The organism is Nocardiopsis sp. KDC1DS13DA1 (assembly GCF_055632325.1).
Map to the genome: position 1 here is coordinate 335,624 of NZ_JBVMUY010000005.1, position 55,831 is coordinate 391,454.

The window sequence follows — 55,831 nt, forward strand, 5'->3', positions numbered from 1 at the left end:
CGCGACCGCCGAACTGGCCGACGCGGGCAAACGGGTGCTCCTGCTCGACCAGGAGCCCGAGGCGTCCCTGGGCGGCCAGGCGCACTGGTCGTTCGGCGGACTGTTCTTCGTCGACTCCCCCGAACAGCGCCGCATGGGGATCCGGGACTCCGGGGAGCTGGCCCTCCAGGACTGGATGGGCACGGCCGCCTTCGACCGTCCCGAGGACGCGTGGCCGCGCCGGTGGGCGGAGGCCTACGTGGACTTCGCGGCCGGTGAGAAGCGCGCGTGGCTGCACGCGCAGGGGCTGCGGATCTTCCCCCTGGTCGGGTGGGCCGAACGCGGCGGCCACCTGGCCGGGGGACACGGCAACTCGGTGCCCCGCTTCCACATCACGTGGGGCACGGGGCCGGGGGTCGTGGCGCCCTTCGAGCGCCGGGTGCGCGCGGCCGTCGAGCGCGGCCTGGTCACCCTGCGTTTCCGGCACCGGGTGGACGACCTGGTGGTCGCGGACGGGACCGTCACGGGGGTGCGCGGGTCCGTCCTGGCGCCCAGCGACGCCCCGCGCGGGACGGCCAGCGGCCGGGACGCGGTCGGCGGGTTCGAGCTGGGCGCGCAGGCGGTGATCGTCACCTCCGGCGGGATCGGCGCCAACCACGACCTGGTGCGCGAGAACTGGCCCGAGCGGCTGGGCACCCCGCCCGAGCACATGCTCTCCGGGGTTCCCGAACACGTGGACGGGCGCATGCTCGCCATCACCGCGAAGGCCGGCGGACGCATCATCAACCCCGACCGGATGTGGCACTACACCGAGGGCATCCAGAACTGGGACCCGATCTGGGCGCGGCACGGGATCCGGATCCTGCCGGGACCGTCGTCGCTGTGGCTGGACGCGACCGGTCGGCGCATGCCCGCGCCGTGCTTCCCCGGGTTCGACACCCTGGGCACCCTGGACCACATCATGCGCACCGGCCACGAGTACACGTGGTTCGTGCTGTCGCAGAAGATCATCGAGAAGGAGTTCGGGCTGTCCGGGTCGGAGCAGAACCCGGACCTGACCGGTAAGAGCCTCAAGCTGGTGCTCCAGCGGGTGCTGCCCGGGGCGCCGGGGCCGGTGGAGGCGTTCAAGCGGCACGGCGCGGACTTCGTGGTGGCCGACCGGCTCCCGGAGCTCATCGGGAAGATGCGCGACCTGGCGGGAGACGGGGTCCTCGACGCCGACACCGTCACCCGCGAGGTGGTCGCCCGCGACCGGGAGATGGTCAACCCCTTCACCAAGGACCTGCAGGTGATGACCATCCACGGCGCCCGCCGGTACAAGGGCGACAAGGTGGCCCGGGTGGCCGCGCCGCACCAGATCCTGGACCCCAAGGCGGGCCCGCTGATCGCGGTGCGGCTGCACGTCCTCACCCGTAAGACGCTGGGCGGGCTGCACACGGACCTGGACGCCCGCGTGCTGGGTGCCGACGGCGCCCCGCTCCCGGGGCTGTACGCGGCGGGCGAGGTCGCCGGGTTCGGCGGGGGCGGCGTGCACGGCTACCGGGCGCTGGAGGGCACCTTCCTGGGCGGGTGCATCTTCTCCGGCCGCACGGCGGGACGGGCGGCGGCCGCCGCGCTGGGGTAGCGGACGGGCGGACCGGTCTGCGTCCTCTGTGTCACCTCATCGCCGTTCAAGGACTCCGCCGAGATGAGGCGGTCGGGCTGCCGCGGGCGAATACCCGGCTGGTGGGCGACCGGATCGACATCCGTGTCCAGGTCGTCCAGCTCGCGTGGGAAACGATCACCTCCACACCCAGGAGCGCGGCGGTCCGGCGCACGGTCACGCCGGACGCCGACACGATCAGGATCCTGCGGGGGTGGAAGGGGTTCCAGGGCGAGCAGCACCTCGCCGCAGGCGCCGCGTGGGCGGGTACGGGTGGGTGTTCACCCGCCAGGACGGGGCGGGGTGGCATCCGGGGCAGGTCAGTGACCGGTTCTGCCGCATCGTCAAAGCCGCCGGGCTCTCGCCCGTCATCTTGCACGGGCTCCGCCACGGAGCGACCTGGCTCGCCTTGGCGACGGGGACGGACGTGAAGGTGGTCCCGGCCGAACTCGGCCACGCGACCGCGCATTTCACCCGGAACACGCACCAGTCAGCGTACCCCGATGTGGCCCAGGTCGCCGCGGAGGCGACCCCCGCGCTGCTGCGCGGCGCCCCGGTGGCGGCCGGGTAGCGGGACGGGGGAGCGCACCAGGAGCGATTCAACACCCCGAGCTCCTGGCCGTGCGGCGGTTGCACCCGCCCGGCCTGGGGTTTCCTCATGGCCGGGGCCGGTCGGCCATCGGATGAGAAGTCCGGTGCTTTTGTTTCTCTGGGTGTTATTTCGTACCGTTTCATGCCACCCCATCCGATCCGCCGTGCCGTCTGGGGCCGTGTGATGCCGGATGGTGTCGTACCAGTACGGAACTGCGGAGCATAAACGGAGCACGAACGACCGCACGATGGCGTCCGACAGCACCTCGCGAGGTGGCGAATTTTCCACCTCCGAGACGCTCCCCTCCTGTCATTGGCCTTGTTCCGGGTATCCGCTGCTGTCCAGAACTGGCCAACCGGGGGCAGCGACAGGGAATCACCATCTGCTATAGATCGTGCCTGGTTGCAGTGCCCACGAATGGAAAACGAGAATTCTCACCCTTGTTGTTCGCGTTGTCCGATGTCCCGTGTGTCTCGTCTGACTTGGGAAAACGCGAGCTATCAGAAGGATTTTGCTCTGGATTCAGCAGCCGACTGAAGAGGGAAGGCACGAGCAACCGAACCGTCACGGCGCTGCTACTGTGCGGCGCGAACCAATCTCCTCACCCCCGGGAGGACACGTGACGCAAGCTGGCGTGAATGACGACGCGGCGCACCACGCCGGTGACACCGCCGACATGGCCGACACCATGGCCACAATGGTCGTGGAGTTCGAGAACGACGTCTCATCCCTGTACGCGGCCGCTCCGGAGATTACGGGGGCCGTGGTCGACTACGACATCGAGGGCAACCAACGCATCCACTCTGCGGCGGCGAGCAGCCGCTCCCTGGCCAGCCGCACCTCCCATGCCGGCGAGGAGATCTCCAACACCGACCAGGAGTCCGGTGCCGACTTCAGTGACCTCCCTGTGGTTTCCCTGCCGCGCGAACTCAACTTCTAGCGGAGGCTGTGATGTCAGTAGAGGGCATGGGGCTCGGACTCCCCGAGGACATCGAAGCCGACGAGGCCGCCATCCGTGACAGCGCTACCGACCTGCTGTCCACCAGGGGGACGATGCTCGGATACACGACCGGCCTGGAGGCCGGTTTCCGGAACACAGCCAACGAGTTCACCGAGCAGCGGATTGAGGATGCGGGCTTGATGACCGGCAGGGAGATCTTCCTGTTCGGAGGTCAAACCAGCGCAGAGGTCGAGTTCGGGACCCCAGGACGACTGGTCGGCCGAGGAGGTCGCGGACTGGTGGTGGACGCTCGCCCCCAACCAGCAGGACCACCTGATGGAGGAGCCGCTCGAGCGGGCTGAGGCCATCCACGAGCGTATGGCGGCACAGGATCCTGAGTCGGATCACGCCTCGATCGTCTGGATGGGGTATGACGCCCCACCTTTCGGGGAGTGGGACTCGGTGAACAGCGCTACCGCTCTGGCCTCGTTCCAGGAAGGACTGCGTGCCACACATCAAGGCGATCAGCCTTCGCACAACTCGGTGCTTGGGCACAGCTTCGGTGCCTTCATCGCTGGCGCTGCGGCCAACTCTGACATCGTCGGCGGTCTGGAGGCCGACTCGCTCATCTTCGTAGGCGGGGCGGGCGCGAGTGTCGACCGCATCAGCGACCTCACAGTCGATGATGAGAACGTGCACGTCATCCAGGGCGACGACGATTGGATCGAGGATGCGAGGGATCGGCTGGGGATCGTCATCGAAGGCTTCGGTACTCCCTTGGACAACGATGAGTTCTTTGAGGATCCGGACAATCCTGGAGAGGAACTCGGTCACCGCCTCGACCCTGAGGAGGACACCGACCACAGCGGATACTTCGAGGATACGGAGACGCTCGATTATCTGGGTGACGTCCTGACAGGGGGCACTGATCAGTGAGCACGGAACACACCCCCTCCTCCCAGGCCAGGGGGGCGGGCTGCAACAGCACCTCTCCAGAAGGGCCGTCATCCGCCATCCGGGATTTCCTGGATCGGTATTTCGGGCTGTTCCTAGCCCTGTCACTGGGAGTGGGCTTTGGCTGCGGAGCGCTCGCCGTGTTTGTCGATGGCCTCAACTCCGAGGGACTTCCGTTCCTGGAATGGTCCGCCGGGCTCTACGTCGCACCACCGGTACTGCTGGGCTGGGTGGCCGTCCGTACCTGGCTGGCGACTGCCGCTGGTGTGACCACATACGTGAGCGCCGTCTTCGGACACCTGGTGACCACCCATCTGACGGTTGATGACTACAACGCGCAGGAGTATTGGGCCTGGCTCCTCGTGGGGCTGGTCGCGGGTGCGGTCCTGGGGTTCTTCGGAAACAGAATTCGGTCGCACAGTACGGGCGTCAGGGTGTTCGCCGCAAGTTTTCCCCTAGGCCTGATAGCGGTCTTCCTGGTGATGAGCGTCCAGGCGCAGGTGGAGACCGGGGGGAGGGCTGTCCACATGGGCGTGCTTCTCATGGAGGGGGTCTGGGCACTGCTTATCTTGGCACTGTGCCGTGGGTGGGCCGCCCGGGGTGCGGCACTGGCGTGCGCAATCGCACTTATTATTCCGTTCATTTTCGTTCTGATAGGGGTGTTCATGCTCGTATGGTTCGCGAGCGGTGATTACTAAGAGCTCATCTCCTGTGGTGAGTCTGCGGTAACAGATCCGTATGCGGGCGATACCGGCGAAGGCCAGGAAGTGGTCGACCGGTAGCGGCGGTGCAGGCGGCGGCATCCGGCCAGTTACGCCATGGTGTTCGTTGGCGCCGACGGTAAAGGAGTCCTGAAGGTGGCTTCCGGTGCGCTCAGGCGGGTGGAAAGCATGGAAATGGCAGTATCGGGGCGCTTGGTGTCTCGTCCCCTGGATGGGCCTTCAGGAGGTGGGTCAGGGCTCTGCCGTGGTCACCGCGTAGCCGGGTACGGATGGCCACCTGACCGTCAGCACCACCGACTCCTCCTCCGCGGCCCAGGAGTGGTCGGTTCCGTGTCCCCACACGATGTAGTCGCCCTGCTGCTGGAGGAGGACATCGCGGTCGGGGAGTTGGACGCGGAAGCGTCCGCTGATGAGGACCAGGAGAGCGGTGCGCCGCTCACCTGTCACCCACTGCGCTCTGGTGTCTCCGCGCGGGTGGACGCCCCACTTGATCTCCACGGCCTCGCTATAGCGGGGGTCGTTGGTGTCCTTGAAGTGTCCGAGGAGCCATCCCCGGTCCAGGGCCGCGTCCTTGCCCGCGTTGCCTGTGTACACGTCGTCGTTCACACCGCCGGACGGTAGCAGCCGTCCCAGACAGCGGGTGTCTATCGGGGTTACGGAGGACCAGGGGTGTCGACGCAGCGGCGGGGGTGTGCGGGACTGGGGAGCACACCAGGAGCGAGAAGGCGCCTCTGACTCCGGACCTCACGGGAGACTCAACCGTGCTGGCCTGGGGTTTTCTCGTTCCGGGGGTCGGTGTCCGATCGGATCAAAGGTCCTCGGGGGTCATTCTTCGGACAGCTTGTCCCGCCAGCGCTGTAGGACCTCTTTGCTGGTTTGTGTGTCGGGGTGGTCGGGTCCCAGGATGCGCAGTCGGTCGGCGAGCAGGTCGTTGAGCGCGGTGGCGGGCCCGGGCCCGCGGGGTCACGGAACGCCACAACGCCCCGCGAGATGCTGACTCACCTGCACGCACCTCACACCGAGGTGATCCCAGCGACTTTGAAGATGGACGAAAGCCGTAAAACAGACCATGCGCGAGGTATGACCGTTCAGCAGACACAGACGTGGAGCCCCAGGTAGAAGGCGAGGTGTCGAATCCTGCCGGGCTACCGTGAAAGGCTCCACGTGGTCACCTGTCCTGCCATCCTCGACGTGCCCGGGGAAGGAAGCCGTTCTCTTCTGCTCCCGTCTCCTGACCGTCGAACGCGCACCGCGCGGCACCCGCAAGGGGACCCGTGCCCTGGCCTGCGCCCATCAGGCAGTGATGGCCCTGTGCCACGTCCGTGACGGACCCGATCCCGCCACCCGGGCCCGCGGCCCGCTCCCGTGTGCTCGACGCGCTCTGTGCCTTCGCGACCAAGGACCTGCCCACGCTGGCCGATCCGGGGTACGAGAATGCCGGAATCGGCGTCATCACCCCCATCAGGCAGCCGAGCCGGGACCGCCGCCGACTCTGGACGACCGCACCCCCAACACGCTCCAACGGGGCGTGCGCTGTCGGGGCGAGCGCGGGTTCGCGCTGCTCACTCGGCGGTGGCGGCTGCCACAGCACATCACCGCCAGCCCCGGCAAGATCGGGGACATCGCCGGAGCCGCCCTTGTTCTCACGCACTTCGAACACGGGCGCCGGACACAAAACTCGCTGGGAGCAGCTCATCACGTGCTTCCTGACCACGCTACGGAACGTCACGGAACGCTGGCCCCCATGCCCCTGGGAAGGCATGATGGGTGGCATGGCTACCGGCAGGACGGACCTGGGTCCACCCCCGCCCACCGTCGAGGATCTTCAACGACGGCCCTCCCCCTGAGCGTCGCCCCCAGCGGCGCGTCGCCCTCGGCCACTGGCGCGAGCACCCGGCTCCTGCTGTACGCCGCCCCGGTGTCGGCGCCGAGGAGACCGGCCAACTATCGTGCACCTGACCGTGTGCGCGGAGCGACGAACACCGGCAACGGCGCCGAGGGTTCCGACCTCACCACGGCCGGAGACTCAGGAGGCGCCTGTATGTTCCAGAAGATCCTCGTGGCCAACCGAGGAGAGATCGCGATCCGCGCCCTGCGCGCGGGCAACGAGTTGCGTGCGAGGACCGTCGCGGTCTTCCCGCACGAGGACCGCAACTCACTGCACCGGCTCAAGGCCGACGAGGCCTACCAGATCGGGGATCCGGGCCACCCCGTGCGGGCGTACCTGTCCGTCGGGGAGATCGTGCGGACCGCCCTGGAGGCGGGCGCGGACGCCGTCTACCCCGGGTACGGCTTCCTGTCCGAGAACCCCGAGCTGGCCAGGGCGTGCGAGGAGGCCGGCATCACCTTCGTCGGGCCGCCCGCCGACGTGCTGGAGCTGACCGGGAACAAGGCCTCCGCGGTGGCGGCGGCCAGGGCGGCGGGCGTGCCGGTGCTGGGCTCCTCCGAGCCCTCCACGGACGTGGACGCCCTGGTGGCCGCCTCGGAGGAGGTCGGCTTCCCGCTGTTCGTCAAGGCCGTCGCCGGGGGCGGCGGCCGGGGGATGCGCCGGGTGGACGCCCCGGGGGCGCTGCGCGAGGCCCTGGAGGCCGCCATGCGCGAGGCGGGCGCGGCCTTCGACGACGCCACCGTGTTCCTGGAGAAGGCCGTGGTGGAGCCCCGCCACATCGAGGTGCAGATCCTGGCCGACGGCCGGGGGGACGTCATCCACCTCTTCGAGCGCGACTGCTCGGTCCAGCGGCGCCACCAGAAGGTCGTGGAGCTGGCCCCCGCGCCCAACCTCGACCCTGAGCTGCGCGAGCGGATGTGCCAGGACGCGGTACGGTTCGCCCGCACCATCGGCTACCGCAACGCGGGCACGGTCGAGTTCCTGGTGGACCGGGACGGAAACCACGTCTTCATCGAGATGAACCCGCGCATCCAGGTCGAGCACACGGTGACCGAGGAGGTCACCGACGTCGACCTGGTCCAGGCCCAGATGCGCATCGCCTCCGGGGAGACCCTGGCCGACCTGGGGCTGAGCCAGGACTCGATCACCCTGCGCGGGGCCGCGCTCCAGTGCCGGATCACCACCGAGGACCCCGCCAACGGGTTCCGCCCGGACACCGGCACCATCAGCGCCTACCGCTCCCCCGGCGGGTCCGGCATCCGGTTGGACGGCGGCACCGCCGCGGCGGGCACCGAGGTCAGCGCCTACTTCGACTCCCTGCTGGTGAAGCTGAGCTGCCGGGGACGGGACCTGCCCACCGCGATCAGCAGGGCCCGCCGCGCGGTGGCCGAGTTCCGCATCCGCGGCATCGCCACCAACATCCCCTTCCTGCAGGCGGTCCTGGACGACCCGGACTTCCAGCAGGGCCGGGTCACCACCTCGTTCATCGAGGAGCGGCCCCACCTGCTCACCGCCCGCCCCTCCGCCGACCGCGGCACCCGCCTGCTGACCTACCTGGCCGACGTGACGGTCAACAAGCCGCACGGGGAGCGCCCGCACCTGATCGACCCCGTGGCCAAGCTGCCCGCGACCGGCGGGGACGGGCCGCCGCCCGGATCGAGGCAGCGGCTGGCGGAGCTGGGACCGGAGGGGTTCGCGCGCTGGCTGCGCGCGTCCGACACCCTGGGGGTCACCGACACCACCTTCCGGGACGCCCACCAGTCGCTGCTGGCCACGCGGGTGCGGACCAAGGACCTGCTCGCCGTGGCGCCCGCGGTGGCCGACACCCTGCCCGGGCTGCTGTCCCTGGAGTGCTGGGGCGGCGCCACCTACGACGTGGCGCTGCGGTTCCTGGCCGAGGACCCCTGGGAACGGCTGGCGGCGCTGCGTGAGGCGGTGCCCAACATCTGCCTCCAGATGCTCCTGCGCGGCCGCAACACCGTGGGCTACACCCCCTACCCCACCGAGGTGACCTCCGCGTTCGTCCAGGAGGCCGCGGCGACGGGCGTGGACGTGTTCCGGGTGTTCGACGCGCTCAACGACGTGGAGCAGATGCGTCCGGCGATCGAGGCGGTACGGGAGACCGGGACCGGGGTCGCGGAGGTCGCGCTGTGCTACACCTCGGACCTGTCCGACCCGAACGAGCGGCTGTACACGCTCGACTACTACCTCTCCCTGGCCGAGCGCATCGTGGCGGCGGGCGCCCACGTGCTGGCGATCAAGGACATGGCGGGCCTGTTGCGCGCACCCGCCGCAGCGAAGCTGGTGACGGCGCTGCGACGCGAGTTCGACCTGCCCGTGCACGTCCACACGCACGACACCGCGGGCGGGCAGCTGGCGACCTACCTGGCCGCGGTGAACGCGGGCGCGGACGCGGTCGACGGCGCGGTGGCCTCCATGGCGGGGACGACGTCGCAGCCGTCGCTGTCGGCGATCGTGGCCGCCTTCGACCACTCCGAGCACCCGACCGGGCTGAGCCTGGAGGCGGTGAACGCCCTGGAGCCGTACTGGGAGGCCGTGCGCCGGGTGTACGCGCCCTTCGAGGCGGGCCTGGCCTCGCCCACCGGCCGGGTCTACCACCACGAGATCCCCGGCGGCCAGCTCTCCAACCTGCGCACCCAGGCCATCGCCCTGGGGCTGGGCGACCGGTTCGAGGACATCGAGGCGATGTACGCCGCAGCCGACCGGATGCTGGGCAGGCTGGTCAAGGTGACGCCGTCGTCGAAGGTGGTGGGCGACCTGGCCCTGCACCTGGTCGGCGCCGGGGTCGCGCCCGAGGACTTCGAGAAGGACCCGGGCCGGTTCGACGTGCCCGACTCGGTGGTCGGATTCCTGCGGGGCGAACTCGGTGTGCCTCCGGGTGAGTGGCCCGAGCCGTTCCGCACCAAGGCCCTGGAGGGGCGGGGCGCGGCCCGGCCGACCGAGGAGCTGACGGCGGAGGACCGCACCGGGCTGGCCGAGGACCGCCGCGCGACCCTGAACCGCCTGCTCTTCCCCGCACCCGCACGGGAGTTCCAGGCGCACCGCGCCTCCTACGGCGACACGAGCGTGCTCTCCAGCCCGGACTTCTTCTACGGGCTGCGCGAGGGCGAGGAGCACGTGGTCGACCTGGAGCCGGGCGTGCGTCTGCTCATCGGGCTGGAGGCGGTCAGCGAGGCCGACGAGCGCGGTGTGCGCACGGTGATGACCACCCTCAACGACCAGCTCCGCCCGCTCCAGATCCGCGACCGCTCGCAGTCGTCCACCCTGCGTGAGGCGGAGAAGGCGGACCGGACCGACCCCGGGCACGTCGCCGCGCCCTTCGCCGGCGTGGTCACGCTGGCCGTGTCGCCCGGGGAGCGGGTGGAGGCCGGTGCCACGGTCGCCACCATCGAGGCCATGAAGATGGAGGCGTCCATCACCGCGCCGAGGGCGGGCGCCGTGTCCCGGATCGCGATCGACCGGGTCCAGCGGGTGGAGGGCGGCGACCTGATCCTGAGCGTGGACTGAGCGCTCCCCGCCACCGGCCGCGCCGACGGAGCCGGGCGCCCCGCACGGGGCACCCGGCTCCCTTCCGTTTGAGCATGACCTCCCGGGTAATCGACGCGTTGACCCCTGCGCGGCGAGACTGGACGCGCCACTTCCGAGAACCCCAGGAGGTACCGTGGCCACCCTGCTCCCCACCACCGACGCCCAGCCGCTCCGCCTGGCCCTGCGCGTGGACGGTCTGGCCTGCGCGGGCTCCGGGCTCGTCCTGCTGTTGGGCGCGCCCCTCCTTCCCGAGCTCCTCGGTCTTCCCCTGGCGCTCGTGCTGTCCGCGGGGGCCTTCCTGGTCCCGTTCGCCGCGCTGGTGTGGGTGCTGTCCTGGCGCCCGTCCCCTGGAGCGCGCGAGGTGTTGCCCGTGGTCGCCGTGAACGCCCTGTGGGTCCTGAGCTCGGCGGCGGTCGTCCTCCTGGCCTCGCCGACGGCGTTCGGTGCGGCCCTCGTCCTCGGCCAGGCCCTGGCCCTCGCGGCGGTCACCGCGGCCGAGGCGGTCGCGCTGCGCCGGGCCACCCGGGAGGCGGTGTGACCGCGGAGGCGACGGCGACGCGGGAGCCCGCGTTCGGCCCCCTGCTGAGGTCCTGGCGCAACAGACGGCGGATCAGCCAACTGGACCTGTCCCTGCGGGCGGAGATCTCCACCCGGCACCTCAGCTTCGTGGAGACCGGACGGTCCCGGCCCAGCCGGGAGATGGTCCTCCTCCTGGGCGAGAGCCTGGACGTGCCGCTGCGGGAGCGCAACCGGCTCCTGCTCGCCGCCGGGTACGCCCCCGCCTACACGGAGGCCCCGCCGGAGGGGCCGGAGCTGGAGTCGCTGCGCGCCGCGGTACGGGAGGTGCTCGCCGGGCACGAGCCGTTCCCGGCGTTGGTGGTGGACCGCTCCTGGACGCTGTTGGAGGCCAACTCCGCCGTCGGTGCGCTCCTGGAGGGGGTCGCCGAGGAGCTGCTGACCCCGCCGGTGAACGTCCTGCGTGTGGGGCTGCACCCGGAGGGGCTGGCGGCCAGGATCGTCAACCTGGGCGAGTGGCGGGCCCACCTGCTGGACCGCCTGCGCAGGGAGGCGGAGTGGACCGCCGACCCCGGCCTGGCGGAGCTGTACCGGGAGCTGCGCGCCTATCCGTGCGCGGACCCCGAGCCCCCGCGCGGCGGCGCGGCCGGCGCGCTGGCCGTGCCGCTGCGGCTGCGCCACGGACGGGGTGAGCTGGCCCTGCTGTCCACGGTGGCGACCTTCGGTACGCCGGTGGACGTCACCGTGTCGGAGTTGAGGATCGAGTCGTTCCTGCCGGCCGACCGGGCCACCTCCCGTGCCCTGCACGCGGCCGTGGCCGGGGCGGCCGACGAGGGCCGCCCCTGAGCGGCCGCCCGTGTCGGCGGCGGTGACCGGATCCGCGTGGTCGACGGGGCCGGGTACCCGGCCCCGTCAGTCGTCTGCCTCCCCCCGGGGCCGCGCCTTGCGGGGGCGGCCCCTCCGGGGGATGTCGCGTACCTCCTTGGGCATGCGTCCGGCGTCGTCGAGCGCACGGCGCAGGAGGAACTCGATCTGGGCGTTGGTGCTGCGCAGCTCCTGCCCGGCCCAGCGCGCGAGCGCGTCGTGGACCGCGGGATCGAGCCGCAGCAGCACCTTCTTTCGCTCGGACACGGCCACCTCGTCCCGGCTACTGGTACAGGGTCCCGGTGTTGACGACGGGGTTGGTGGGACGGTCGGAGCACAGCACCACCAGCAGGTTGCTGACCATGGCGGCCTTGCGCTCCTCGTCCAGTTCCACCACCTCCTGCTCCGACAGGCGCTCCAGCGCGCGGTCGACCATGCCGACGGCGCCCTCGACGATCTCCCGGCGGGCGGCGATCATGGCTCCGGCCTGCTGGCGCTGGAGCATGGCCTGGGCGATCTCCGGCGCGTAGGCCAGGTGGGTGAAGCGGGACTCCACGACGGTCACCCCGGCGGCCTCGACCCGGTCGGCGACCTCCTTGGACAGCTGACCGGTGATGAGGTCGGCGTCGTCGCGCAGGGAGGGAACCTCCTCGGCGTCGTAGGAGTCGTAGGGGTGGCGGCCCGCGATGTGGCGGACGGCGGCCTCGGTCTGGGTGGAGACGAACTGGACGAAGTCGTCGACCTCGAAGGTCGCCCGAGCGGTGTCCTCGACCTGCCAGACCACGACGGCGGCGATCTCGATGGGGCTGCCGGAGGCGTCGTTGACCTTGATGACGGAGGTCTCGTGGTTGCGGATGCGGGTGGAGATGGTGCCGCGCAGCGTGAAGGGGTTGACCCAGCGCAGACCGTCGGTGCGGACGGTGCCCACGTAGCGGCCGAACAGCTGCACGACGCGCGCCTCGTTGGGCGAGACCATGGTCAGTCCCAGGGACAGCACCCCGCCCGCGAGGGCCAGGACCACGCCGACGGCCAGCATCGCCAGGGGCAGGCCGGCCAGGGTCAGGGCCGCGACCGCGGCTCCGGCCAGGACGAGGACGCCGCTCACGGCCGTCATCAGGAGTCCGTCCCTGCTGCGGGCGTCGTACTCGCGGTACTGGGGGTTGGGGCGCGGGGCCCCGGTGGGTTCGCTCATGTCAGTGGCCTCTCGTCCAGGTGATGACTCCAGCATAGCATTGTGATATCACTTTTTATTGACAGGCCCGTTCGGGCCCCGACCGAGAGGAGATGCGGACGCGATGAGCAGCGACGCTCCGCGCTTGCGCCCACCCCACCACCGCGTCGACCGCCGCGCCGTCTGGTGGTGGACCACCCGGTCGCTGGCGGTGACCGTGGTCCTCACCGCCGTGCCCGTGGTCCCGGCCCTGATCTGGGCCCCGCCGCGCCTGTGGTTCCTGCTCGCGGCGGCGGTGATCGGCGGTCTCGGACTGCTGGTCACGGTGGTCATGCCGCAGTGGCGGTACCGCGTCCACCGGTGGGAGGTCACCGACACCGCCGTCTACACCTCCAGCGGCTGGATCTGGCAGGAGTGGCGCGTGGCGCCGATGTCGCGGATCCAGACCGTGGACACCGACCGCGGCCCCCTCCAGCGGGCGTTCGGCCTGTCCAGCGTGACCGTGACGACGGCGTCCGCCGCCGGGCCCATCGAGATCACCGGGCTGGACGCCGCCGTGGCCACCGACGTGGCCGAGCGGCTGACCGAGACCACCCAGGCGACCCCGGGAGACGCGACATGACCTCCCCCGACGGGCTCCCCCCGCAGGCTCCGGACGGCCACCGCGCCGACTCCGACACCCCCGACCGCGCCGACCCCGAGGTCCCCTGGCAGCGGCTCCACCCGCTGTCGGTGTGGGCCAGCGCCACCGTGACCGGGATCGTCCTCGTCCCCTCGGCGATCGTGGGCACGGTCGTGCTCGCCGTGCTGGGCCAGTACCCGTGGGTGTTCTTCCCCCTTCCCGGAGCGCTCGTCTTCCTGGCCCTGACGACCTACCTCGACCTGCTGCGGCTGCGCGCCACCCGGTACCGGGTGACCGAGGAGCGCATGGAGGTGCGGTCGGGGATCGTCGCCAAGTCCTACCGTTCCATCCCGCGCGAACGCGTACGCAGTGTGGACGTGGCCGCGCCGCTGTTCGTCCGGGTGTTCGGACTGTGCTCGGTGACGGTCGGCACCGGCGAGAAGGTCGGCTCCGGCGGCTCCGACCAGCTCCAGCTCGTCTTCGTCACCGCCGGGCAGGGCGAGGTCCTGCGGCGGGACCTGCTGCACCGGCGGGCCCCGCAGCGGTCCGGCGCCGCCGCCGACACGGACGCGCACGGCACCGGGACGGCCGGGGCGGGGACGGTGGAGGAGACCGCCGACGAGGTCGAGCTCGCCCGGCTCACCCCCGTGTGGCTGGCCTACGCCCCGGCGACCGCCGCCACCCTGGGCGTCGGCCTCGGTGCGATCGCCGCCCTGCTGGGAATCAACGCCCAGACCAGCGGTGTGGGCTGGGACTGGGTCTCCGGCCGACTGGGGCTGCCGACACCCGAGGAGATGTCCTCGTTCGTGATGGCCCGGCTGCTCATGGTGGTGCCGCTGTCACTGCTGGCGCTGCTGGTGTCGGGGGTGGTGGTCCTGACCCTGGCCGCGGTGGAGACCTGGTGGAACTACCGTCTCACCCGCGAGCACGACGGCACCGTGCGGCTGCGCCGGGGACTGCTGACGAGCGTGTCGCTGTCGGTGGAGGGACGGCGGCTGAACGGTGTCACCCTGCACGAGCCGTTCGTGCTGCGCTCGGTCGGCGGCGCGGACGTGCGGGCCGTGGCGACCGGCCTGTCCGCCGCCGACGAGAAGAAGACCAGCGCGAAGAGCCGCCTGTCCCCCGGCATGCCCCGGGCCCGGGCACGGGCGCTGGCCGCAGATCTCATGCGGGAGGAGGACTCCCCCCTGGACGTGCCGCTGACCGCCCACCCGCGGTCGGCGCTGCGCCGCCGGTTCACCCGGGCCGGGTTGGCCACGGTGCTCGGCGCGGCGGCCGCGGCGGCGCTGGCCTGGGTGCACGCCCTGGCCACCGAGACGTGGTGGGAGCACGCGATCCGGGCGGAGCAGGAGTTCGCCCCGATCCCGCTGGCCACCCCGGTACTGCGGACCACTCCGGGCTGGGGCTGGGCCGTGCTGGCGGTGCTCCTGGGCGCCGGGGCGTTCTGGTACGCGGTGGGCTCCTACCGGGGCCTGGGCCACGGTCTGCACCCGCGCTACCTGGTGGTGCGCCGGGGCATGGCGGCGCGCGACACCGTGACCCTGGAGCGGTCGGCGGTGATCGGATGGCGGATCACGCGGTCGCCGTTCCAGCGGTGGGCGGGCCTGGCCGACGTGGCGGCGACCACGGCGGCGGGTTCGGGCATGTACGCGGCGGCGGACGTCGGGCTGGGCCAGGGGCTGGCCTGGGCGGACGCCGCGGTTCCGGGGCTGCTGGAACCCTTCCTGGTCCGGGAGGGCGCCGACGCGGCCGGCGGCCGGGAGCCGGGCGCGGCCAGGGAGTAGGGGGGCGGGGTCGGCCCCGGTCAGGGGGTCCCGGTGGCCGGGCCTCCGGACACCGGGGCGCCGTCCACCCGCAGCCCGCTGGTGTGGGTCAGGGCCATCTCCACCAGCGGGTAGATCTCGAACACCCGGCCCATGGCGAGCGCGTCGAGCACCCGCGCGGCGATCGGCGCCGGTTCGGCGAGGACCATGTGGCGGCCCTCGCGGGTGAGGGTCCGGGAGACGGACAGCAGGGCGCGCAACCCGCTGGCGTCGAAGAAGTCCAGGCCGGACATGTCCACGACCAGGCAGTCGCACCGCGACTCGTGCGCGGCCCCCAGCAGCCGGTCGCGCATGCGGTCGGCGGTGGCGAGGTCGACTTCGCCGTGGACGGGGACCACCGTCACTCCCGTACAGGCGAAACGTTCCTGGACAGAGAACCGGGCATCACTCGCCACTCGGGCCACCTCTCACCGGGCGTAACCTATCCACTACGCAACCGCGTACGAGATCGTAACCTCTCCAGTGATGCCACGGGAGGCTTTTCGCGAGAAAAACCCGGGAAATCTCGCCGATAGCGGATCCGACCCCTCCCCACCCCTCTCGGACACTCCCGAACCTCCACCCGCACCGTGCTTTCCGCCCGCCGGTGCGGTAGAAGCGGTACTGCACACGTGCGCCCCGCCCGGCGGGTCCGGGCGCGGGTCCGACCCCCAGGGTCACGACGAGAGCGAAGGGAGGGAGCGGCGTCCGCGTCCCCGACCGTTCCCGGGGCGCCCCGCCGCGCACCCCATGACCGAGACCGCAGACACCCAGCCCGGCTGGTTCTCCTCCGCGGAGCTGGAGAGCATCCGCGGACGCATGCCCGTGCTCTACGTCCAGGCCGTACCCGTGCGCGTGGACGAGACCGGGACGGTGACGCACCTCGGCCTGCTCATGCGGGCGGCCCCGGACGGCACGTTCAGCCGGTCGGTCGTCTCGGGCCGCGTGCTCTACCACGAGCGCGTGCGCGACGCACTGCTGCGGCACCTGGAGAAGGACCTGGGGCCGGTCGCGCTCCCGCGCATCCCCACCTCGCCCCAGCCCTTCACGGTGGCCGAGTACTTCCCCACTCCGGGGATCACGCCGTTCCACGACCCCCGCCAGCACGCCGTGGCCATGGCCTACATCGTCCCGGTGTCCGGCGACTGCCAGCCGCGCCAGGACGCCCTGGACCTGGTGTGGCTGACACCCGAGGAGGCGGCCAACCCGCTGGTGCACGAGGAGATGGCGGGCGGCCAGGGGGTGCTGGTGCGCCAGGCCCTGGCGCACGTGGGCCAGGCGCCCTGACCGGTCGGCGCCCCGCCGGGCGCGCGTCCGGCGGGGCGCCGGGGAAGTCTCCGGCGGCGGCCCGGCGTTCCACCGGTGGGGGCCGACCCGCGCCGTCGCGCCGGGCGGGGCCGCCCCTCCTTCCGCGGCCGCGGAAGTCCGACCCGGAGGTGAGTGCGCGTGAACACCGACGCGATGGACCTGGACGCGTTCGAGGACCTGGTGAGCCGGTCCTTCGCCGCGCTCCCCGCATGGGTGCAGCGCACCATGGCCGACGTCGCTCTGCTCGTCGACGACCAGCCGCCGTCGCACGAGTCCGGGCAGCTGCTGCTGGGGCGCTTCGTGGGCGTGCCCCGCACACGGCGGGGCCGGCGCGTACCGGGGAGCCTGCCGGACCGCATCGAGCTCTACCGGGTGCCGATCCTGCGCACGTGCCGCTCACCGGGCGAGGTCGAGGAGAGGGTGGCCATGGTCCTGAAGCACGAGATCGGGCACGCGCTGGGCATGGGCGAGGCGCGGTTGCGGGAGTTGGGCTACTGACACGCCCGCGCCCCCTGCGGGCGCACCCGGCCCCGATCGCCGCGCACCGGGGTGACGGTCCGGCGGTTCGGGTAGATTCGTCCGCGTGATCGAAGACCCTCGGCCCGTGTCCGACACCGTGGTCACCGACGCCCTCGCCCTCCTCCCGGCGCCCTCGCACGGCAACGGCGTACGCGCCGTGCTGGGCCTGGCGGGCGCCCCCGCCGCCGGGAAGTCGACGCTCGCCCGCCGCCTGGTGGCCGAGATCAACGACCGCACCGCGCCGGGGACCGCCGGGTACCTGCCCCTGGACGGCTTCCACCTGTCCAACGCCCAACTCGACCGGCTCGGACGCCGCGACCGCAAGGGCGCGCCGGACACCTTCGACGCCCACGGCTACGTGGCGCTGGTGCGCCGCCTGCTGGAGGAGACCGACCACCCCGTCTACGTACCCGACTACGACCGCGACCTGCACGAGCCGGTCGCGGCCCGCCACGTGGTCGAGCCGCACACCCGCCTGGTCGTCACCGAGGGCAACTACCTCGCCAACGACGAGGACCCCTGGCCCCGGGCACGCGCCCTGTTCGCCGAACTCTGGTACGTGGAGGCGCCCGACGCGGTGCGGGAGCAGCGCCTGCACCGGCGCCAGCGCGCGGGCGGGCTGACCGACGACGCCGCGCGCGACTGGGTCGAACGCAGCGACCGGCCCAACGGTGAACTGGTCAAACGCTTCCGACGGAACTGCACGCGCGTGGTGCGCGGGGACGCCCTCCAGCGCGGCTGAGCGCGGGAGCCGCGGGGGGCAAAGGATTGGGCACTTGACCCGGGGCCCCGCGCACCCCTAGTTTGGTCATATGCCCAAGGCAAATGACCAAACATCGGAGACACCGTCCGCCACCTCCGCGGAACGGGGCCGGAGCAGCCGCGCCAAGCTGCTCGCCGCCGCCGTGGAGCTCATCCCCGAGGTGGGGTGGAACGCGGTCACCACCCGGCTCGTGGCCGCCCGGGCCGAGGTCCGGCCGGGGCTCGTGCACTACCACTTCGACTCGTTGGAGGCCCTGCTGCGCGCCGCCGTCGACTCGGTCCTGACCGAGGTGCTCGACGCCCCCCTGGCCGCGTTGACCACCGCGGGCGACCCCGTCGGGGGCCTGCTGGCGATGCTGCGGACGATGGACGCCTACTCCGGCGACGACCCCGCCTCCGTCCTGTTCGCGGAGGCCTACCTGGCCGCCACCCGCGACCCCGAACTGCACGCGACCATGTCCCGCATCCTGGTGAGCACCCGGTCGGCGATCACCGCGTGGCTGGCCGAGAACGACACCCCCCAGCCCGAGGCGGTCGCCGAGGTGCTGTGCGCCTTCCTCGACGGCGTCGTCCTGCACCGCGCGCTGATCCCCGTACCCGGGCCGGAGGCCTACACCGAACCCCTGCGCCGCCTCCTCGCGGCGCCCGACCCACAGGAGGGAAAGCGATGAGAGCGGTCATCGTCGGCGGAGGCATCGCCGGTCTGGCCACGGCGTGGTGGCTGCGGCGCGCGGGCTGGGAGACCACCGTGGTCGAGCACCGGGCCGAGCAGCACGGAAGAGTCGATCCCGACGCGGTCGCCACGGGGACGATCCCGGGCGGCTACGTCATCGACTTCTTCGGACCCGGCTACGACTCGATCCAGGCCATGGGGCTGCGCGACCGGCTGCACTCCCACGACCTGCGCCTGGAGGGGATCCAGTACCGGACGGCCCACGGCCAGCGCACCGCGCGCATGGGCGGCGACGCCACCCAGCGGCTGGGCGGCGGGCGCCTGGTCTCCCTCCTGCGCGGAAACCTGGAGCTGACCCTGCGCGAGGCGCTGGGAGCGCGGGCCGACGTGCGCCACGGGCTCAGCGTCGCCCGTGTCGAGCAGGACACCGACGGGGTCTCGGTGGAGCTGACCGACGGCACCGTGGAGCGGGCGGACCTGCTCGTGGGGGCGGACGGCACGCACTCCCGGGTGCGTGAGCTGGTGTTCGGTCCCAAGGAGCGGTTCCGCCGCTACCTGGGTGCGCACACCGCGGCGTTCCTGTTCGAGGATCCCGAGGTGGCCACAGCCCTGGGCCGCGAGCTGCACATGCTGGAGGCGCCCAGGGTGCAGGCGGGCCTGTACCGCCTGACCGAGACCACGGGGGCGACCTTCCTGTGCCACCTGGCCCCGGACGGCTCCCTTCCCGCGGACCCGCGCGCCCGGCTGCGCGAGGTCTACGCGGACATGGGCTGGTACCTGCCGCGCCTGTTGGAGGAGTGCCCCGCGCGGCCGTTCTACGACGAGGTCGAGCAGATCGTCGTGCCCGCGTGGTCGCGCTCCCGGGTGGTGCTGGTCGGCGACGCCTGCCAGGCGGTGTCGCTGATGGCGGGCCAGGGCGCGAGCATGGCGGTGGCCGCGGCCGAGGTGCTGGGCCGGGAGCTGGGCGAGGCGGGGGCCTCCGGCCCGGAGATCGCGGCCGCCCTGTCCCGGTACGAGGGCCGGGTCAAGCCCGTGATCGAGACCAAGCAGGCGGCCGGGCGGCGGCTGGCCCGCTGGTTCGTGCCCGCCTCGACCACCCGGATGCTGGTGCGCCGCCAGCTGCTGCGCCTGGCGGCCACGCCCCTGGCCGACCGGGTGGCGCGGCCCTTCCTGGCCAGCCCGAAGCTCGCCCCGGACCGGCAGCGCGCCTGATCCGGGGCGGTCGGGTGCCCCGGTCCCCTCAACGCCGCTGGGCGCCCGCGGCCGTAGCGGTCACCGGTCCGGCGGTGGCCGCGTGCCGCTTCGCGGCGCGCCGGGACAGGCGCCGCAGGGTGGCCAGATAGGTGCCGGCCATCCGCACGTCACCGCTCGCCTGACCGTAGGCGGAGGAGACGATGTACTCCTTGTAGCGGGCCGCGGCGCGGCCGGTGAGGACGAGCGACCTGGGGGCGTCGGTCGCGGTCACGAACTGGATGAGGCCGTCTTTGCGCCCCAGGCTCACGCACCGGAAGACGTAGCCGAACGGGGCGGTCTCGGGTTCGCGTCCGCTCAGGCGGTCCATGATGGCATCGGCCGCGTTCGACCCCATGGGCAGACCCATCGCGCAGGACATCCGCATGACCGCGCCACCGGGGTCGGCGCCGCGGGCGGCGTCCCCCACCACGTACACGTCGGGGTGGGAGACCGACCGCTGTGTGCCGTCCACCAGAGCCCGGCCACCGTCGTCGACGGCGAGACCGGCCGCACGCGCCAGCGGCGAAACCGAGAACCCGACGTTCCACACCACCAGGTCGGCGGCCACGTGCGTACCGTCCGCCAGGCGGATGCCGCGGGCGTCCACCTCGGCGACGTCGGTGTTCTCACTCAGGGCGACGCCCAGGCGGTCGAACACCCGCAGGAGGTGGGCGCGTCCCCTCGGACTGGTTCCGGGGGCGGCCTGACCACGGGTGAGCAGGTCCACGCGGACCGACGGACGGGTCTCCGCGATCTCGGTGGCGAGTTCGATTCCGGTGAGCCCGCCGCCCACCACGATCACCCTCCCGGGGCGGTCGGTGGCGATGCGGTCGGCGACGGCACGGGCACCGTCGAGCGTGGCGCAGGTGAGCGTGTGCTCGGAGACTCCGGGCACGGGGCTGGCGCCCTCCGCACTGCCCAGGGCGTGGACGAGGGTGTCGTAGGCGAGGGAGCGGACCTCGCCCCCCACACGCACCGCCACCCTCCGCTCCTCGGTGTCGATCCCCTCGACCCAGCCCACGACCAGGCCGATGTCCGTGCCCTCCAGCGCCTCCGACAGCGGGTGCGTGCCCACGTCCCGCCCGACGGCCACCTCGTGCAGCCGGACGCGTTCGACGAAGTCGGGGGTGGCGTTGACCAGGGTGACGCGGACCTCCAGCGCGCGCGTCCGCGCGTCGTGGTCGATCTTGCGCGCCGCCGTGAGCCCGGCGTAGCCCGCGCCCAGAACCACGATCTCGTGTGCCATGGGGTGTCTCCCATCAGTGCGTTGACCTTCACCGGGATGACGGCGCGAGGGCTCCCGGACGTGACATCGCGGGGGGAGATCCACGCCACTCCCGGAGGACCCCGCGGGACGCCCTCCTGTGACACACGTCGCGTATTCCCGGCGAGAAAGTGGCAGAATGTCCAGATTATGAGACGAACGTTTCACATGGTGTGCATCAGGTCTAGGATCCCGCCAGATCACCATCACCGCTGACGTGGAAGAGGGCACGATGACGGACGTCGACACACGCGGGGCGGAGCCGGTCCGGCCCCGCCCCGAACCGGAGGATCCGCCGACCAACCCCCGGGGCAGGGTCCTGACCGCCAGCCTCGTGGGCACGTCCATCGAGTTCTACGACTTCTACATCTACGCGACCGCCGCCGTGCTGGTCTTCCCCTCGCTCTTCTTCCCCGAGGGCGACATGATGGCGGCCCGGCTGCAGTCCCTGGCCACGTTCGCGATCGCGTTCGTCGCCCGCCCCATCGGCTCGTGGGTGTTCGGCCACTTCGGCGACCGGGTCGGCCGTAAGGCCACCCTGGTCGCCTCACTGCTCACCATGGGCGTGGCCACCGTGGCCATCGGCGTACTGCCCACCTACGCGCAGGCGGGCGTGGTCGCGCCGCTGCTGCTGGCGGTGTGCCGCTTCGGCCAGGGCCTGGGGCTGGGCGGCGAGTGGGGCGGGGCCGCCCTGCTGGCCACGGAGAACGCGCCCCGCGCCAAACGGGCCTTCTACGGGACCTTCCCGCAGCTGGGCGCGCCGATCGGCTTCTTCCTCGCCAACGGCGTGTTCCTGACCATCACCGGAACCATGGGCGACGAGGCGTTCATGGCCTGGGGCTGGCGCCTGCCGTTCCTGCTGTCGACGGTCCTGATCGCCGTCGGGCTGTGGGTCCGCCTGACCCTGCACGAGACCCCGGCCTTCGCCAGGGTCGTGGCCTCGGGCGGGCGGGTCAGGGCGCCGATGGCCGAGGTGTTGCGCACCCACTGGTCGGCGGTCGTCCTGGGCACGCTCATCATGGTCGCCACCTACGTGCTCTTCTACCTGATGACGGTGTTCTCCCTGGGCTTCGGCACCGACCCGGAGAACGGCCTGGGGTACGAGCGTTCGCAGTTCCTGGTGTTCCTGCTGGTCGGCGTCGTGTTCTTCGCGATCTTCACGCCCCTGTCCGGGATCATCGCCGACCGGGTCGGACGGCGCCCCACGCTCATCACCGTGACCGCGGCGATCATCGTGTTCGGCTTCGCGATGGGGCCGCTCATGGGCAGCGGAGGCACGGTCGGGGTGATGGCCTTCCTCATCATCGGCCTGTCCCTCATGGGCCTGACGTTCGGTCCCATGGCCGCCCAGCTTCCCGAGCTGTTCCCCACCAACGTCCGCTACACCGGAGCCTCGGTCGCCTACAACCTGGCGGGTCTGCTGGGAGCGTCCTTCGCGCCCTACATCGCCACCTGGCTGGCCGGCACCTTCGGCCTGAACTGGGTCGGCGGATACCTGGTGCTGGTCGGCGCGCTCACCCTGACGGCCCTGCTGATCAGCCGTGAGACCAAGGACGACTCCCTCGACGACCTCCCCGTCGGCGTGACCGGCAGCGCCCGGCGCTGAGCCGCCCGCCCGTCCTCCCGGGGCCCGCCGGCAGTGCCCCGAACCACACCCCCCACGTCGTTTGGGCCGTGCCTCGGACCGGGTACGCGGTCAGTGGGACCTTCGCCGTCGCAGTCGGGGAGCCGCGCCTTCGGGCCCCGTCAGGCGAGGGCGGCGGAGGAGGAGACGAAGGCACCACCTCAGGGAGTTCGTGATGGACGCAACACGTGGGGGCGGCGCGGAACCTCGGCGGACGGGAACGGCGGCCGCGTCGGCCTCCCCTCCCGAGCAGCGCCAGACCAGTGAGGTCATGGAGGGCAGCAGCCGGTTGGGTGAGGAGACCGAACTCCTCACCGGGGCCGACCTGGCGGAGGGGGACACCAAGGCCAGCTTCACCGTGCTGGAACGGGAGACCTGCCTCAACCTGTTGGCCGAGCACAGTGTCGGCCGGGTGGCCTTCACCATCGAGGGGGACGCCGCGCCGACGGTCCTGCCGGTGAACTACCTGATGACGGGCGACACGATCGTGTTCCGGTCCACCCTGGCCGGAACGATCATGCGCCACGGTCGGGGCTACGCCTCGTTCCAGGTCGACGAGTTCGACGAGGAGCGCCGTGAGGGGTGGAGCGTCCTGACCTCGGGTCGCTGCCGGTGGGTCCGCGATCCCGGGGAGCTCTCCCGCCTCCCCCAGGGCCGCATGCCCCAGCCGTGGGCGGCCGGGCCGCGCGACGAGGTCCTCAAGATCACCCCGGCCAGGGTGAGCGGCCGGCGGATCACCAGGTCCTGAGGGTTGGTGCGACCCGGTCCGTTCCGGCCGGGCCGCGCACCGACCGCGCGACGGTGTCGGGCGGGCGTGTTCCGACGCGCCCGACCCGCCCCGTCCCGCTCCCAGGAGAGTTCGGTTCGTCCCGGTTCGGGGTATCCGAGGCGTCATGGGAGTGCAAAGCCCGCCTCATCCCCGGTGTGTTCCCGCTGCCCCGGTCGACCCCCCGGACACGATCGGGGCGTGCGCGAGCGATCCCGAGCGGCCCTCGGCCGCAGTCCCCGCAACCGACCCGTCCCGAGGCCGCCCGTGCTGAGCACACGGGGCCGACACGTCCTGCTCGGTGCCGGAGCCGCCTTCTGCGCCGCCCTGTTCACCGTCTCGGGGACACCCCCCGCCGCACGGGGCGCCTTCGAGGCCGCCGCGGCCGTCCTGCCCCCGTCCGCGGCCCCCCTCACCCCCGCACCCGAGGACGCGGGCCGCCCCACGCTCCAGGTGCTCTCCTCCCGGCCCGACACCGTCATGGGCGGTACCGCCCTGGTCAGGCTCGGCCTGCCCCCCGGGACCGCACCGGACCGGGCCCGGCTGACGGTCGACGGCCGGGACGCCACCGACGATCTTTCGACCGTGTACCTGGACGGCGTCGGCCCGGCGCTGGAGGGGGTGGTCACCGGCCTGCCCGAGGGCGGGAGCACGCTGGAGGCGTCGCTGTCCGGCCGACGCGGGCGGACACGGCTCGCGGTCACCAACCACCCGGCGCGGGGCCCGGTGTTCTCCGGCCCGCACGAGACACCGTTCGTGTGCGGCACCGACTCCTTCGACCTGCACGGCGGCGGCACCCTGGGCCCCGCCCTGGACGAGGACTGCTCCGCCCCGACCGTGGTCCGCCACATGTACCGCACCACCGGCGGCGCGTGGGAGGCGATGCCCGACCCCGGCCGCGTCCCCGACGACGCCGCCCGCACCACCGTCTCCACCGGCGCGGAGGTCCCCTACACCGTGCGGGTGGAGACCGGGACCGCCAACCGCGCGATCTACGAGACGGCCGTGCTGTTCACCCCCGGCGCCGACGGCCCCGACCCCTGGCACGCGCCCGAGGGCTGGAACCGGCGCCTGGTGTACAAGTTCGGCGGCGGCTGCAAGGGCGGGTGGTACGTGCAGGGGTCGAGCACCGCCGGGGTCCTGGACCACGGCATGCTCTCCCGGGGGTACGCGGTGGCCTCGGCCACGCTCAACGTGTTCGGCTTCAACTGCAACGACCTGCTGGCCGCCGAGACGATGTCGGCGGTCCGGGAGCGGTTCGTCCTGGCCCACGGGGCACCCGACCTGACCCTGGGGTGGGGGTCCTCCGGAGGCGCCTACCAGTCCCACCAGATCGCCGACAACTACCCGGGCCTGCTGGACGGGGTGGTGGTGTCGCAGAGCTTCCCCGACGTGCTGACCTCACTGGTCCCGGCGGCCACGGACGCGCTGCTGCTGGACACCTACGCCCGCGAGCACCCCGACGCCCTGACCGGTGACCAGCTACTCGCGGTGTCGGGCTTCCCCTCGCGGGTGAGCATCAAACGCATGGCCCGCGAGGCGGTGCGGATCGACCCCCGGGGGACCTGTCGGAGCGGGGTACCCGAGGCCCTGCTCTACCACCCCGGGGACAACCCCCGGGGCGCCCGCTGCGAACTGTTCGCGCACACGGTCAACGTCTACGGCACCGACCCGGAGACCGGTCTGCCCCGGCGCCCGCTGGACAACACCGGTGTGCAGTACGGGCTCGGGGCGCTGCTGGACGGGACCATCGGCGTCGACGAGTTCCTGCACCTGAACGAGTACGTCGGCGGGATCGACGCCGACGGGCGGGTGGCACCGGAGCGGACCGCGGCCGACCCCGTGGCGACCGCCGCCGCCTACCGGACGGGCCGCCTGCTCAGCGGCGGCGGGGGGCTGTCGCGGATCCCGGTCGTGGACCACCGCACCTACCTGGACGACTCCCCCGAGGGGGACGTGCACATGCGCTACCACTCGTTCGCCACCCGGGAGCGGCTGCGCGCGGCGAACGGCACCGCGGACAACCACGTGATGCTGGTGGAGGGGCGCGGGTCGGGCGGGTTCTCCGCGTCGGCGCCGGTGGCCGGGCGGGCGCTGGTCGAGCTGGACGCCTGGGCGACGGGGATCCTGGCGCGGCGGAGCGAGCACCCGCAGGCCCCGGCGGCGGACCACGTCCGCGCCGCGCGGCCGGAGTGGCTCACGGACGCGTGCTGGGTGGGGGACGCGCCCCGGCGGCGGGTGGTCGGCGAGCAGCTTGCGCTGGGGGCCGGGAGCGGGGACACGTGCGCGCGGGCCTACCCGGTGCACTCCTCGCCGCGCCTGGTCGCGGGTGCGCCGCTGGCCTCGGACGTGATCCGGTGCCGCCTGGTGCCCTTCGACGCCGGGGCGCACCCGGCGGAGTTCTCCCGGGAGCAGGCGGAGCGGGCGGCGCGGGTGTTCGCCGACGGGGTGTGCGACTGGTCCGCGCCCGGGGAGGGGCAGCAGGAGCTGGCGGGGACCTGGTTGCGGTTCTGACCCGATCCCGGGGTGCGGCAGGGCCGAAACCGGGGCGCGGGGGCGGGACGAAACGCGCACATCCGCCGATGTACGCGATTCCCGACAGCGTTTCCGCGGAGAGCGCCACGGAGTTCCCCCGAAACGACACGAACCCGTGTTCGCCCCACTACGTTGGGTCCCGAAAAGATGCGAGCCCGGTCGGTGCTACCAACACCGGTCCCGGGCTCTGACCATCCCTCCTGCACAACCAGGAAGGCGGCTGCCGTGCAGTCTACTGCCCCCTGCCCGAACCCCGGGGCCGAAACCCCCGATCCCGTCGGCTCTTTCGCGTGCGGCCCCCGCAGGCGCGAGAAGGGCGCGATGAAGGGGGTCGGGTTCATTCCGGTTCTGTGGGTCGCCCGGGCCCTGCGTGAAGGGCTGCTGCCCTGCTGCCGGACGGTCCCGGTCGCCCTGGCCATCGCCGACGCCGTGGACGCCGACGGGCGGTGGTGTTTCCTGAGCCAGGAGACCATCGTGCGGCGCTGCGGCGGCACCGTGAGCCGGTCCACGGTCGAGCGCGCCCTGGCCGACCTCGCCGACGCCGGACTCATCCGACGCCTGACCCGTTCCCAGGTGCGCGACTTCTTCGCCGAGGACGTGGCCAACGGCGTCCGACAGGCCGACCGGCTCCCCGAGGTCCTGGAGCTGCTGATCCCCGCCGGCGTCTTCGCCGAACCGACGCTGGCGGAGATCAACGAGGTCCGCGCCGGGCTGGACGAGGAACCCCTCGACACGGGCACCCGCCCCTACCCACGGGTGCGAACGGCACCTCAGACTGGGGGGCCGCCCGTTCGATCCGACGTCGGCGACACGTCAGATCGAGGTACAGACCCTTACCCCACACACCCTTCCCCCAGCGACCCTTCTCCGTCCGTCCGCGGGCGCGAGCCCGGAAGGGCGCCGACCCCGCCGCCGGACACGATGCCCGACACCCCGGCGGGTCGGCTGATCGCGCGCATCCCCGACGCGGCCCTGGGCCACCCGGCCGCCGACCGCGCCGCACTGCTGCGGGCCGTGCGCCGGGTCTTGGCCGAGGGGCTGCAACCCCGCGAGCTCACCGCCGTGCTGCGCGACGCCACGAGCGCGCTCCGCCCCTTCCCCGCGCTGATGCGCCGCCTGCGCAGCCCGCAGGACGCACGCGCCTACCTCGACGGACGCCTGGGCGCGGGCGTGGTCCGGACGGCGGTGCCGCCCCCGGTGGTCCCCCGTCCGCGTTCGGCCGCCGACGAGCCCGCGCAACCCTTCGCCCGGCCTCCGGAGTTCCGGGTGGACGCGGTCGGGACGGCGCCGCGCACCTGCCCGGACCATCCGGGTGTGCGCAACGTCCCCGGCGGTACCTGCCGGGTGTGCGACCGGCCCTGCCGCACGGTTCCCGGCGAGCTGGTGCACCCACCGGCGGCGCCCGCGCCGCCCCGACCGGAACCGGAGCCGCCGGTGGAGGACGCGGCCGTCAACCCCGTGCTGCTGGAACGGATGCGCGCCTCGCTCGACGAGGGCGGGCGACGACCGCCGACCGGGCCTCCGAGCCCGGCGCCCCTCCCCTCCCCCGCCCGCCGGAAGGCCGTCGCGGATGTGCGCCGCCTCCTCACCGAACCGCGCCCCCGCACATGAGGGCCCCGGCCCGCCGACGGCACCGCGAAGGCCCGCCGGGCACGGCCGGGAGGGGTACGGGGCCGGTCGTTCCGGGCGGCCCTACCCCTGGAGGTCACCGACGCCGCGGCCGATGCGGACGCAGGCCAGCGCGCCCGCCACCGCACCGACCGCGACGAGGACGCAGGAGGCATGGAGGACGGTACCGGTCTCCCCCGCCACCGCGGCCCTGAGCATGGTCAGCGCCCAGTAACCGGGGGAGAACGGTGCGGCGGCCTGCGCCCAGGCGGGCATCATGGAGATCGGCGCCAGGGCTCCGCCCAGGGCGCTCACGGCCAGGGCTCCGACATCGCAGACCGCCGCGAGTTCGCCGTGACCGCGCACGACACCGGCCAGAGCGACGCCGACGGCCAAAAGCGTGAAGGACCACACGCAGACCGCGAACAGGATCAGCGGGAGGGAGCCGGTCACGGGCATGCCCACGACCCGGGATCCGAAGAGCAGGAGCAGTGCCTGTTGGACGACCAGCAGCACGAAGACGGGGAGCGCCTTGCCGACGAGCATCTCGACGGTCGACACGGGGGTCGCCCGCAGCCGGTTCCAGGTGCGCCAGGTGCGTTCGGTCAGCAGGGCGGTGCCCACGACCGACAGGGAGAGTACGGAGAACATCACCAGCATGCCGATGACGGCCTGGGCCTCGCCGCCCTCCGGCAGCGCCGCCCGGTGGAGCGGGCTGAAGACGAGCATCAGCACCATCGGCATGACCAGGTAACTGATCAGGTGGCCGGGGTCGCGTAGCCGCAGCGTGGTGTTGTGGCCGATCAGCAGCGCCAGTCGGTGGACGGAGTCAGTCCGCATGGGCCACCGCCCGGTAGAGGTCGTCGAGGGTGGGTTGGCGCAGGTCCACGGAACGGACGGGCCTGGTCGCACCGGCCAGCATCTCGGCCAGGACGGTGGCGGGGTCGGTGGTGCGGACGCGCACCTCCTCGTCGTCGAAGGACAGGCGCACCTCAGCGGGAAGCCGGTCGAGCAGTTCGCAGGCCTCGCCCCGTGCGATGATCCGTCCCTGCCGGGCGACGGCGATGCTGGCCCCCAGTTCGGTGAGTTCGGGAAGATAGTGGGTGGTGTAGACGACCGCCGCGCCCTCCTCGGCACGGGCTCGCACCACCTCCAGGAGGCACTGGCGGGTCTGGGGGTCCACCCCGGCGGTGGGTTCGTCCAGGAGCAGGAGGGCGGGGCGGTGGATCATGGCCGCCGCGGCCTGTACACGGCGCTGTTGGCCCCCGGAGAGGACACCCACTCTTCGGTCGAGGAAGTCCGTGAGCCGCAGGAGTTCCGCGATCTCGTCGACCGCCCGGGCGAGGTCCCGTCGGCGAAGACCGTGCAGGCCCCCGAACAGGCGCAGGGTCTCGCGGGGGGTGACGGTCGGATACACGGCGAGGTGCTGGGGGGCCACCCCGAGGAGGCGGCGGGCGGCGCGCGGCGCCCCTCCGTTGACCAGTGCCCTCCCGCTGTCCGGGCGCAGCAGCCCCGAGACGACGTTGGCGAAGGTGGTCTTTCCCGCGCCGTTGTGCCCGACGAGTCCGACGATCTCACCAGGCCGGGCGCGCAGGGTGAACCCGTCCAGGGCGTTGACGGAACCGAACCTCTTCACCAGTTCCCACGCTTCGAGCATGTTTGCACCCATGCTTTCTGTGCGGTGTATAGAACGGACTATATGGTGTACATTAAGACCATGGAAAAGATCAAGCAAGAACGCCGGGAGGAGATTCTCTCCGTCGCTCTGCGCCTCTCGGAGGAGCAGGGGCTGGCCGCTGTGTCGATGCGGGCCATCGGGGCGGGGGTCGGCCTGACCCCCATGGCCCTGTACGGGTACTTCGAGAGCAAGGACGCCCTCCTGGACGGCCTCGTGGGCCGCGTCCTGCGGGAGGTGCCCCGCCCCGGCCCCGGGCTGGACTGGCGGGAACGGCTGCTGGTGTGCGCGCGTGGGGCCAGGGCGGTGGCGCACCGGTACCCCAGGACGTTCCCGCTGCTCCTGACCAGGCCGGTGGTGCTCGCGGAGGCGATGCGCGTCGTGGATCCCCTCTACGCGGCGCTGTCGGACGCCGGAATCGCCGACGGGGCGGTGGCCGGATGGGAGCGCATGTTCAGCACCTTCGTACTGGGTTTCGCGGTCTCGGAGGTCAGCGGCCGCTTCGGGGAGGGGAACCTGGGCACCCGCGAGCGCCGAGAACAACTGGAGCCCGGCGAACTGCCCGCGCACCACCGGCTCGGGGAGGTACTGGACCGCGCCGTCGACTGGGACGCGGAGTTCGAGGAGGGACTGCGCAGACTGGTGGAGATGGTCGGGAGGGAGGGCCGGCGGCCCTCCGGCCACTGACCCCCTTCGGAACACGGACGAACGGCCCTACCATCGGGGGCGTGAACTCCCTCGATGACCGGATCCGCCCGTGAGCACCGTGTGGTCCGTGGTGCTGTCCGCGGTCGGCGGGCTGCTCCTGCTCTGGCTGCTCGCCATCGCCGCCCTCGCCCGGGCCCGGCCGCGCGGCGGACTGCTGACCGAGGCGGTGCGCCTGCTGCCGGACCTGCTGCGGCTCCTCCCCCGCCTGGCCCGCGACCGGACCCTGCCGCGCGGGGTGCGGCTGCGGCTGTGGCTGCTGCTGGGCTACCTGGCGCTGCCCGTCGACCTGGTACCGGACGTCATCCCCGTACTCGGATACGCCGACGACGCCATCGCGGTCGCCGTCGTTCTACGGTCCGTCGTCCGCCACGCCGGGCCCGACGCCCTGGAGCGCCACTGGCCCGGCACCGACACCGGGCTGGCCGCCGTGCTCCGCCTGGTCGGCCTGCCCTCCGCTCAGGAGCGTTGATCCTCCCGGCCCGGCCGTCCGCCGAACGCCTCCTCCGGGAACTCCGGCGGGCTCAGACCCAGCCGTTGCCGACATGAGGCGACGCGGTCCACCGCCCAGGACCGAACGGCCCCGCTGTCGCCCACCATGCCCAGGACTTCCCGCGCCGTCCGCTGGGCCTCACGCGTCCAGGGAGCGAGGGGATCCTCCTCCGCGACCGGCGCGAACTGCTCGTCATCGCGGTAGTCCGCGGTTCCACGCAGTCGCTCACTGACGTTGGAGGCGAAGTGGTCGAGGTCCTGCCACAGCCACATCGCTCCGACGTGCGGGCCACCGCCCCGGCTCCACCGGGGGGAGGGGAACTCCACGAGCCCCAGCCGCCATCCGTGGTCGTCCAACCACAACCGGGACCGGCCGCGTCGGCGCAGAGCGCTCCGCCGGGCCCGGCTCCGCTCAGGCCCCCGCCCGCAGGGGCGGCGACAGGGGACAGTACTCTCCGGCCAGTCGGCAGGCGGCGGCCAGTCCCGCGATGACGACCGCGACGATCACGGTGACGAGGCCGAACGGTGCGGGAAGCTCCTGTGTGAGCACGAAGACGCCCATGACCAGCACGAAGACGCCGAAGCCCTTCCGCAGCGCGGATTCGGGCACCCGGGAGGTCAGGAGCGCGCCGACGAACGACCCCGCGACGGCGGCGACCGTGACGGTGGCGACCAGCGGCCAGTCCAGGCTCACCGTCGTCAGGTATCCGGCGAGCCCGGCGAAGGACTTCATGGCGATGACGAGCAGGGAGGTGCCCACGGCGACCGGCATGGAGAGGCCGCCCAGCAGCGCCAGGGCGGGCACGACCAGGAAGCCGCCTCCGGCGCCGACGAGACCGGTGACCGCCCCGACGGCCAGACCGTCCAGGACGATCCGCTTCAGGGGCAGGTCCCCGCTGCGGTGTTCCCCGCCCCCGGCGCGGGACCCCTTCCTTCCGCGGATCATGGCCACGGCGGTGGCGACCATCATGAGCGCGAAGGCGATCATCAACAGGGTGCCGGGGATGTGTCCGCCCGCCAGGCCGCCCAGGAAGGCGCCCGCCATGCCCGCCGCACCGAAGACCAGTCCGGTGCGCCACTGCACGTTGCCGCGTCGGGCGTGGGTGAACGTGCTGATCAGCGACGTGGTACCGACGACGAACAGGGACGCGGCGATGGCCTCCTTGGGGCCCATGCCCGCGACGTAGGTCAGCAGCGGGACCATCAGGATGGAACCGCCGCCTCCGAGCAGTCCGAGCGTGAGACCCACCACCACGGCGAGCGCCGCGACCAGGATCATCTGGAACTCCATACTTCACTTCTTTCGTGGTTCGGATCTGCGGGCTCGACCGGGCGGCGGTCCGGCCCGGTGACGGCGCCCCGGGTGCGGGGCGGCGCCCGTCGCGCGCAGCAGGGCGCGTCCGATCGGGCGCCGCCCCCGGTCGGCGGGGTCAGCCGGCGGCGGTCCCGGCCCGCGCGCCCTGGCTCTGGCGCCAGGCGGCCCATCCGGCGTAGCTGCCGTCGAGTTCGACGACGTCGTATCCGGCGCGGCGCAGGGCGCTGGCCGCGACGGAGTTGCGGGCACCGGCCTGGCAGTAGCTCACGATGGTGCCCTCGGCGGGCAGGGCGTCGAGGTGCCACAGGACCCGGCCCGCGCTGAGCTGGCGGGAACCGGGGATGTGCCCCGCGGCGTGCTCGGTCCGGTTGCGCACGTCCAGCACGAGTGCGGCGTCGGAGCCCTCCAGCTCGGCCGGGGAGATGACCGGCGGAACGGTCGTCGGCAGGCCCTCCAGGGTGGTGGTGTAGCCGGCGACGCGGTCGATGCCGACGCGCAGCAGGTGGTCGCGCACCGCCCGGGCGGTGTCCCCGTCGGGTGCGAGGAGCACCAGGGGACGGCTCTCGGCCTCGGGGTCGTAGGCCCAGGCGCCGAAGCTGGCGGCCTTGGCCGGGCCGGGGATGTTCAGCGCCCCGGCGACGGTGCCCCCGTGCACCTGGGTGTGCGGCCTGGTGTCGACGAAGACGGTCTCGTCCTCGCGCAGGGATCTGCCGATCTCCTCGTTGGCGAGTTCGGGCGGCGGGGCCAGGGGGCCCAGGACCGTCGGCCCCTCCTTGTTCTGGCGCTTCATCCGGGCGAAGTAGGCGTGGGCGTCGGGCTGCCCGTCGAGCAGCTCGTCGACGAAGCCCCTCTCGTCGCCGTCGCGCAGGTACGTCGCCCACCAGGCGTTGAGGCGCTCGTATCCGACCGTGGTGGCCGGGAGCGCGCCGAGCGCCTTGCCGCAGGCGCTGCCGGAGCCGTGCCCGGGGTAGACCTGGACGTGGTCGGGCAGCGTCAGGAAGGCGTCGCGGAGGCTGGCGAACAGCAGGCGCGCGCCCTCGTAACGGGTGTCCACCCCGCCGGCGGCCTCGTCGAGCAGGTCGGGGCGGCCCAGGTCCCCGGCGAAGACGAAGTCGCCGGAGAGCATGTAGCCCGGGTCCTGGCTGAACGCTCCGTCGGTGACCAGGAACGACAGGTGCTCGGGGGTGTGCCCGGGCGTGTGGCGGGCCCGGACCGTGATGTTGCCGATGGTGACGGTGTCGCCGTCGAGGAGCCGCTCGGCGTCGAAGCCGTACTGCCAGTCCTCGCCTCCCTCACCGGAGACGTACACGGTGGCGCCCGTGGCCGCGGCCAGTTCCCGGGTGCCGGAGAGGTAGTCGGCGTGGATGTGGGTCTCGGTCACGGCCACGATCCGCATGCCGTGCGCGCGTGCCAGGTCGAGGTACTCGCCGATGTCGCGGCGGGCGTCGACCACGACGGCCTCTCCCCTGGCCTGGCAGCCGATGAAGTAGCTGGCCTGGGCGAGGTCGTCGTCGTAGATGCGTTCCAGCAGCATGACATCTCCTTGTGGTTGGTACTGCTGCATACTCCGGGGAGTATCCGTTGAAGAGGGCGGGGCCCGGGTCGCGGGCTCCGCGGGGTGCCGACCCCGGTCAGGAGCGGCGCCCGGTCCGGTGGGCGTTCACCGGAGGCGCCGGCCTCCGCCGGTCAGCGGCGGGCGCCGATCCGTTCGAGCGAGCCCTCGATGTCGACGTGGTTGCGGGGCTGGTTGTAGGGCAGGCGGGTCAGGGCCATGCCCATGGCGCAGGTGTCGGTGATCGCGGCGAAGGTCAGCCCGGCCCCGATGACCCCGGCGACCGCCACGGCCGGCGGCCACAGCAGGGAGGCGAGCACGGAGGTCAGGACGATGCCTCCGGCGACCAGACGGACCTGGCGCTCCAGGGACCACCGTTCCCGTCCGCGCACGACGGGGGCGCCCTGGGCCTCCCAGGCGTTCATGCCGCCGTTCATCACCACCGTGTCCCGCAGGCCGGCGGCGGCCAGCTTGTCCTGGCACTGGCGGGCCCGGTTGCCGGACTGGCAGACCAGGACGAGGCGCCCGCCGGCGCCGGTGACGATGCGTTCGAGGTGGGCGTCCACCCGCTGCAGCGGAAGGTTGACCGCGCCGGGGATGTGGGAGTTCTCGTACTCGGCGGGAGTCCGCACGTCCACCAGCAGGGTGTCGGCGTCGGTCTCGACCATGCTGCGCACGGCGTGCACGTCGATGGTGTTGTCAGTCATGGTTCTCCTCGATGGTGCTGTCGAACCCCGGCCCTTGGTACACCGGGGGGTATCCAGAAAACACACGGGGTCCCGGGTTTCGGAAACAGGGACCGGACCTCGGCCGTCCCCTCCCGCGCCGCGCGCGGCCCCCACCATACCGGGGGGAGTATCCCGAAGCGACGGGCGGACCCCTGTCGGACACCCCACGGGACCGACGGAGGCCGGGGCGCGGGACACCCCGTGACACGGGGAGGCCCGCGAAACCCTAGGCCAGGGCCAGGAACAGCTTCTCCAGCTCGGCCTCGGTGAGTTCGGGCTCCTGACCGGCCTCACGGGCGGCGTTGCAGTGCCGCATACCGCTGGCGACGATCTTGAACCCGGCGCGGTCGAGAGCGCGGGAGACGGCGGCCAGCTGCTGCAGGACCGCGGTGCAGTCCTCGCCCTCCTCGATCATCGAGATCACTCCGGAGAGCTGGCCCTGGGCGCGCTTGAGCCTCGTGAGGGCGTCACCCACCATTTCGGGTTTCATCTGTGTCCTTTCACCGCTTGGACGCCAGCATACCCCCCGGTGTATCTTCTTCGCCAGTCGCGTGGGTCACACCAGCGCTCCGGCGGCGGTGAGGGGCGGCCCGGGCGCCGCGCTCACGGCTGCGGGTCCTCGAAGGACTCCTCCCCGGGGCGCCAGACCATCCAACGGCGGTCGGCGAAGCCGCTGAGCATCGCGATCTCCGGCCCGCCGAGGTCGCCCCCGGCGGGGTGGAGCCGGATCGCGCCGTTCGCGAAGTCGAGCCCGAGCCCGGCACCGGTCGCCTCGTGTGTTGCGGTCACCCGCTGCGCGATGAGTGCGAGCAGCGCCTCGGCCCATCCGGGCTCCCCCGGGGTGAACCGCCGCCCCTCCAGCACCACGTCCGGAAGGACGTCGCAGGTGAGCCGGGGTTCGTCATGGGACGCCTCGCTGTCGAACCACAGTTGGACGTGGTCCAGGACGAACTGCACCGAGTACAGGCGGCAGCCGACGAGGCGGCCCAGGAGCGCGTTGGGTTCGCAGACCACGGCCAGCACCCTAGCGGACCGCCGAGGGCCGGGTGTGCGCGACCACCGGCCACGGGCCCGGGTCGGCCGTAGGGCCTCGACCCCACCGTCGGCCAGGGTCCGCAGGCCCCAAGGCCATCCCGTTCTCGTCGAGGGCGTTCAGAAGGGTCAAGCTCCCGTGCGGGAAACGGAAGACGACGTCGACCACCCCCCGGGCCGTGTCCGTGGCGCCCTGTTCGAGGAGCTCCACGTCCCCCAGGGGCCGGCCCCGGAGGATGCCCGCCTCGGGGTACGCGTCATCGCGCCAGCACAGGTCGAAGCCCGGCCACAGGAGCGGCCCGCACGGGTCCACGGTGTTCCAGGTGAGCGAGAGGTCGTCGAGCCCGGCGTGGTTGATCTCGACCTGTTCACCGCAGAAGTCGAGCAGGACGGGGCAGTCGGGGAACCACGCGTCCTCCTGGCGGTCCCAGACCAGCCAGACCCCGGTCAGCGGTCGGCCGACGAGCGCGCGCAGCCGACGGCCGTGGGCCGCCCGGACGGCGGAGTGTCCGCTCAGCCACCGCGGCCGGTAGCCCTCGATGCCGAAGTCGAACACGGTAGGGGATCCTCTCGGGCGCACGGTGCGGCTCAGGAGTCGGCGGGCCGGTGCAGGACGAACATCCCGCTGTAGAGGGGCCGCTCCCCCCGGCGCTGGTCGTCGGTGGCCACGAACTCGTCCAGGACGGCGACGATGCGCCGGTCGAGCTCCGCGACGTCCTCCTCGGACAGGTGCAGGGCGAACCGGGAGAACGTGCGCACCGACTCCGGACCGGCCTCACCCAGCTCCTCCTGGAAGGCGGCCAGGGGCGCCGCGGCGGGAGGGGAGTCGGACTCGTCCCCGGTGTCGCCGAACGAGAGCCACCAGGTCTGCCCCGTGGACCGGTAGGGCTTCTCCAGCGCGCCGCTGGCACCGGTACGCACGGGCGCGGCGACGAGCAGACCCGCGTCGACGAGCTGGCGCACGTGGTAGAGCACCGTGCCCGGGGTGGTGCCGAGCCGGTCGGCGATCTCCTTGTTGGTGAGTTCGCGGTGCAGGCACAGCCGCATGATGCGCACGCGCAGCGGGTGCGCCAGGGCCTTGACCTCCCGGGCGGTCGCCGGACGCCGCCGCCTCCCGGCGGGGGCCGACCCGCGCCCGTCCTCCAGCTCACCCATGGCGACAGCCTAACGAACGCGCGGGCGGGCGCGAAGTCCCGCCCGGCAAGCGATTGAGTTTTCTCAATCGATCGGTGATGATCGATTCATGACCGACGACACCCCCCTGCGTCCCGGCACCCCCTCCCCCGACGCCGGACGCGGCCCCCTGGGCGCGCGCTTCGGCCTCCTGCTGACCTCGTCCTCGCTGTCCAACCTGGCCGACGGCGTGCTCAAGGTCGGCCTGCCGCTGGCCGCCCTGGCCCGCACCGACTCCCCCGCGCTCGTCGCGGGCGCCACCCTGGCGCTGAGCCTGCCCTGGCTGCTGCTGGCCCTGCCCGCCGGGGCGCTGGCCGACCGCGTCGACCGGCGCACGGCCATGCTCGGCGCCAACCTCGCACGCGCGGCGCTCCTGGGCCTGCTGGCCGCGCTGCTGGCCATGGACACCGGTTCGATCTGGGTGCTGTACGCCGCGGCGTTCTGCGTCGGGGCCGCCGAGACCGTCCACGACACCGCCGCGCAGTCGATCCTGCCCCAGGTCGTGCCGCGCGCACGGCTCTCCCGCGCCAACGGGCGCCTGCACGCGGTCGAACTCACCGCGAACCAGTTCGTCGGCCCTCCCCTGGGCGGACTGCTGGTGGCGCTGGGCGCCGTGGCGGCCTTCGCGGCGCCCGCCGCGCTGTGGCTGGTGGCCGTGGGGGCGCTGCTGCTGGTGCGGGGGCGGTTCCGGGTGGAGCGCGCCACCCGCACGACCCTGCGCGCCGACATCACCGAGGGATTGCGGTTCCTGTGGCGGCACCGGCTGCTGCGCACGTTCGCGGTCCTGGTCGGCTCCTCCAACCTGGCCACCAGCGCGACCTTCGCGATCCTGGTGCTGTTCGCGGTGGGGCCGGACTCCCCGATGGGGCTGTCCGAGCCCGCCTACGGACTCCTGCTGACCAGCACCGCGGCGGGGAGTCTGCTCGGCGCGCTGACCGCCGACCGCGTCGAAGGCGTGCTCGGCCGGGCCTGGGCGCTGCGGCTGTCGGTCCTGGGGTTCGGCGTTCTGCTCGGCGTTCCCGCGCTGACCGCGCACCCCCTCGTGATCGGGGTCGGGTTCGCCGTCGGGGGCGTGAGCATCGCGGTGTGGAACGTCATCACCGTGTCGCTGCGCCAGCGCGTCACCCCCGACGCGCTCCTGGGCCGGGTCAACAGCGCCTACCGGCTGGTGGCGTGGGGCACCATGCCCCTGGGGGCCGCCCTGGGCGGCGCGCTCGCCGAACTCCTGGGCCTGCGCGCGGTGTTCGCGCTCATGGCCCTGGTGGCCCTCGCGCCCCTCGTCGTCCTGGCCCGCGTGGACGAGGCCGCCCTGACCGGGACCGGCGCGGAGGCGGTCAACGGCTGACCGCCGAGCGCGCCCACCGCCAGGCGGCCGCGGCGAGCAGGCCGCCCGCCACGGCACCGCACGGCGCGGCGAGCGCCGCGGGGACCAGACCGTAGGCCGGCAGGGCGGCCAGCGGCCACGCCACCGGCAGCACGAGCAGGAACCGCGCCCAGGGATCGGGGAGGACCCACACCGCCACGGGCACCAGGACGAAGAGCACCCCCACCCCCTTGAGCACGACCAGGGCGCGCACCCGGTCCCGCGCCAGGGCCGTGACCGCCAGCGCGAGGACCGCCGCCAGGAGTCCGGCGACGGGAACGGCCGGGGCCGCCGACCACACGCCGCCGTCGACCAGTCCGCTGAGCGGCAGGGTGACAGCGAGCTGCACCGCGGCGAGCCCGGCGGCGGCCACCGCCCGGCAGGTGAGGTAGCTTCCGGTTCCGAGCGGGGAGGCGGCCCACAGGGCCAGCGTGCCCCGTTCCCGGTCCTCCACGGCCCGCAGCGCCACCACCGCACCGGCCATCATCGGCACGTGCAGCAGGACCAGGGCCGCCAACAGCACCGGCCGCCACGCCGCCGCGTCCAGACCGTCCAGGAGCGGGACGTCCGGTACCAGGGGCAGCCCCGCGCGCAGTCCCAGGGCCACCGCGACCGGTCCGGCCACGAGCGCCCAGACCATGCCGTCGGCGGCCGCGCCCCGCAGATCGGTGCGGGTCAGCACCCACACCGGATGTCCCCCCGGGGCGGGGCCGCGCCGGACCCGCGGCCCCCGGGCGCGGGCCCACGGGGGACGGGCCCCCTCGGCCGTCCGCGCCCGGGCCAGGGCGCGGCGCGCCAGCAGGCAGGCACCGGCGGTCGCGGCGAGGGCGAACGCCGCCAGTGCCGCGACCGCCGTGCCCGGCAGCGGCACGGCGGAGGGGTCCAGCCCCCAGCGCACCACCGTGTGGGCGGCCGTGGTCGGCACGGCGTACCAGACCGGGTGCTCCGCCGCCCCGGCCGCCGTCAGCAGGGGCGGCGCCAGGAGCGGCCCCAGCCAGAGGGGGAGGGCGACCATCAGGTCGGCCAGGTTCCGCGCCGACGCGCACGCGGCCACCGACACCGCGCACAGCAGGGTCGCGAGCAGGGCCGTGCCCCCCACGGCCGCGGCGGTGCCGGTCACGCCGTCGGCGGGGCGCGCCGCGACCGCGACCGGCAGCGCGGCCGCGGCGCCGAGCACGGTGAACACCGCCAGCCGGGCGGCCAGGTACTCCCCCGCGCCCAGGGGGCTCGCCGCCAGCGCCGCCCACGCCCCGCTCGTGCGCTCACCGAGCATGAGGACCGCGACGAACAGCACGCCGAACCCGGCGGTGTCCAGGAACAGCAACAGCCCCGCAAGCGTGCGGGCCGGTTCCTCCGGGAGCACGAGCAGGACCAGGGCCCACACCAGTGCCAGGCCCAGCGCCGCGGCCGCCGTGCCCCGCCGGACGTGGACGCGCGCCTCCAACCCCACCGCGGTCAGGGCGCGGATCGGCGGGACGCTCACGGCTCCCGCCCGATCCGTCGGCCGGTGAGGCGCGCGAAGACGTCGTCGAGCGTGGCCTCGCGGCTGTGCACGGTCTCCACGTGGGATCCGGTGATCCCGAGTGACCGCGCCAGGGCGGCCGTGGGCAGTTCGGTGCGCTCCAGGCGTCCGTTCCTGCGGAACTCCACGACGACACCCGGCCTGCCGTGGGCGAGCCGCAGGCGCCGGGGGCTGTCCACGGCGGCGACGCGCCCGTCGACGACGAAGGCGACGCGGTCGCAGGCGCGTTCGGCGGTGAGCATGTCGTGGGTGGTGACCACGACCGTGCTCCCCCGGCGGGCGCGCTCCCTGAGGACCTGGCGGACGCGTTCGGCCCGGACCGGGTCCAGTCCGCTGGTGGGCTCGTCCACCAGAAGCAGGTCGGGCCGGTTGACCAGGGCCCGGGCCAGGTTGAGGCGGACGAGCATGCCCTTGGAGAACTCGGCGGTCCTGCGGTCGGCGGCGTCGGTCAGATCCAGCAGGTCCAGGAGCGCGTCCGGGTCCTCGGTGGGACGGCGGTACAGGGCGGCGAAGACGGCCAGGTTCTCCCTGGCGGTCAGGGCGGGAAGGTGGGCGGGGAGTTCGAAACCGACGCCGATCCGCTCGAAGAAGTCCCGGTCGCGGCCCCGGTGCACGGGTGCGCCGAGCACGCTGACGGTACCCCCGAACCGGCGGATCCGCCGGGTCAGGACGCGGTGGACGGTGGACTTCCCGGCACCGGAGGGACCCAGGAGTCCGAAGACCTCACCCCGTCCGACGGTGAAGTCCATGCCGTCCACGGCCGGGGCGGGAGCACCGCGGTAGTGGACGGTGAGGCCGCGCACGCCGATCGCTTCCACGGAGACCGCCTTTCCGCCCGGGTCAGGGCGTGGGAGGGCGCAGGGCCGCCAGGGCCTCGTCGACCATGCTCGGCAGGGCCCGCGTGGGGCCGTCCTCGGCCCAGGCGGTGACGGTGGTGGTCAGCACGGCGGTGCAGGCCGCCGCGACGGCGCGGGTCGCCAGGGGGACCGGTCCGGGCGCCGACCCGTGCAGCACCCCCTCCAGGAGCCGTTGGGTGGCGGCCTGGTTCTCCCAGAGGCGGGCGCGCAGGCTCGGTGCCGAGAGGATCAGCAGGGTGCGCTCGCGGGTGGCCTCCAACGCGGCCGTGTCGAGGTGGGTGAAGGCCTCGGCCAGGCCCAGACGGACGCGTTCGACCGGGTCGGTCTCGGTCCTGGCGCGGACGTACCGGGCGATCAGGGGGTCGTGGTCGTCGCTGAGGACGACGTCCTCCTTGGTCGGGAAGTACCGGAAGAACGTGGTGTGGGAGACGCCCGCGGCCGCGGCGACGCGCTCCACGGTGACCTGGTCGTAGCCGTACCTGGCGAACAGGCCGAGCGCCGCCTCCTGGATCGCCGCGCGGGTGCGCGCCCGCTTGTCCGCCCGCCAGTCCGTCATCCCGGCCTCCTGATGTTAGTGACTAACATGTTAGTAGCTAACATCTTGGAGGGGCAAGGGGGCGGCGGCCCGGTGCGCTCAGCCGGACGCGTTCCAGTGGCCCGCCAGATCGCGGTAGAGCGGGGAGCCGCGCAGCAGGGACTCGTGTGTGCCCGACGCCGTGCCCGCGCCGTCCAGGACGAGGATCCGGTCGGCCCGCAGCGCCGAGGACAGCCGGTGCGCGATGACGATGAGCGTCGTGCCCGGCCGGTTCGCCAGCGCCTCCTCCGCGTGCGCCTCCGCCGCCGGGTCCAGGTGGCAGGTCGACTCGTCCAGGATGAGCAGCGGGGCGGCGGACACGTAGGCCCGGCCCAGGCAGAGCGCCTGGCGCTCGCCGGCCGAGAGCGTTGCCGGATCCACATCGGCCCCCAGACCGCCGAGGCGGTCCACCAGCGGCCCGAGCCGCAGTGCCTCCACCGCCCGGCCGAGGCGGTCGTCCCCGGCACCGGGTTCCAACTGGGCCAGGTTTTCCCGGACCGAACCGGCGAAGACGTAGCCCCGCTGGGGCAGGAGGACGCGCATCCGGGCCAGTTCCCGGGGAGAGCGCCCGGCCACCGGGCGGCCGGCCAGGCACACGGCGCCCTCGTCGGGCGGGTGCAGTCCGCAGAGCACGTGTGCCAGCGTCGACTTGCCGATCCCGCTCGGACCGACGACCGCGATGTGCTCGCCCTGCCCGACCGTGAGGCCGAACCCCTCCACCAGGGGGGACGTCCCGGCCCCGTAGGACACCCGGAGCCCGCGGCACCACACGGCCGGAGCGGGGCCCGCGGCAGGACCGGGGACGGCGCACGACCGGTCGGCCCGGGTCCGGGCCGCCCCGTCCGCCCCCTCGCCCGCGGTGTCCGCCTCCGGGGGCACGAACCGGTCGAGGACCACGATGAGGCGGCTGCCCGCGGCCCCCACCGCGGTCATCATCGTCTGGAGCGCGGGCAGCAGTGACTGCACGAGGTAGGCGAGGGCACCCATGAGCGCTCCCGTGGTGACGCCCTGGTCGCGCAGCCAGGGCGTGGCCACGAGCAGCAGCACGACGGGCAGCTGCCCGGCCACGCCCAGTGCCAGCGTCCTGGCGGCCGTCCACCGGGCCAGGGACCGCGTCGAGGCGGCGGCCCGGTCGGCCAGCTCCCGTGCCCTGTCGGCCGCCGCACCGGTCGTCCCGCAGGCCACCAGGTCGCGCAACCCGCCCCGCAGCGCTCCGGCCCGGTCGGTGAACGCCTCGTCGGCGTCGAGGAAACGGCGTTGCGCCGCGGCCATCGGGACGAGGGTGCACAGGAAGAGCGCCAGCCCGAGCAGCATCGGCGGCACCACGACCAACAGCAGATGCGGAGCCAGGGTGAGCATTCCCGCGAGCGCTCCCACCGCGGTGAACAGGAAGGACCGGACCGTCAGAACCAGACCGGCGAAACTGTCGCGGGCGATCTCCGTCTGCTGTGTGAGCCGGGAGACGGCGACGCGCTCGACCTCCGCGGCCCGGGCCGGGTCGGCCACGGCCCGGTCCAGGGCCTGCCCGACGGCACGCCGCACGAGCCCGTCCCGCAGCGGTTCCACCAGGTCGGACAGTCGGCCGAAGACACCGCGCAGCGCCGGGCCGGCGAGCAGGACCGAACCCGCCGCGACGGTCAGCCACACCAGGCCGAGCGCGGGGCGCCCCGCCAGGAAACCGTGGTCCAGGGCACGGGCCAGGCAGATCCCGACAAGGAAGGTCTGCGCGGACTCCAGCAGCGACCAGGCGCCCAGGCGCAGCAGCGCCCCCCGGTGACGCCGCAGGAAGGGGAGGGCGTGCGGCACCAGTCCGCGCAGCGCCCCCGGGTGCCGCGCGGACCGGCGCCGTGGCCCCGACCCGCGGTGCCGGGGACGTCCCGGACGCGGCGGGGTCGTGCTGTGCGCCCCGCCCGCGTCCACCGCGGTGGGCGCGGGCCTCACCGGTTCCCCCCGGCGTCGGTGCGGCCGAGGACCGCGCGGTAGCCGGGGTCCCGCCACAGCGCGGCGTGCCTGCCGACCGCGCGGACGCGTCCGCCGTCCAGCCACACCACCAGGTCCGCGCGCGCAGCGGTGGAGAGCCGGTGCGCGATGACGACGCGGGTGCCGGGGCGGACCTCACGCTCCAGTGCCCGGTCCACCTGCCGTTCGGTCGCCGTGTCGAGGCTGGAGGTGGCGTCGTCCAGGATCATCAGCCGTCCCGCGTGGGCGAACGCCCGGGCCAGTCCCAGCCGCTGCAGCTCACCGCCGGAGAACGGCGCCTCGTCCAGGGGCGTGTGGTACCCCCGGGGAAGCGCCCGGACGAAGCCGTCCGCTCCGGCCGCCCGGGCGGCCGCACGCACCCGGTCCCCCGGGGCGGTCACGGCTCCCGCCGCGATCGCGTCGCCGACAGTGGCACCCTGCAGCCAGGGCCGCTCGAACGCGTACCCCACCTCGCGGCGGAGCACGTCGGGGGCCAGGGCGTCGAGCGGGACCCCGTCCAGGCGGACCCGGCCCTCGTCGGGGTCGGTGAGCCGCCCGACGACGGCTCCCAGCGTCGACTTGCCCGAGCCCGAACGTCCCACGACGGCCACCGTCGCACCGCCGGGCACGCACAGGTCGACGCCGCGCAGCACCCACGCGCCGTCGCGTCTGACCCCGACGCCGCGCAGCTCCAGGAACCCGGAGCCCCGCGGGGGCAGGTCCCGCGCGCCGTGGCCCAACGGGGGAACGGTCAGGAGTTCGTTCACGCGCCGTGCCGCCGTGCGCCCCCGGACCAGCGCCCCGAGCGGAGCGGCGACCGCGCCCAGCCCCGCGGCCAGCGCGGCGTACCGGGACACCGCCAGCAGGTCACCGACACTGGTCCGCCCGTCCGCCAGGCCGAGTCCGCCGACCGCCAGCACGGCGGTGATGAGCAGGGGCATGAGCACCCCGCTGCGCGCCGTGGCCGAACCGTGCACCGACCACATGCGCCGGCCCTCGGCACCGAGTTCGTCCAGCGGGCCCAGGACGCGGGCGCGTTCCTCGTCCGCGGTCCCGGCCGCGGCGATGGCACGCGCGCCGCCCAGTGCGTCCGTCAGCCGCGTCGCGATCCGCGACTGCACCCGCTGGTACCGGGAGACGCTGTCGGAGGAGCCGCGGGCGAAGGAGCGCAGCAACAGGAACAGCAGGGGCAGCCCCAGACAGAAGGCCAGGCCCGTCCACGGGTCGATCAGGAACAGGGCGACCAGGGCGCCGCCGGGGGCCAGGACCGCCGCGACGATACGGGCCGCGCCGGCGGGGGCGGCACCGGCCTCCGTGGCGTGCGCGGAGAGCCGGGTGGCCACGTCACCGGGGGAGAAACGGTTCACGTCGTGGGGTGCCGCGGCCACCAACCGTCGGACGGCCCGCAGCCGGAGCCAGGCGGTGGAGCGCGCGCCGACCGTACCGGCCAGGAGGGCGACGAGCGCGTCCAACACGACCTCGGCCACGGTCAGGGCCACGGCCGCCGCCAGCAGGCGTCCGGCGTCGGGGTGCTGCTCCAGAAGCAGGTCGAGGGTGCGTCCGAGCACGGCGGGCAGCGCCAGTGAGGCGACCGCGGCGGCTGCGGCGCACAACAGGATGGCGGCGGTGCGTCCGGCGCTGGCCCGGGCCATGCGGGCGAGCAGGGCGTCCGCCGAGCGTGCGGAGTCTCCGTCCGTCCCAGCGTCACGCACGCGGGTGGACACCATACGGATGCCTTCCTGCGGAGGTCGTGGCTGAGTCCGGCGGCGCCCGCGGGCGCCGCCGGACCGTGCGGAGAGTCCGGAGACCGGACTCGGCGCCGCGGGCCGGGAACCCGGGCCCGCGGCGCGGCCACTAGCAGGTGGTGACGCTCAGGCTGCTGTCACCGCACAGCAGGAGACTGGCGGTGCTGGTCCCGGCGACCTCGCCGTGGGCAGCGTCCTTCGTGGTCTCCAGAGACTGCAGGTCGAGCAGGGTCATGGCTGTTATCCTTTCCTTCGGTTTCCTTGTCGTCTTCTATTCATTTGTTCCGGGCCATGGCAGTGGCCGGTTCTGGGTCCGCAGCGGCGGAAGGAAGGGCAGCTGTGCGGGCTGTTCGCGCTGGGCCGCGGCCAGCGCGAGGAGACAGCCCGCCGTGCCCGTGGACAGGTCCATGGAGAGTCGCATCAACTGCTCTCCCGGGAAGGCCAGGTGGCCCTGGTAGCGCATGGCGTACCGGGACAGGGCGTCGATCTGGCGGCGCACGCCCGCGGGGTCGGTTCCGGGCGCGGGTGTCGTCGTCCGGCTCAGGTACAGCACCATGCCCGCGAGGCCGCGGAAGAGGCCGGGCTGGGCGTAGAAACCGGCCTGCGCCGCCCGGACGATCTCGGGGCGGGCCCGCTCGAACGCCTCGTGGGAGCGGTGCTCCAGGTAGTCGTCGAGCACGATCCCCACGCCGACGCTGCCCGCGCCGAGATAGGGCATGGTCCGCCACCCCTCGTCCACCTGGAGTGTGCCGAACGCACTGGTCACGCACTGGTCGAGGTCGGCGCGGAGCGCCCTCTCGGCCAGGTCGAGCAGTGCGGTGTCACCGGTCCGCCCGTACAGGCGCAGGCACAGCAGGGCCACACCCGCCCCGCCGTGGAGCAGCCCGGCACGGCGCCGCTCGGGGCGGGCGCCCAGGAGACCGTGCGCGGCCAGCTCCGCGCAGCGCAGCGCGCCCGCGCGCATCCGCGCGTCGCCGGTGTCGGCGCCCAGGGAGTCCAGGGCCAGGCCGATGCCGGCCGTCCCGCCGTGCAGACCGGGGCCGAGCCCCTCCCACCGCTGCTCCATGACCAGTTCGGCCAGTGCGAGGGAGGGCTCCACGTGACCGAGGCGGTGCAGGGTCCAGGCCAGGCCCGAGAGTCCGTCGTAGAAACCCAGGGGGGTTCCTGACGCGGGTTCCTTGCTGTGCCGGAGCAGCCACTCCTCGGCCTCGGGACACCGCTCCGCGCCGCTCTCGGCGAGTGCGTAGAGCACCCCGGCGGCTCCGTAGCCGAACGACAGTCCGCCGCCCGCAGTCGAGAACTGGGCGATGTCGCCGGGAAAGTAGCGGTCGTCCCGGTCGGGGTCGGCCGAGGCGAGGATGGCGCGGACCATCGAGTCGCGGCTGCGCGGCCAGTCCCCCGGCTCGGCCGGCGGGTAGGCGTCCCGCTCCCCGACGGACGGTGGGCGCGGGGCCTCCGTGGGCGTCTGCGCCCCCGGTCCGCCGTCCGGATCGCGCAGGATCTCCGCCACGCCGAGCTCCAGGAACTCCCGGGCCTCGGGGAAGAGGCGCGCGGCCTCCTGCGCCAGGTGCCGGGCCTTACTCCGGTCCACGGCAAGCATGCTGGTCAGGGGGAGGAAGAGGGCGATGCGCAGGCAGGCCAGCGCGTACAGGTCCACGTCGAAGCCCCGGCGCCCGCGCGGGGCCACGAACCCCGGGTTGGCGACCGTCTGGCGGCCTCCCTCGCTCACGTCCCGGGCGGCCTCGAAGTCGAGCAGCACCACCGAGGACTCGTCCTCGGAGACCATGATGTTGAACAGGTGCAGGTCGTTGAAGACGATCCCGCGGGCGTGCACCGCCTCGACCGCCTCCTCCACCAGGCCGTGCAGGCGCATCGCCCACCGGGCGTACTCCCGCAGGGCACCGGGCTCGGGGTCGGCCCCGACCAGCGGGTGGCGGTGGGCGAAGAAGGCGTTCAGCGGCCTGCCCTGGATGTACTCCATCACCAGGAAATGGTGCTCCCCGAGGACGAAGGCGTCCCTGACCTCGGGGGTGCAGGCCAGCCCGGAGAGGCGCTCCAGGGCGGTGCGCTCCCGGCCCAGGCGGCGCACCGCGTCGGCGCCGTCGGCGGCCAGGCCGGCGTGCGGCCGGGCCTCCTTGAGCACCACGGGCTGACCGGTGCGCCGGTCCCGCCCGGCGTAGACCCCGCCGCCGTTGGAGAAGTGCAGGGCGCGCTCGATGTCGTAGGGCAGGCCGGTGACGTCGACGGCCTGGCGCGCCTCCAGGTGCGGGCGCAGGAAGTCGGGGACGGTCACCCACTCGGGTGTGCGGAAGACCGGGCCCCGCTGGTCGGGCACGAGCACGCCGTCGGCGTTCTCCAGTGCGGGTACCGGCTCGCCGTGTTCGTCGTAGCAGTGCCGCCTGGTGAAGCTCCCGTAGCGCAGGTGGACCGGGCCCGCACTCCAGCGCAGGTCGCTGAGGATGTAGGGACCGGGTTCGCCGCCCACGAGCGCGTCCAGGCCGGCGGCGACCGCCGCGCACTCGGCGTCGTCCGCCGGATAGACGGTGACGAACTTCCCGCTGCCCCCGCGGTCGGCGTACTTGGCGTTGCGGTTGTGCAGCAGGTACCGGGTGGGGACGAACTTGAAGGAGACGCCCCGCGCCACGCAGTAGTCCCAGATGCGGGCGAGGACGGACTCGGCGTTGTCCAGGCGGGCGGAGACGTGGATCTTCCACCCCTGGTCCGGCAGGCGGTGTTCGACGGGGCGCAGTGCCAGCCAGTCTCCGGCCCGGTGCCTCTGCCACCCCTCGGGCACCGGCCGCTCGGCCGCCTCGAAGACCCGGTCGCGTCGGCCGACCGTCCCGGACGCCCCGGCACCCGGCCAGAGACGGTGGGGCGTGTCGTAGAAGTGGCGGTCGGCGTCGCAGAACACACCGTACCCCTTGATCACACGGACTCCCTCGCGGCCGTCTCCGTCAGCGACATTCCAGATAGTGACATAGTCATTACACGCCCGTCTATACCTTTACATGCACTTTTTTCGGACAACTGATTACTCGCGATTAACTTATTGCGAGAAGCGCGCAACCCCGCCTCACCGCCGCCCTCGCACACTCAAGCGCCCCACCAGCGGATTCACGGCGGGCGGAACACTTCGGGCGCCGCGGCGCCCTCCGGATGAAGGGGTCCGACACGCCGCGATACAGCGGACGAAAAAGAAAAAAGTCCCCGATGTGATGCTTTTTCTTTTGATAGCGTTTTGTCGAAGATCGGTGGATTTGGACTGTTTGGGAGATGAGTAAAAAGCTGTGACCTGGGAAGTCATGGAGGACCCAGCCCGCCGGAACCTCCTCCGGGGGGCGCCGGAGGCCGACTCCACAGCCCCGGAACACCACCGGGAGCCCGACCGGAGCGGAGCCGAAGGGATGCCGGAGACGGCGGGATATCCGCGAAAGAGGGACCGGAGACCAGCGTCACACCCTTCCACCGGGGCGACCGCCCCAGCCGATCCGGCGACCGTTCGCATTTTCCGGATGAATGCGGGATGAACCGTTCGCGACGACCCGGGAACGCCTTTCGCCGGAGCGCGGCGCGCGGGCACCGCGGGAGGCGCGAGGGGTTTTCCCGCCTCCGGCGAACCGCACCGGAAAGAGCGTGTACGCACCCGTGACCGGGAGACCGGCCCGCCCGGGACTCCGCGACCGGGCATCGGGATCCGGGCCCCGCCGTCCGGGAGGAACGTGTGCCCGTACCGTGTACGGACCGAACGGATCCGCCCCCGGGGCGGGCGGAGATCGGGGAGACCGAACTGGCGAGGACGGACGGAACCGGAACGTGATGCCCGACGAGGAGACCCTGAACGGCGGCAACGTCTCCGACAGCGTGGTGCGTGTGGGGCGCACGGTGCGCAAGCCGTGGTCCCCCTCCTCCCCCGCCGTCGGCCCGCTCCTGACCCACCTGAACGGGCGGGGTACGAGGCGGCCCCCGCGTGGCTCGGCCGCGACGGGCGGGGACGCCAGCGCCTGGAGTACGTGCGCGGAACCACGGCCGACCGGCTGCCGCCGATGACCGTCGCCGAGCTGCGCCGACTGGGCGCCCTGATCCGCCGGTTGCACGACCTCACGGCCGACCTGCCGCCCCTGCCCGACACGGAGTGGGACGTGGTGGTGGCGCCCCGGGGGCAGGAGATCGTGTGCCACCACGACCTGGGGCCGTGGAACCTCGTCCGGGACGGCGGCTCGGACACCTGGACGTTCATCGACTGGGACAACGCCGGACCGGGCACCCGGACGGGCGACCTGGGCTACGCCGCGCACGGCTTCGTGCCCCTGCACCCGGACGGTTCCCCCGAGCGCGACGCCGCCAGGCTGCGGGCGCTGGCGGACGGTTACGGATGCGACGGCGCCCAGCGCCGAGAACTGCCTGACGCGATCCTGCACGAGGTGCGCGGCATGCACGGGCTGCTGGTGGAGGGGGCGCGCACCGGCCGCCAGCCGTGGGCGCGACTGCACGCCGAGGGGCACGCCGACCACTGGGGGCCCGCGGCCGCCTACGTCGAGCGCCACCGGAGCGTGTGGCTGGCCGCGCTCACCGCGCCTTCTCACTCCGCCGCTGGTGCGTGAGCCGTTCCGCTCGCCCCGCCCGGGCCCCGGCGCGGGCGGGGCGCCCCGTCCGTGTGCAGGGCCCCGCCCCCGCCGGACCGCGCCTAGGCTGGCCCCATGAGACTGTGCAGGGTGGGCATCCAGATCACCATGGAACCCGAGCAGGAGGAGAGGTTCCGGGCGGAACACGGGTTGGCCGACGACGAGGACCTCGGCCCGTACCTGGCGCACGTGATCCAGGAACGCCTGCGCCAGGTGGACCCGTTCTTCGAGGCTGTGGAGGCCGAGCACGTCCGCGACGACTGACCGCGGTCACCGTCTCCGCGTCCACGGCGCCGCGCGCGCCCGCCAGGGCCACGAACGTACGGCGTCGGCTGCCACGCGTCACCGAACGCCGGGACCGGGCGATGTTACGGCGTGAACCCCTGTCGTTCCCGCCGTGCCCGTCGCGTCGGCCCCTGGTGTGGGTGAGCGGCTCCGTCTCCCGCGGTGACCCGCGGCGCGGTGCGGTCGTCCCCGGTCGGACGGTTTCGGGGCGGCCGTCGGCTCCGGGTTCCGCCATCCCGGTCAGGCGGGCCTGGTCCAGACCATGGCCATGGAGATCGGGTGGCCGTGGAAACGCTTCCACTTGGGCTTGGCGGCCACCCAGGTCTCGTCCACCGTGGCCTCGGCCAGCTCGGCGAGGGTCCACCCGGCCGCGACGGCCGCGCGTGTGTGGTCGCTGATCAGGTGCAGGTGGGTGCTGATCGCGACGTCCTCGCCGGAGGCGTCGGTGAAGTGCGTGGGCATCCCCGAGACCATGATGAACTGCGGGTGGTAGGCGACCAGGACGAGGGATCCGCCGGGCGCGGTGAGCCGCCGGGCCTCGGCGTAGTAGGGGCCCAGGTCGGGCAGGTGCTCGTCGATGAGTGAGGAGATCACCAGGTCGTAGCCGCCGTCGGGCAGCCCGGTGTCGCGCACGTCGCCCAGGGTGAGGGTGGTGTGGGCCCCGCGGTCGCGGGCCAGGCTCAGCATCCCCTCGCTGAGGTCGACGCCGTCCACGTGCGGCACGCCCCTCCCCCTCAGCCACGCTCCGGTGCGTCCGGTCCCGCAGCCCAGATCGGCGGCGCGCCCCACCCCCGACCAGTCGGGGTGGGTGAGTCCGTCCAGGAGCGCCAGGTCCATGGCGTCCAGGACCGAGTCCTCGTAGGTGTTTGACCAGCCGTCGTAGCCGGTGGCCACGTCGACCGTGCGGTAGTGGCGGGTGTCGAAGTCCGCGAAGTTCGGCATAGGGGTGAGTATCGCGGGGCCGTACGCGGGGCCGCCACCGGATTTCCACGACTGCGGAAAACCCTTTGATCCCGGGAACGCGCCCCTTCTAGGGTGTGCGCATGGCCAGCTTCTACGCGGTCGTGAACCAGGTCCTGTCCTGGTCCGCGAGCGCCCACGATCTCGTCGTCCGCCCCCGGTCCGGGTCCCTGGACCGCTAGACGACGTCCGGGAGCCCCCGAACCCGCGTGTTCGGAGCGGCTCCGTCCGAGGGTGAGAGCCCCGCCGTCCCCGCCGCGCCGCCGACGTGCTCACGCGTCCGCGCCGCCGCGGCCGGGCGGCGGGCTCCCCGTCATGCGCGTGTACCGGTCCAGGTCCAGTCCCGTCCCCGAACCACCACGGACGGGCCGCCCGGACCCCTTTCTTCTCGATGTGCGCGCCTCGCGGCGCCCGTCCGTGCCGCCCGTCCTCGTCCGCCACTCGCGTGGCTGGATCGGACCCTTCGATGGCACGTACGACACGTCCTCGCCACGGCGACGCCGGCGACCGCCGCCGACGCCTCTCCCAGAACTTCCTGACCGACCCCGGGGCCGCCCGGTACGTGGTCCGGGTCGCCGGGGTGACCTCCGACGACCTGGTGGTGGAGGTGGGCCCCGGCGACGGCGCGATCACCCGCTTCCTGGTCCCGGCCGCGCGGCGGGTGATCGCCTACGAGATCGACCGCCGCCTGGCCGCCCGCCTGACCGCCCGCTACCGCGGCCCCGACCGGGGTGTGCGGGTGGTGTGCGCGGACTTCACCCGCGCGCGGCCGCCGCACGGCCGGTTCCACGTGGTCGGCAACATCCCCTACGCCCGCACCTCCGACATCGTCCGCTGGTGCCTGGACGCCCGGGGGCTGGCCTCGGCCACGCTGGTCACCCAGCTGGAGTACGCGCGCAAGCGCACCGGCGCCTACGGGCGGTGGAGCCGGCTGACGGTGCTGACCTGGCCGGAGTGGTCGTGGACGTTGGCCGGTCGGATCAGCCGGAACCGGTTCCGGCCGGTCCCCCGGGTGGACGCCGGGCTGCTGGTGCTCAGGCGCAGGTCCGAGCCGCTCGTCGCACCGGACCGGACGGGCGCCTACCGCCGCCTGGTCGAACTGGGCTTCGAGGGCGTGGGCGGTTCCCTGGGGGCGTCGCTGCGCCGGGCGCACCCCGCACGGAGGGTGGACGCGGCGCTGCGCGCGGCCGGGGTCGCCCCGGGCACACCGGTCGGCCTGGTGGCGCCCGACCAGTGGGTGGTGCTCCACCTGTCCCTGGACCGGTAGGGCGCCTCAGGACAGGAAGTCCAGGAGGGCGGCGGTCAGTTCGGCCGGAGCGTCCTCCTGGACCAGGTGTCCGGCGCCCGCGAGGGGGTGGAGGCGGGCCCCGGGGATGGCGGCGGCCAGCCGCTCACCGCGCTCGATCGGCAGCCAGGTGTCCTCGCGGCCCCACACGACGAGCACCGGGAGGTCGAGGTCGGCGTAGGCGTCCTCGACCTCGGCGGTGTACCGTTCGTCGGCCTGGGCGATCTGGCGGTAGAAGGCGGGCTGACCGTCGGCGCCGAGCCAGGGCCGGGTGAGGGCGTCGAGGACCTCGGTGCGCGGCTCGGAGTGCACGGCGGTGGCGATGTAGGCGCGGACCAGGGCCTCGTGCAGGTGCGGCGGGAGGGCCGCGAACACGTCGGCCCGGGCGTTGACCAGACGGAAGAAGTCGCTGCCCCAGGGGCGCACGCTCACCGCGTCGACCAGGGCGAGGCGGTCGTAGGCCACGCCGTCCAGCAGGGCGGTGCGCAGGGCCACCGCTCCGCCGAAGTCGTGGGCCACCACCCGGGGCCGGTCCAGCCCCCAGTGGTCGAGCAGGGCGGTGAACGCGGTCTGCTGCGCGGCCAGGGACACGTCCTGGCCGTCGAACCCGGCGGAGGTCCCGTACCCGGGCATGTCCCACACGTACACGGTGTACCTGGGCGCCAGGGCCCGGGCCACGTGCCGCCACACGTACGAGGAGAACGGGGTGCCGTGCAGGAGCACGACGGGGTCGCCCTCGCCCATCCGGGTCCAGCGGACCGTTCCGTTGGGTGCGTCGAAGCGTTCACCCAGGTGCCAGGTGGTGTCGGTCACGGATGTCGCCCTTCGTCTGACACGGGACGGTGCCGCCCCGTCGGATCACCGGTCGACCGGAGCGTACACGCGGGGGACGACGGTCGGCGGAGGCCGGTCAGAGGCGGAGGACGGCGAAGGACTCCCCCGACAGGGTGACCGCGGTCCCCAGGACCCGCGGCTTCCCGGTGGCGAGGACGACCTCCCGCGGCGGCGCGTCCACCTCGACGTCGGCGTCGGTGCCGGCGAGGTTGCACACCAGGCGCAGGCCACCGCGGACCAGGACCAGCCGGCGGCCGTCGGCGCTGGAGCGCACGGCGAACCGGTCCAGGCGGGGGTCGGCCAGGTCGGGTTCGGCGCGGCGCAGGGCGATGAGGCGGCGGTGGGTGTCCAGGACCCGGCGGTGGGGGTCCCGGTCGCGCTGGCCCCAGTCCAGGACGGCCGCGTCGCGGGTGGCGGGGTCCATCGGGTCGGGGATCTCCCCGGGGGCCCAGCCGAGGGCGGCGAACTCGCGGCGCCTTCCGCGGCGGACGGCGTCGGCCAGCTCCGGGTCGGCGAAGGAGGCGAAGAACGGCCAGGGGGTGGTGGCCGCCCACTCCTCCCCCATGAACAGCATCGGGGTGTAGGGCGAGCACAGGACGAGCGCGGCACCGCAGCACAGCAGGTCCGGGGAGACGTACTCCCCCATGCGGTCGCCGCGCGCCCGGTTGCCGACCTGGTCGTGGGTGCTCAGGTAGGCGAGGAAGCGGCTGCCGGGCACGGACGCGGTGTCGACCGGAGCCCCGTGCGTGCGGCGCCGGAAGGAGGAGTGGGTGCCGGCGTGCCAGAACACCCGGCGCAGCACGGTGGGCAGGACGTCGGGGCCGGCGAAGTCGGCGTAGTAGCCGTGGGTCTCCCCCGTCAGGGCGGTGTGCAGCGCGTGGTGGAGGTCGTCGGACCACTGGGCGGTCATCCCCGTCCCGCCCGCCTCGCGGGGCAGGACGGTGCGCGGGTCGTTGCGGTCGGACTCGGCGACCAGGGACAGGGGGCGGCCCAGGCCGGCGGCGAGCGCGTCGACCTCGGCGGACAGTTGGGCCAGCAGGTGGGTGGCGCGGCCGTCGCGCAGGGCGTGGACGGCGTCCAGGCGCAGCCCGTCGAGGTGGAAGTGGCGCAGCCAGTCGAGGCAGTTGTCCAGGACCAGGCGGCGGACCGGGTCGGAGTCGGGTCCGTCGAGGTTGAGGGAGGGGCCCCAGTCGGTCTCCCCCGCGAAGTAGGGGCCGAACCGGGGCAGGTAGGCGCCCGAGGGGCCCAGGTGGTTGTGCACCACGTCCAGGAGGACGGCGAGGCCGCGCGCGTGGCAGGCGTCCACGAGGGTCTTGAGGGCGTCGGGGCCGCCGTAGGGGGCGTGGACGGCGGACCAGAGCACGCCGTCGTAGCCCCACCCGTGGGTGCCGTCGAAGGCGTTGACGGGGAGGAGTTCGACGTGCGTCACGCCGAGGTCGACGAGGTGGTCGAGCCGGTCGACGGCGGCGGTGAGGGTGCCCCGGGGGGTGAAGGTGCCCGCGTGGAGTTCGTAGACCACGGCGCCGGGCAGGGGGCGGCCGGTCCAGCGCGCGTCCGACCAGTCGAAGGCGGCGTGGTCGTACACCCGGCTGGCGTCGTGGACGCCCCCGGGCTGCCAGCGTGAGCGCGGGTCGGGCAGGACCTCGGGGGCGTCGTCGAGCAGGTAGCCGTAGTCGGTTCCGGGGCCGGCGCCGTCGACGTGGGCGCGCCACCATCCGTCGGCGGCGCGCCGCATGAGGTGGTCGGTGCCGTCGGCGCGCAGGCGGACGCGGTCGGCGTGGGGCGCCCACACGGCGAAGTCGCCGTGGACGCCGAGTCCGGGGGTGGTGTCCGGTTCGCTCACGCGGGGTGACCTACCCGGTACCGGTGGCCCTCACCCCTGGCCGAGGGCGCCCTCCGGCCGGGGACGGTAGACGTGGACGCGCACCGAGGCGGTCACGCCCACCGGCTCGGGCAGGGCGTCGACGCGGGCGCGCAGCTCGTCGGGGCCGATGTGGCGGGCGCTGGGGCCCATGCCGACGACGGTGGCGGCGTCGTCTCGGGTCAGGTCCATGGTGAAGCGCAGCTCCCGATCCCCCACGGGGGTGAAGTGCCCGTGCAGCCCCTGGGCCAGGCGTTCGTCCTTGCGGGGGTCGACGTCGAGCAGGCCCAGCGGGGAGCGCAGTTCGGCGAGGTGGTCGGCGGCGGGGGTGACCACGACCAGGACGCCGTCGGGGCGCAGGACGCGGTGGAACCCGGCGGCCGAGCGCGGCGCGAACACGTTGAGCAGGGCGTCGACGCCGTCGGTGCGCAACGGAAGTCCGCGCCAGGCGTCGGCGGTGACGGCGCCTGCGCGCGGGTGGGCGCGGGCGGCCTGGCGGGCGGCGAACTTGGACACGTCGAGGGTGAGTCCCACGGCGTCGGGCAGGGCGGTCAGAACCTGGGTGAGGTAGTGGCCGGTACCGCCGCCGACGTCGGCGACCAGGGGTGCGCGCCGGTCGGCGAGCTCGGGGCGGAGGGCCTGGGCCAGGGCGCGGCCGATGGGGTCGTAGTGTCCGGCGCGCTGGAAGCGGAGCCGGTCGGCGACCATCTCCCTGCTGTCCCCGGTGCCGGGCGGTGTGGCTCCGGTCAGGAGGCTGGCGTAGCCCTCGCGGGCGACGTTGAAGCTGTGTCCGGCGGCGCAGGCCAGTCCGCTCTCGCCGGCCTCCAGGGCGGCACCGCAGGTGGGGCAGGCCAGAGCCGCGGCGACGGCGTCGGGCATGCGGAGCCTGGGGCCGGTGCGGTGTGGGGTGTCGGTGGGCGCCATGATCGTTTCAGCCTACCGAGTCGCCGACGCGCTCCCGGACCCGGTCCCGCCCCGCGGTGAAGGAGCCGGACGCCTGGTCGCGCCACGGGGCTTCCCGCGCCCGTACGCCCTCGTCCGGGGCCCACGCCACCGTGCGGCGCTCCCCGGTGCGACGGCGGTGTCGCGGGGCGGCCGGGTCCGGGACCTCACCCGCGGACCAGGACCGCCACCGGGTAGCGGTCGAGCAGGTCCGCCAGCGGAGCGACGGTGTAGCCGTCCGCGCGCACGGGGGCCAGGGTCCGGCCGGTGAGCCGTTCGGTCCACGTTCCGGGGCCCGACGGCAGGGGCAGACCGGTGTCGCGCCATCCGCCCCCGGCGGCCAGGGTGAGCGGCAGCCGGGTGGCGACGGCCACGACGTCGGGCCGGTGGCCCCCCGCTGAGGTACGGGCGAAGGCCAGGGCGTGCCGGGCGGCGGATCCGGCGGCGGTGAGCGGGAGGTAGCCGGTGGGACGGAGTTCACGCCGCAGCCGCAGGCAGGCGCGGACGAGGTGGAGCTTGGCCGCTCCGGAGTCGTCCACGGGCGGCTTCCAGCCGCGTTCGACGCGTTCGAGGAGTGCGGCGCGGGCGGACCAGTCGACGGGCCTGCGGTTGTCGGGGTCGACCAGGGACAGGTCCCACAGCTCGGTGCCCTGGTAGACGTCGGGGACGCCGGGGCCGAGCAGTTGCAGTGCCTTCTGGCTGAGGGAGTTGCTCCATCCGGGCTCGCGTACGGTGTCGACGAACGCGGCGACCTCGGCGCTGAGATCGGGATCGCCCAGGACGCGGGCGGGCCAGGCGCGGACGTGTTCCTCGAAGT

52 protein-coding genes and 1 pseudogene (2 of these 53 cut by a window edge) are annotated in these 55,831 nt (G+C 73.4%); 26 read left to right on the plus strand and 27 right to left on the minus strand.

Annotation, left to right across the window (positions count from 1 at the left end; all coding sequences use genetic code 11):
- The 6 genes from ACTVAJ_RS05250 to ACTVAJ_RS05275 all read left to right on the plus strand — a co-directional run.
- Window positions 1-1,603: the 3' portion of an FAD-binding dehydrogenase gene (locus ACTVAJ_RS05250; protein ID WP_470386904.1), read on the plus strand. 62 nt of this gene lie to the left of the window's left edge; the window shows 1,603 of its 1,665 coding nt (coding positions 63-1,665); the start codon falls outside the window, past its left edge; it ends in the stop codon at window positions 1,601-1,603.
- Between the two features lie 295 nt (window positions 1,604-1,898).
- Window positions 1,899-2,192, plus strand: coding sequence for a hypothetical protein (locus ACTVAJ_RS05255; RefSeq protein WP_470386905.1), 294 nt, complete (start codon window positions 1,899-1,901; stop codon window positions 2,190-2,192).
- 655 nt (window positions 2,193-2,847) lie between these two features.
- Window positions 2,848-3,153: a hypothetical protein gene (locus tag ACTVAJ_RS05260; RefSeq protein WP_470386906.1), complete on the plus strand. Its 306-nt coding sequence runs from the start codon at window positions 2,848-2,850 to the stop codon at window positions 3,151-3,153.
- Between the two features lie 11 nt (window positions 3,154-3,164).
- Window positions 3,165-3,515 carry a hypothetical protein gene (locus tag ACTVAJ_RS05265; RefSeq protein WP_470386907.1) on the plus strand — a complete coding sequence of 117 codons (351 nt, stop codon included), beginning with the start codon at window positions 3,165-3,167 and terminating at the stop codon, window positions 3,513-3,515.
- Window positions 3,490-4,089, plus strand: a complete 600-nt coding sequence (locus tag ACTVAJ_RS05270; protein WP_470386908.1) for an alpha/beta hydrolase — start codon at window positions 3,490-3,492, stop codon at window positions 4,087-4,089. The genes ACTVAJ_RS05265 and ACTVAJ_RS05270 overlap by 26 nt, the downstream gene beginning before the upstream one ends.
- Window positions 4,086-4,805 (plus strand): DUF6518 family protein, encoded by a 720-nt coding sequence (locus ACTVAJ_RS05275; protein ID WP_470386909.1) that lies wholly within the window; start codon window positions 4,086-4,088, stop codon window positions 4,803-4,805. The genes ACTVAJ_RS05270 and ACTVAJ_RS05275 overlap by 4 nt, the downstream gene beginning before the upstream one ends.
- Window positions 4,806-5,060: 255 nt before the next feature.
- On the opposite strand, the gene ACTVAJ_RS05280 is transcribed toward ACTVAJ_RS05275, so the two are convergent.
- Window positions 5,061-5,435 (minus strand): cupin domain-containing protein, encoded by a 375-nt coding sequence (locus tag ACTVAJ_RS05280; protein ID WP_470386910.1) that lies wholly within the window; start codon window positions 5,433-5,435, stop codon window positions 5,061-5,063.
- A 1,435-nt stretch (window positions 5,436-6,870) separates the two neighbouring features.
- Here ACTVAJ_RS05280 and ACTVAJ_RS05285 point away from each other — a divergent pair.
- From ACTVAJ_RS05285 to ACTVAJ_RS05295, 3 genes are all read left to right on the plus strand, one after another.
- Entirely contained in the window at window positions 6,871-10,245 is a 3,375-nt protein-coding gene (locus ACTVAJ_RS05285; RefSeq protein WP_470386911.1) for a pyruvate carboxylase, read from the plus strand.
- 154 nt (window positions 10,246-10,399) lie between these two features.
- Entirely contained in the window at window positions 10,400-10,804 is a 405-nt protein-coding gene (locus ACTVAJ_RS05290) for a hypothetical protein (protein WP_470386912.1), read from the plus strand.
- On the plus strand, window positions 10,801-11,628 hold the full coding sequence (locus ACTVAJ_RS05295; RefSeq protein WP_470386913.1) for a helix-turn-helix domain-containing protein: 828 nt from the start codon (window positions 10,801-10,803) through the stop codon (window positions 11,626-11,628). The genes ACTVAJ_RS05290 and ACTVAJ_RS05295 overlap by 4 nt, the downstream gene beginning before the upstream one ends.
- A 66-nt stretch (window positions 11,629-11,694) precedes the next feature.
- Here the strand turns inward: ACTVAJ_RS05295 and ACTVAJ_RS05300 are convergent, their stop codons facing one another.
- Both ACTVAJ_RS05300 and ACTVAJ_RS05305 read right to left on the minus strand, forming a co-directional pair.
- Window positions 11,695-11,913, minus strand: coding sequence for a type II toxin-antitoxin system antitoxin (locus tag ACTVAJ_RS05300; protein ID WP_470386914.1), 219 nt, complete (start codon window positions 11,911-11,913; stop codon window positions 11,695-11,697).
- A gap of 16 nt (window positions 11,914-11,929) precedes the next feature.
- Window positions 11,930-12,838 (minus strand): SPFH domain-containing protein, encoded by a 909-nt coding sequence (locus ACTVAJ_RS05305; RefSeq protein WP_470386915.1) that lies wholly within the window; start codon window positions 12,836-12,838, stop codon window positions 11,930-11,932.
- A 103-nt stretch (window positions 12,839-12,941) separates the two neighbouring features.
- Here ACTVAJ_RS05305 and ACTVAJ_RS05310 point away from each other — a divergent pair, with 103 nt between their 5' ends.
- Together ACTVAJ_RS05310 and ACTVAJ_RS05315 are read left to right on the plus strand one after the other, a co-directional pair.
- Window positions 12,942-13,439, plus strand: a complete 498-nt coding sequence (locus ACTVAJ_RS05310) for a PH domain-containing protein (RefSeq protein ID WP_470386916.1) — start codon at window positions 12,942-12,944, stop codon at window positions 13,437-13,439.
- Window positions 13,436-15,223: a PH domain-containing protein gene (locus ACTVAJ_RS05315; RefSeq protein WP_470386917.1), complete on the plus strand. Its 1,788-nt coding sequence runs from the start codon at window positions 13,436-13,438 to the stop codon at window positions 15,221-15,223. The genes ACTVAJ_RS05310 and ACTVAJ_RS05315 overlap by 4 nt, the downstream gene beginning before the upstream one ends.
- A 20-nt stretch (window positions 15,224-15,243) precedes the next feature.
- On the opposite strand, the gene ACTVAJ_RS05320 is transcribed toward ACTVAJ_RS05315, so the two are convergent.
- The gene (locus tag ACTVAJ_RS05320) at window positions 15,244-15,606 is read right to left on the minus strand and encodes an STAS domain-containing protein (RefSeq protein WP_470386918.1); all 363 of its coding nucleotides are present in this window, start codon (window positions 15,604-15,606) and stop codon (window positions 15,244-15,246) included.
- Window positions 15,607-15,991: 385 nt separating this feature from the next.
- Here ACTVAJ_RS05320 and ACTVAJ_RS05325 point away from each other — a divergent pair, with 385 nt between their 5' ends.
- From ACTVAJ_RS05325 to ACTVAJ_RS05345, 5 genes are all read left to right on the plus strand, one after another.
- On the plus strand, window positions 15,992-16,528 hold the full coding sequence (locus ACTVAJ_RS05325) for an NUDIX hydrolase family protein (RefSeq protein ID WP_470386919.1): 537 nt from the start codon (window positions 15,992-15,994) through the stop codon (window positions 16,526-16,528).
- Window positions 16,529-16,687: 159 nt separating this feature from the next.
- The gene (locus ACTVAJ_RS05330; RefSeq protein WP_470386920.1) at window positions 16,688-17,047 is read left to right on the plus strand and encodes a metallopeptidase family protein; all 360 of its coding nucleotides are present in this window, start codon (window positions 16,688-16,690) and stop codon (window positions 17,045-17,047) included.
- Window positions 17,048-17,153: 106 nt separating this feature from the next.
- Window positions 17,154-17,810 (plus strand): nucleoside/nucleotide kinase family protein, encoded by a 657-nt coding sequence (locus tag ACTVAJ_RS05335; protein WP_470386966.1) that lies wholly within the window; start codon window positions 17,154-17,156, stop codon window positions 17,808-17,810.
- A 70-nt stretch (window positions 17,811-17,880) separates the two neighbouring features.
- Complete coding sequence (locus tag ACTVAJ_RS05340; RefSeq protein ID WP_470386921.1) at window positions 17,881-18,501, plus strand: TetR/AcrR family transcriptional regulator; 621 nt, start codon at window positions 17,881-17,883, stop codon at window positions 18,499-18,501.
- Window positions 18,498-19,715 (plus strand): FAD-dependent oxidoreductase, encoded by a 1,218-nt coding sequence (locus ACTVAJ_RS05345; protein ID WP_470386922.1) that lies wholly within the window; start codon window positions 18,498-18,500, stop codon window positions 19,713-19,715. Before ACTVAJ_RS05340 ends, ACTVAJ_RS05345 begins: the two co-directional genes overlap by 4 nt.
- Before the next feature lie 28 nt (window positions 19,716-19,743).
- On the opposite strand, the gene ACTVAJ_RS05350 is transcribed toward ACTVAJ_RS05345, so the two are convergent.
- Window positions 19,744-20,982, minus strand: a complete 1,239-nt coding sequence (locus tag ACTVAJ_RS05350; RefSeq protein ID WP_470386923.1) for an NAD(P)/FAD-dependent oxidoreductase — start codon at window positions 20,980-20,982, stop codon at window positions 19,744-19,746.
- Window positions 20,983-21,232: 250 nt separating this feature from the next.
- Between ACTVAJ_RS05350 and ACTVAJ_RS05355 the strand changes: the two genes are divergently transcribed.
- From ACTVAJ_RS05355 to ACTVAJ_RS05370, 4 genes are all read left to right on the plus strand, one after another.
- Entirely contained in the window at window positions 21,233-22,606 is a 1,374-nt protein-coding gene (locus ACTVAJ_RS05355) for an MFS transporter (RefSeq protein WP_470386924.1), read from the plus strand.
- A gap of 193 nt (window positions 22,607-22,799) precedes the next feature.
- A complete protein-coding gene (locus ACTVAJ_RS05360) occupies window positions 22,800-23,372 on the plus strand; it encodes a pyridoxamine 5'-phosphate oxidase family protein (protein ID WP_470386925.1) in 573 nt (190 codons plus the stop codon).
- Window positions 23,373-23,591: 219 nt separating this feature from the next.
- Window positions 23,592-25,904 (plus strand): DUF6351 family protein, encoded by a 2,313-nt coding sequence (locus ACTVAJ_RS05365; RefSeq protein ID WP_470386926.1) that lies wholly within the window; start codon window positions 23,592-23,594, stop codon window positions 25,902-25,904.
- Window positions 25,905-26,246: 342 nt separating this feature from the next.
- On the plus strand, window positions 26,247-27,536 hold the full coding sequence (locus ACTVAJ_RS05370) for a helix-turn-helix domain-containing protein (protein ID WP_470386927.1): 1,290 nt from the start codon (window positions 26,247-26,249) through the stop codon (window positions 27,534-27,536).
- An 81-nt stretch (window positions 27,537-27,617) separates the two neighbouring features.
- Here ACTVAJ_RS05370 and ACTVAJ_RS05375 read toward each other — a convergent pair whose 3' ends face one another.
- Both ACTVAJ_RS05375 and ACTVAJ_RS05380 read right to left on the minus strand, forming a co-directional pair.
- On the minus strand, window positions 27,618-28,373 hold the full coding sequence (locus ACTVAJ_RS05375; RefSeq protein WP_470386928.1) for an ABC transporter permease: 756 nt from the start codon (window positions 28,371-28,373) through the stop codon (window positions 27,618-27,620).
- Complete coding sequence (locus ACTVAJ_RS05380; protein ID WP_470386929.1) at window positions 28,363-29,190, minus strand: ABC transporter ATP-binding protein; 828 nt, start codon at window positions 29,188-29,190, stop codon at window positions 28,363-28,365. The genes ACTVAJ_RS05375 and ACTVAJ_RS05380 overlap by 11 nt, the downstream gene beginning before the upstream one ends.
- A gap of 60 nt (window positions 29,191-29,250) precedes the next feature.
- On the opposite strand from ACTVAJ_RS05380, the gene ACTVAJ_RS05385 reads away from it, so the two are divergent.
- Window positions 29,251-29,895, plus strand: coding sequence for a TetR/AcrR family transcriptional regulator (locus ACTVAJ_RS05385; RefSeq protein ID WP_470386930.1), 645 nt, complete (start codon window positions 29,251-29,253; stop codon window positions 29,893-29,895).
- Window positions 29,896-29,965: 70 nt separating this feature from the next.
- Window positions 29,966-30,385 carry a YkvA family protein gene (locus tag ACTVAJ_RS05390; RefSeq protein WP_470386931.1) on the plus strand — a complete coding sequence of 140 codons (420 nt, stop codon included), beginning with the start codon at window positions 29,966-29,968 and terminating at the stop codon, window positions 30,383-30,385.
- On the opposite strand, the gene ACTVAJ_RS05395 is transcribed toward ACTVAJ_RS05390, so the two are convergent.
- The 8 genes from ACTVAJ_RS05395 to ACTVAJ_RS05430 all read right to left on the minus strand — a co-directional run bounded on the left by ACTVAJ_RS05395 (window position 30,373) and on the right by ACTVAJ_RS05430 (window position 36,187).
- Window positions 30,373-30,762 carry a hypothetical protein gene (locus ACTVAJ_RS05395; RefSeq protein WP_470386932.1) on the minus strand — a complete coding sequence of 130 codons (390 nt, stop codon included), beginning with the start codon at window positions 30,760-30,762 and terminating at the stop codon, window positions 30,373-30,375. The genes ACTVAJ_RS05390 and ACTVAJ_RS05395 overlap by 13 nt on opposite strands.
- Before the next feature lie 55 nt (window positions 30,763-30,817).
- Complete coding sequence (locus tag ACTVAJ_RS05400; protein WP_470386933.1) at window positions 30,818-31,696, minus strand: sulfite exporter TauE/SafE family protein; 879 nt, start codon at window positions 31,694-31,696, stop codon at window positions 30,818-30,820.
- A gap of 139 nt (window positions 31,697-31,835) precedes the next feature.
- Entirely contained in the window at window positions 31,836-33,254 is a 1,419-nt protein-coding gene (locus ACTVAJ_RS05405; RefSeq protein WP_470386934.1) for a rhodanese-like domain-containing protein, read from the minus strand.
- Window positions 33,255-33,406: 152 nt separating this feature from the next.
- Window positions 33,407-33,979, minus strand: coding sequence for a rhodanese-like domain-containing protein (locus ACTVAJ_RS05410; protein ID WP_470386935.1), 573 nt, complete (start codon window positions 33,977-33,979; stop codon window positions 33,407-33,409).
- 247 nt (window positions 33,980-34,226) lie between these two features.
- A complete protein-coding gene (locus ACTVAJ_RS05415) occupies window positions 34,227-34,478 on the minus strand; it encodes a metal-sensitive transcriptional regulator (RefSeq protein ID WP_268645868.1) in 252 nt (83 codons plus the stop codon).
- A 125-nt stretch (window positions 34,479-34,603) separates the two neighbouring features.
- Window positions 34,604-35,014 (minus strand): hypothetical protein, encoded by a 411-nt coding sequence (locus ACTVAJ_RS05420; RefSeq protein WP_470386936.1) that lies wholly within the window; start codon window positions 35,012-35,014, stop codon window positions 34,604-34,606.
- 10 nt (window positions 35,015-35,024) lie between these two features.
- Entirely contained in the window at window positions 35,025-35,588 is a 564-nt protein-coding gene (locus ACTVAJ_RS05425) for a hypothetical protein (protein WP_470386937.1), read from the minus strand.
- Window positions 35,589-35,620: 32 nt separating this feature from the next.
- Complete coding sequence (locus ACTVAJ_RS05430; RefSeq protein WP_470386938.1) at window positions 35,621-36,187, minus strand: ArsR/SmtB family transcription factor; 567 nt, start codon at window positions 36,185-36,187, stop codon at window positions 35,621-35,623.
- Between the two features lie 88 nt (window positions 36,188-36,275).
- Between ACTVAJ_RS05430 and ACTVAJ_RS05435 the strand changes: the two genes are divergently transcribed.
- Window positions 36,276-37,550, plus strand: a complete 1,275-nt coding sequence (locus ACTVAJ_RS05435; RefSeq protein WP_470386939.1) for an MFS transporter — start codon at window positions 36,276-36,278, stop codon at window positions 37,548-37,550.
- On the opposite strand, the gene ACTVAJ_RS05440 is transcribed toward ACTVAJ_RS05435, so the two are convergent.
- From ACTVAJ_RS05440 to lanKC, 7 genes are all read right to left on the minus strand, one after another.
- On the minus strand, window positions 37,540-39,051 hold the full coding sequence (locus ACTVAJ_RS05440; RefSeq protein WP_470386940.1) for a fluoroquinolone export ABC transporter permease subunit: 1,512 nt from the start codon (window positions 39,049-39,051) through the stop codon (window positions 37,540-37,542). The two genes, ACTVAJ_RS05435 and ACTVAJ_RS05440, sit on opposite strands and share 11 nt — an antisense overlap.
- Window positions 39,048-39,908, minus strand: coding sequence for an ABC transporter ATP-binding protein (locus ACTVAJ_RS05445; RefSeq protein ID WP_470386941.1), 861 nt, complete (start codon window positions 39,906-39,908; stop codon window positions 39,048-39,050). Before ACTVAJ_RS05445 ends, ACTVAJ_RS05440 begins: the two co-directional genes overlap by 4 nt.
- A gap of 22 nt (window positions 39,909-39,930) precedes the next feature.
- Window positions 39,931-40,503, minus strand: a complete 573-nt coding sequence (locus ACTVAJ_RS05450) for a TetR family transcriptional regulator (protein ID WP_470386942.1) — start codon at window positions 40,501-40,503, stop codon at window positions 39,931-39,933.
- Window positions 40,504-40,581: 78 nt separating this feature from the next.
- A complete protein-coding gene (locus ACTVAJ_RS05455; protein WP_470386943.1) occupies window positions 40,582-42,327 on the minus strand; it encodes an ATP-binding cassette domain-containing protein in 1,746 nt (581 codons plus the stop codon).
- A 131-nt stretch (window positions 42,328-42,458) separates the two neighbouring features.
- A complete protein-coding gene (locus ACTVAJ_RS05460) occupies window positions 42,459-44,207 on the minus strand; it encodes an ATP-binding cassette domain-containing protein (RefSeq protein ID WP_470386944.1) in 1,749 nt (582 codons plus the stop codon).
- A gap of 127 nt (window positions 44,208-44,334) precedes the next feature.
- On the minus strand, window positions 44,335-44,460 hold the full coding sequence (locus ACTVAJ_RS05465) for a SapB/AmfS family lanthipeptide (protein WP_470386945.1): 126 nt from the start codon (window positions 44,458-44,460) through the stop codon (window positions 44,335-44,337).
- Window positions 44,461-44,496: 36 nt separating this feature from the next.
- A complete protein-coding gene (gene lanKC / locus ACTVAJ_RS05470) occupies window positions 44,497-47,154 on the minus strand; it encodes a class III lanthionine synthetase LanKC (protein WP_470386946.1) in 2,658 nt (885 codons plus the stop codon).
- 887 nt (window positions 47,155-48,041) lie between these two features.
- Between lanKC and ACTVAJ_RS05475 the strand changes: the two are divergent.
- Both ACTVAJ_RS05475 and ACTVAJ_RS05480 read left to right on the plus strand, forming a co-directional pair.
- Window positions 48,042-48,826 (plus strand): annotated as a pseudogene (locus ACTVAJ_RS05475) (phosphotransferase).
- A gap of 96 nt (window positions 48,827-48,922) precedes the next feature.
- Complete coding sequence (locus ACTVAJ_RS05480) at window positions 48,923-49,111, plus strand: hypothetical protein (RefSeq protein WP_470386947.1); 189 nt, start codon at window positions 48,923-48,925, stop codon at window positions 49,109-49,111.
- Window positions 49,112-49,372: 261 nt separating this feature from the next.
- Here the strand turns inward: ACTVAJ_RS05480 and ACTVAJ_RS05485 are convergent, their stop codons facing one another.
- Window positions 49,373-50,074 (minus strand): class I SAM-dependent DNA methyltransferase, encoded by a 702-nt coding sequence (locus ACTVAJ_RS05485; protein ID WP_470386948.1) that lies wholly within the window; start codon window positions 50,072-50,074, stop codon window positions 49,373-49,375.
- A gap of 484 nt (window positions 50,075-50,558) precedes the next feature.
- Here ACTVAJ_RS05485 and erm point away from each other — a divergent pair, with 484 nt between their 5' ends.
- Window positions 50,559-51,359 carry an ErmE/ErmH/ErmO/ErmR family 23S rRNA (adenine(2058)-N(6))-methyltransferase gene (erm, locus tag ACTVAJ_RS05490; protein WP_470386949.1) on the plus strand — a complete coding sequence of 267 codons (801 nt, stop codon included), beginning with the start codon at window positions 50,559-50,561 and terminating at the stop codon, window positions 51,357-51,359.
- 6 nt (window positions 51,360-51,365) lie between these two features.
- Here the strand turns inward: erm and ACTVAJ_RS05495 are convergent, their stop codons facing one another.
- The 4 genes from ACTVAJ_RS05495 to treY form a co-directional block, all read right to left on the minus strand.
- A complete protein-coding gene (locus ACTVAJ_RS05495; protein ID WP_470386967.1) occupies window positions 51,366-52,121 on the minus strand; it encodes an alpha/beta fold hydrolase in 756 nt (251 codons plus the stop codon).
- A 166-nt stretch (window positions 52,122-52,287) separates the two neighbouring features.
- Window positions 52,288-54,054 (minus strand): malto-oligosyltrehalose trehalohydrolase, encoded by a 1,767-nt coding sequence (treZ, locus tag ACTVAJ_RS05500; RefSeq protein WP_470386950.1) that lies wholly within the window; start codon window positions 54,052-54,054, stop codon window positions 52,288-52,290.
- 30 nt (window positions 54,055-54,084) lie between these two features.
- Window positions 54,085-54,996, minus strand: coding sequence for a putative RNA methyltransferase (locus ACTVAJ_RS05505; protein WP_470386951.1), 912 nt, complete (start codon window positions 54,994-54,996; stop codon window positions 54,085-54,087).
- A 185-nt stretch (window positions 54,997-55,181) separates the two neighbouring features.
- On the minus strand, window positions 55,182-55,831 hold the final stretch of the coding sequence (gene treY, locus ACTVAJ_RS05510; RefSeq protein WP_470386952.1) for a malto-oligosyltrehalose synthase. It continues 1,777 nt past the right edge of the window; the window shows 650 of its 2,427 coding nt (coding positions 1,778-2,427); its start codon lies beyond the right edge, outside the window; its stop codon occupies window positions 55,182-55,184.

What these genes read in the sequence shown, in the direction of transcription:
- ACTVAJ_RS05265 (WP_470386907.1), top strand. Translation starts at nt 3,165, where the DNA reads ATGTCAGTAGAGGGCATGGGGCTCGGACTCCCCGAGGACATCGAAGCC.
- ACTVAJ_RS05270 (WP_470386908.1), top strand. Translation starts at nt 3,490, where the DNA reads ATGGAGGAGCCGCTCGAGCGGGCTGAGGCCATCCACGAGCGTATGGCG.
- ACTVAJ_RS05285 (WP_470386911.1), top strand. Translation starts at nt 6,871, where the DNA reads ATGTTCCAGAAGATCCTCGTGGCCAACCGAGGAGAGATCGCGATCCGC.
- ACTVAJ_RS05305 (WP_470386915.1), bottom strand. Translation starts at nt 12,838, where the DNA reads ATGAGCGAACCCACCGGGGCCCCGCGCCCCAACCCCCAGTACCGCGAG.
- ACTVAJ_RS05310 (WP_470386916.1), top strand. Translation starts at nt 12,942, where the DNA reads ATGAGCAGCGACGCTCCGCGCTTGCGCCCACCCCACCACCGCGTCGAC.
- ACTVAJ_RS05315 (WP_470386917.1), top strand. Translation starts at nt 13,436, where the DNA reads ATGACCTCCCCCGACGGGCTCCCCCCGCAGGCTCCGGACGGCCACCGC.
- ACTVAJ_RS05325 (WP_470386919.1), top strand. Translation starts at nt 15,992, where the DNA reads ATGACCGAGACCGCAGACACCCAGCCCGGCTGGTTCTCCTCCGCGGAG.
- ACTVAJ_RS05340 (WP_470386921.1), top strand. Translation starts at nt 17,881, where the DNA reads ATGCCCAAGGCAAATGACCAAACATCGGAGACACCGTCCGCCACCTCC.
- ACTVAJ_RS05345 (WP_470386922.1), top strand. Translation starts at nt 18,498, where the DNA reads ATGAGAGCGGTCATCGTCGGCGGAGGCATCGCCGGTCTGGCCACGGCG.
- ACTVAJ_RS05350 (WP_470386923.1), bottom strand. Translation starts at nt 20,982, where the DNA reads ATGGCACACGAGATCGTGGTTCTGGGCGCGGGCTACGCCGGGCTCACG.
- ACTVAJ_RS05355 (WP_470386924.1), top strand. Translation starts at nt 21,233, where the DNA reads ATGACGGACGTCGACACACGCGGGGCGGAGCCGGTCCGGCCCCGCCCC.
- ACTVAJ_RS05360 (WP_470386925.1), top strand. Translation starts at nt 22,800, where the DNA reads ATGGACGCAACACGTGGGGGCGGCGCGGAACCTCGGCGGACGGGAACG.
- ACTVAJ_RS05370 (WP_470386927.1), top strand. Translation starts at nt 26,247, where the DNA reads ATGAAGGGGGTCGGGTTCATTCCGGTTCTGTGGGTCGCCCGGGCCCTG.
- ACTVAJ_RS05375 (WP_470386928.1), bottom strand. Translation starts at nt 28,373, where the DNA reads ATGCGGACTGACTCCGTCCACCGACTGGCGCTGCTGATCGGCCACAAC.
- ACTVAJ_RS05380 (WP_470386929.1), bottom strand. Translation starts at nt 29,190, where the DNA reads ATGCTCGAAGCGTGGGAACTGGTGAAGAGGTTCGGTTCCGTCAACGCC.
- ACTVAJ_RS05385 (WP_470386930.1), top strand. Translation starts at nt 29,251, where the DNA reads ATGGAAAAGATCAAGCAAGAACGCCGGGAGGAGATTCTCTCCGTCGCT.
- ACTVAJ_RS05400 (WP_470386933.1), bottom strand. Translation starts at nt 31,696, where the DNA reads ATGGAGTTCCAGATGATCCTGGTCGCGGCGCTCGCCGTGGTGGTGGGT.
- ACTVAJ_RS05405 (WP_470386934.1), bottom strand. Translation starts at nt 33,254, where the DNA reads ATGCTGCTGGAACGCATCTACGACGACGACCTCGCCCAGGCCAGCTAC.
- ACTVAJ_RS05410 (WP_470386935.1), bottom strand. Translation starts at nt 33,979, where the DNA reads ATGACTGACAACACCATCGACGTGCACGCCGTGCGCAGCATGGTCGAG.
- ACTVAJ_RS05415 (WP_268645868.1), bottom strand. Translation starts at nt 34,478, where the DNA reads ATGGTGGGTGACGCCCTCACGAGGCTCAAGCGCGCCCAGGGCCAGCTC.
- ACTVAJ_RS05430 (WP_470386938.1), bottom strand. Translation starts at nt 36,187, where the DNA reads ATGGGTGAGCTGGAGGACGGGCGCGGGTCGGCCCCCGCCGGGAGGCGG.
- ACTVAJ_RS05435 (WP_470386939.1), top strand. Translation starts at nt 36,276, where the DNA reads ATGACCGACGACACCCCCCTGCGTCCCGGCACCCCCTCCCCCGACGCC.
- ACTVAJ_RS05450 (WP_470386942.1), bottom strand. Translation starts at nt 40,503, where the DNA reads ATGACGGACTGGCGGGCGGACAAGCGGGCGCGCACCCGCGCGGCGATC.
- ACTVAJ_RS05460 (WP_470386944.1), bottom strand. Translation starts at nt 44,207, where the DNA reads ATGGTGTCCACCCGCGTGCGTGACGCTGGGACGGACGGAGACTCCGCA.
- ACTVAJ_RS05465 (WP_470386945.1), bottom strand. Translation starts at nt 44,460, where the DNA reads ATGACCCTGCTCGACCTGCAGTCTCTGGAGACCACGAAGGACGCTGCC.
- ACTVAJ_RS05480 (WP_470386947.1), top strand. Translation starts at nt 48,923, where the DNA reads ATGAGACTGTGCAGGGTGGGCATCCAGATCACCATGGAACCCGAGCAG.
- ACTVAJ_RS05485 (WP_470386948.1), bottom strand. Translation starts at nt 50,074, where the DNA reads ATGCCGAACTTCGCGGACTTCGACACCCGCCACTACCGCACGGTCGAC.
- erm (WP_470386949.1), top strand. Translation starts at nt 50,559, where the DNA reads ATGGCACGTACGACACGTCCTCGCCACGGCGACGCCGGCGACCGCCGC.
- ACTVAJ_RS05495 (WP_470386967.1), bottom strand. Translation starts at nt 52,121, where the DNA reads ATGGGCGAGGGCGACCCCGTCGTGCTCCTGCACGGCACCCCGTTCTCC.
- ACTVAJ_RS05505 (WP_470386951.1), bottom strand. Translation starts at nt 54,996, where the DNA reads ATGGCGCCCACCGACACCCCACACCGCACCGGCCCCAGGCTCCGCATG.